Below are 55,081 nucleotides of genomic sequence, written 5' to 3' on the forward strand. Positions count from 1 at the left end.
AGACCGCTGTTTAGATAAAAAACCAACAAAATCAGGCGATTAGCCAGAGGGTAAGTAGAAGGCTACCCTGCTGTGGGTAGAATCGATCAGAATCAACCATGCAACTTGCCCGATTTTTCCGGGACTAACCAAGATCATTCATTAAGGAGCGTAGGAAAATGGAATCAGCCACTGAGCATCAAGGCCGCATTCTGCTGGTAGACGATGAGTCCGCCATCCTGCGTACCTTCCGCTACTGCCTGGAAGACGAAGGCTATACCGTCGCCACCGCCAACAGCGCCGCGCAGGCCGATGTGTTGTTGCAGCGTCAGGTGTTTGACCTTTGCTTCCTGGATTTGCGTCTGGGCGAGGACAACGGCCTGGATGTGCTGGCACAAATGCGTATCCAGGCGCCGTGGATGCGCGTGGTGATCGTCACCGCACATTCGGCAGTCGATACCGCAGTCGATGCGATTCAGGCTGGCGCCGCTGACTATCTGGTCAAGCCGTGCAGCCCGGACCAATTGCGTTTGGCGACTGCCAAGCAACTGGAAGTGCGCCAACTGTCGGCTCGCCTGGAAGCGCTGGAAGGTGAAGTACGCAAACCCAAGGATGGCCTCGACTCCCACAGCCCGGCGATGAAAGTCGTGCTCGAAACCGCCCGCCAGGTGGCTGGCACCGATGCCAATATCCTGATCCTGGGTGAGTCCGGCACCGGTAAAGGCGAGCTGGCCCGCGCCATTCACGGCTGGAGCAAGCGCGAGAAAAAATCCTGCGTGACCATCAACTGCCCGTCGCTGACGGCGGAACTGATGGAAAGCGAGCTGTTCGGTCACAGCCGTGGCGCGTTTACCGGGGCCAGTGAGAGCACCCTTGGACGCGTCAATCAGGCGGATGGCGGTACGCTGTTTCTCGACGAGATCGGCGATTTTCCCCTCACGTTACAACCAAAATTGCTGCGCTTCATTCAGGACAAGGAATACGAGCGGGTCGGCGACCCGGTCACCCGCCGCGCCGACGTGCGGATTCTGGCGGCCACCAACCTCAATCTTGAAGACATGGTGCGCGACGGCCGTTTCCGCGAAGACTTGCTCTATCGCCTGAACGTTATCACCTTGCACCTGCCGCCATTGCGCGAGCGCAGTGAAGACATTCTGAATCTTGCCGACCGCTTTCTGGCCCGCTTCGTCAAGGAATACGCGCGTCCGGCCCGGGGGTTCAGCGACGAGGCCCGGGAGGCGCTGCTCAGCTATCGCTGGCCGGGCAATATTCGTGAACTGCGTAACGTGGTCGAGCGGGCGAGCATTATCTGCCCGCAGGAGCGCGTGGAGATTGTCCACCTGGGGATGGCCGAACAGCCAACCAACAACGCGCCGCGAGTAGGTGCCGCGCTGAGTCTGGATGAGCTGGAAAAAGCCCACATCGGCGCGGTACTGGCTACCGCCGGCACCCTGGACCAGGCCGCCAAGACCCTGGGCATCGACGCCTCTACCCTTTATCGCAAGCGCAAGCAGTACAACCTGTGAGCGTCATCCGATGAAACTGGCGATGAAGTTGCGGACCCGGCTGTTCCTGAGTATTTCGGCGTTGATCACCGTGGCATTGCTCGGGTTGTTGCTCGGGTTGGTCAGTGTGATGCAAATGGCCGGAACCCAGGACGCGCTGATCCGCAATAACTTCTTCACCCTCGACCTTGGGCTCAAGCTGCGCCAGACCCTGGGCGATCAATTGATCATCATGCTCAGCGAAAAGCCGGATCCGCAGGCTCTTGAGCTGTCGCAGCAGCATTATCTGGAGCTGCTCGAAGAGGGCATTTCCCATGAGCAGGCGGGAGAGGCCGGCCAATACGGTTTTCGCCAGGCCAAGGCCGATTATCAGCGCTTTCTGGAAACCCTCAATTTATCTCATGATTCGAAGCGTGTACTGAGCGGCAACGACGACCTCACGGAGCGATTCAATACGCTACGCAACGGACTGATCGCCGAGCACAAGCGTGCGTTGGACAACATCAATGAAACCCAGCACGAGGCGCGTGACAGGGCGCTGCTGATCGCCGGGCTGCTCGGTTTTGTCGGGTTGGCGGTGTTGATCATCGGCTTCATTACCGCCCATGCCATCGCCCGGCGTTTTGGCGCGCCCATCGAGGCTTTGGCCAAGGCGGCGGATAACATCGGCCAGGGTAATTTCGAAGTCACCCTGCCGATTTCCTCGGCGGTAGAGATGAACCTGCTGACGCGCCGGTTCGGGATCATGGCCGAGGCCCTGCGTGAGCATCAGGCGACCAACGTCGATGAGTTGCTCGCCGGCCAGCAGCGTTTGCAGGCGGTGCTCGACAGTATCGACGACGGACTGTTGATGATCGACCGCGATGGCCAGCTCGAACATTTGAACCCGGTGGCCCAGCGGCAGTTGGGCTGGGACAGTGATCGACTCGGGCAAGGGCTGGGCACCGCCCTGGAACGTCCGGAGCTGGATGAGCAACTGCAACTGGTGCTGCGCGGCGGCACGCTGGAGCGAGCGCCGGAAGACCTGAGTGTGGAAGTGGACGGCGAGTCGCGCTTGCTGACTTATAGCCTGACCCCGGTCAGTCACACCCAGGGGCACATTCTCGGCGCGGTAATGGTGTTGCACGACGTTACCGAACAGCGCGCATTCGAGCGGGTGCGCAGCGAGTTCGTCCTGCGTGCCTCCCACGAATTGCGCACCCCGGTCACCGGCATGCACATGGCGTTCGGTCTGTTCCGCGAGCGGGCGCACTTTCCCGAGGATTCGCGTGAGGCCGACCTGCTGGACACGGTCAATGAAGAAATGCAGCGGCTGATGCAACTGATCAATGACCTGCTGAACTTTTCCCGCTACCAGAACGGCTTGCAGAAGCTCACGCTGGCGCCATGTTCTATCGAAGATCTGCTGGATCAGGCTCAGGCGCGCTTTGCCGGTGTCGCCGAGGACAGGGGCATAGAGTTGTTGGTCGAGTTGCAAGGGCCTTTACCGCGCTTGCAGGCTGATCAGGCGCAACTGGATCGAGTGCTTGATAACCTGATTGATAACGCATTGCGTCACACCGCCCCGCAAGGGCAGATCCGGTTGCAGGCCCGACGTCATGGCGAGCGGGTGATCATCAGCGTCGAAGACAACGGCGAAGGCATTGCCTATGGCCAGCAGGGGCGGATTTTCGAGCCGTTCGTGCAGGTTGGTCGCAAAAAAGGCGGCGCCGGGCTGGGATTGGCGTTGTGTAAGGAGATCGTGCAATTGCACGGCGGGCGGATGGGCGTCTATTCGCGTCCCGGGCAGGGCACCCAGTTCTACATGGCGCTGGCGGTTTAGGCTTCGTCATCCAGGCGTCGCCCGCTCAGGCGGCGGCCACGTGTGATCAGTTCGATGAACTGCACGGCGCTCAGCGCATGGGCGAACAGCCATCCCTGACCGAACTTCACGCCCTCGCTGCTGAGAAACGCTGCCTGTGATTCATGTTCGATGCCTTCGGCGATCACTTTGAGTTGCAGCGCCTGAGCCATGTGAATGATATGCGGCGCCACACCGCTGCTGGCGGCGTCATGGCCCAGTGCGTCGATGAATGCCTTGTCGATTTTCAGGCAGTCCACCGGCAGGGTTTGCAGGTAGGCCAGGCTGCAATAGCCGGTGCCGAAGTCGTCGATCAGCACCTGGTGACCGACATTGCGCAGGGCTTGCAGGTTTTCTCGTGCCACCACCACATCGATCAAACCGCGTTCGGTCACCTCAAAGGCAATTTGCCTGGCGGCGACCCGGTGCAGGGTCAGCAGGCGCGCCATTACCTGACCGATACGCGGCACCATCACGTCACAGGCCGCCAGGTTGACCGAAATATACAGCTGCGGATTGGCGCGCAGCATTTGCCCGAGTTGTTCGAGCAGGCGTTGCAGGACGAAGTCGGTCATCTGGCGGATCTGCCCGGTGTTCTCGGCCATCGGAATGAACAGGTCCGGGCTGGTCAGGGTGCCGTCTGGCCGCCGCCAGCGCAGCAGGGCTTCGGCGCCGACACAGTGGCGGCTGTCGAGGTCGAAGATCGGCTGATATAACACCTGGAGCTCCCCGCGCCGTATGGCGCCATTGAGCTCCGCGTCCAGCGACTGGCGCTGGCGCACCAGCAGAAACGCCATGAAGCCGACCAGTAATCCCAAGGCCAGGCTCGCTGGCAGCAACCACCACCACGCCGCCGGTATGTGCGTGCCGGAGCGGGGGGAGATCAGCACCAGTTGGTAGTCCCGATTGTTGGTCGGCATGCGGTAAATAAGGTGGGTTCGGGTGACCTGCAGCGCATCGCGGCTTTTCGGCGGCCAGTGCTCGGTGAGTGGCCAGGCCTGTTCTGCACCCAGCACCGGGACGGCACGGGTGCCGCGATCGACGACCACCAGCAAACTGCTGCCGGGGGACAGATCGACCATGTCGGTCAAATGTCCGCGAGAGGTAGACACCCGAAAATCGCCGCGCCCCAGCATCAGCGCCGCGCGATTTTCATCGGGTTCAGACGTCGTGTTCAGCCAATAGCTGTAGGTTGGGCCTTTGATGTCCGCCGGTCGGATCGCGGGCGGCGCTTCCTGCCGAGGTCGGTTGGAGCAGCTTCGCGTGCCGTCCATATAGGCCGCCTCGTAAACGAAGCGGTAGTTGAAGCTGATCTGTTGCAACGTGGCGATCATCTCGTCGTTGCAGCTGCGCAACGGTTGGGCTTCGAGATCATCCAGGCTTTCGCGCAACTGCCCGAACAGTTGTTCAAGACGTGCCAGGAAGCGCTCGCCCTGAGCGTTCATCTCCTGGCTTTCATCTTGTTCGACCTGATGGATGGCCACGAACAGACTGCCTGCCATCAACAGGGTTGCGCTCAAGACAGCAGCCAGCATCGCCAAAAACCAGGGGCGATAAAACCAACTACGCAACCTCTCTCGAGCGGCGGGCATCATTGAATATCCGAAGATTTACCAATGAGTTATAGCTGCTGATTGAGAAACTGCCCTGACCGTCGGGCGGGCGTCATTATTTTGTCTGATTCAAAACCTGAAGCATTGCGGCGCTTTGCGCATCCGGTGTGCCGTCGAAGCGCGAAGGGCGGTAGTGCATCTGGAAGGCCGCCAGCACGTGCCGTGTGGCTACGTCCAGCTCGCCGGTTTGCGGCGTGGCGTAGCCCAGGCGTGCGAGTTGTTGCTGGAACCAGCCGATGCTCGGCAATTGTGTGTCGAACAGCGCTTGCTGGCGCGCAACGGCTTGTTCGTTTGGCCACGCACCCAGGCCTTCGGCAGCCAGGCGTTTCCATGGGAACAGCGGCCCCGGATCGAGTTTGCGCAGCGGGGCGATGTCGCTGTGACCAATGATGTGTTCAGGGGTTATGTTGTTGCGCTTGATGATGTCTTTGAGTAGCACGATCAGCGACTGCACCTGGGCTTCGCTATAGGGGTACCAGACGCGGCCGGCGGGGGTGTCGCGGAAACCCGGATTGACGATTTCGATGCCGATGGAGCTGGAGTTGAGCCAGGTCCTGCCCTGCCATTCGCTTTCCCCGGCGTGCCAGGCGCGCAGGTTTTCATCCACCAGCTTGTAGATGGTGCCGTGGCTGTCGTCGCCGATCAGGTAATGGCTGCTGACCTGACCGTGGGTCAGCAATTGCAGCGAACGCTGCAGGGAGGCGGAGGTGTAATGCACCACCACGAACTGCGCGCGGCTGTCGTGGTTGGCCGAAGGGTGACTGGTGTCGTAGCGGGGGCCGCTGGCGCAACCGGCCAACAGCAGAAGCGACACAACAAGAGTAATAAATTTCATGGCAGTAGGCAGTACGCATAAAGACGGTAATGCAATAGTGTAACGTACTGCCCGGAGCGGTGACGGCAAAAGGTCGGTTTTACACAAAAAGGCACAATTGACCTTTAGCCCATCTCGATTCGATTGCGCCCGGCATTTTTAGCCCGATACAGCGCCTGATCGGCTCTTTTAAGCACCAGATCGCTGTGCTCGCCGGTTCTGAAAGCGCTCATGCCCATGGAAATGGTGATGGTCACGCGCTCGCCCTTGAAGTGGAAAGGGCAGGCCTCGATGGCCGCGCGCATGGTTTCCAGCAACTTTGCGCCCATGGCGGGCGACGTAGCGGGCATCAGCAGGACAAATTCTTCGCCGCCGAAGCGGGCGATGAAATCCGTCCCGCGCAGGCGTTTGCGCAGCACGCTGGCGATGATTTTCAGCACCTTGTCGCCGGCCAGGTGGCCGTAGTTGTCGTTGATGTTCTTGAAGTGGTCGAGGTCGAGCATGGCCAACAGCAGGGTATTGCCATGTTGTTGCCATTGCACGATTTCGTGGTCCAGCCGTTCACTCCAGGCGGCGCGATTGGGCAGGCCGGTCAATGGATCGATCATTGCTTTCTGCCGTTGTTCTTCAAGGTGTTCGCGGTAGCCCTGGGCTTCCTGCTCCATGTGAGCCACCCGTTCGGCTAGCCCCTGGAGGCGGGCGGCGACTTCCTGTTCGCGTTCGTCGCGCTGTTTCTGGTGCTGGTCCATGGTGCCGAGCAGGCCTTCCAGGTGGTTTTCCAGTACGTGCTTGAGGTCGTCCAGGTCGGCGGCGTCCTGCATGCTCGATTGCAGCCCGTCTACCTGTTCACGGATCTGGGTGTCCATCTCCCGCGCCGCGGAGCGATTGTCGGCATGTCCTTCGCTGGCCGCCTGCAAGTTGCTCTGGAATGACTCGAGGCGTTCGTTGAGTTGTTGCAGATAGGCTTCGAATTCGTGCTGGCCGCTGTCGGTGATCGCCAGCATCAGGGTGGCAAGATCGTCGAGGATTGGCAGCAGTTCGTACCAGTTCAAGCCATTTTGCAGGCGATCACGCATGGCCTCGGCTTGCGGGCGGTGACGTTCTGGTAACGTCAGGTCATCGAGCAGGCCCAGCAAGGTGTCTTCTATGTGCTTGGCCACGGAGCTGTAGGACGGCTCCGGTGAGTCCGGCAGCGCGTAGAGAATGTCTTGTTCGGGCTGTTCCGGGTCTATGGCCGCCAACGCCTGGGCCATGACGTCTGGCAGGGGCAGGCTGTCGAGGACGATCGGTAATTGCGCTGCGGCTACCGGGGTGAGTTCGTCGGGGTTGGCGACGGGCAGGGGCTCGACCACCAATTCGGGGATAGACGGAGCCGGTGTTTGTGGCTGTTCAATGTCCGGCTGCGGCTGCGGCTGCGGCTGCGGCTGCGGCTGCGGCTCGGGTGCCGGTTTGAGGATGGGCGGGACGAAGGCCACGACGTCCGGTTGCGGTGCTTTCTCCGGCGCTGCCGCTGCTGGCGGGGCCATGGGTTCGGGCTTGGCAGCAGGTGGCGTCACGAGCGCGATGTGTAACGTGCCTTGCTGTTCGCTGACGGCTGGCGCTTCAACGGGCGCTTGCGACGCTTCGGCAGCTTTTTCAACAACCGCTTCTACCGGCGCCGGGGTTGGGGTCTGTGGCGCGGGGGCGGCGGTCTGTGGCGCCGCTTCTTCCGCTTCGCGGCCGCCGAACAGCCGTTGCAACAAGCCCGGTCGCCCCGGTTCCGCAGGGTTTTCCAGTTGGGTAAGGGCTTTACCTTGCAGGCCGCTCAGTTCGCTGAGCAGCAACGGGATCTCCCGCGCGTGACCGACGCGGCCATCCAGCTGCTTGGCGAAGACCTTGAGCGGACGGCTGACTTCCCGTGGCAGCGGCAACGATTGCAGCTGTGCGACCAATGCGTTCAACGCGGCGCTGGTCTGATCAACACGGGTTTCGCGGCGTTGCTCGGAGTCGAGTACGGCTTTTTCCAGGCGTGGCAACAGGGCGGCGAGGCCGGCGTCCATGTCGTCGGTGCGCACCACTTCGCGCATTTCCTTCATGCACTGGTCGACAGCGCGGTCAGTGCCCTCGGCGGCCAGGGTGCTGCGTACCAGCCCGCGCCGCAGCAAGTCGAGCCGGGCGTCCCAGCGACGCTCAAGCTTTTCCTGTTGTTCGATGCTTTTGAGGTACTTCTCTTTCCAGCGCTGTGCTTCGTCGCTCATTCATGGGATCCGCGAGGGGCAGGACTCAACGCGGGCAATGCATCGGCCGTGAGCGAACCCGGCAGACGAATCTCTACCGCGACCGGCAGGTGATCGGAAATGGGGTGTGCCAGCACTTCGACCTTTTCCAGGGTCAGGGTCGGGCTGAGCAGAATGTGGTCCAGGCAGCGCTGGGGGCGCCAACTGGGGAACGTCGCTTCCAGTTGCGGGGCCAGCAGGCCGAGGTCGCGCAACGGGGAGTTTTGCAGCAGGTCACTGGCGTGGGTGTTCATGTCACCCATCAATACCTGATGTTTGTAGCCGCCAATCAGGTCGCGGATGTAGGCCAGCTGCAGGCTGCGCACGCGAGCGCCTAGCGCCAGGTGCATCATCACCACGACCAGCGCTTCCGGACCTTCGCCGAAACGCACCAGGATCGCCCCGCGACCTTTTGGCCCCGGCAGAGGGTGGTCTTCAATCGTCCACGGGCGCAGGCGGCTGAGCACGCCATTGCTGTGTTGACCGAGGCGGCCGAGGTTGCGATTGAGTTGTTGATACCAGTAAGGGAAGGCGCCGAGCTGGGCCAGGTGTTCGACCTGGTTGACGTAGCCTGAGCGCAGGCTGCCGCCATCGGCTTCCTGCAAGGCGACCAGATCGAAGTCGCCCAGCAGTTTGCCGATCTTTTGCAGGTTGTCCGCCCGTCCGGTGTGCGGCAGCAGGTGCTGCCAGCCCCGGGTCAGGTAATGCCGATAACGCTCGGTACTGATGCCGACCTGGATATTGAAGCTGAGCAGGCGCAGACGACTGTCCGTGGGCAGGCCCGTCGATTCCAGATGATGCACGTTGACCTGCGGTTCATGCAGGCCAACGACGCGTTCAGTACCCCAGCGGCGCATGGCAGGGGGCGCTTAGTTGGCGGCGGCCTTGTTTGCCGCTCGCTCTTTGGCAATCAGTTTGTCGGCCAGTTGCAGAGCCTGCTCCATGCCGCCGGCAGAGCCGATGTCAAAACGGTATTTGCCGTCGACGATCATGGTGGGTACGCCGGAAATTTCGTACTTCTTGGCCAGTTCGCGAGCCTTGACGATCTGACCCTTGATGGCGAAGGAGTCGAACGTGGCGAGGAACTTGTCTTTGTCGACACCCTGGGTTGCCAGGAAGTCGGCCATGTCGTTTTTATCGGTCAGTCGCTTGCCGCCTTTCTGGATGGCTTCAAACACTGCGGAGTGAACCTTGTTCTCGACGCCCATCGCTTCCAGGGTCAGGAACATCTGGCCATGTGCATCCCAAGGGCCGCCGAACATGGCCGGAATACGCACGAAGTTCACGTCGGAAGGCAGCTTCGCAGCCCATGGATTGATCACCGGTTCAAACGCGTAGCAATGTGGGCAGCCATACCAGAACAGCTCCACCACTTCGATCTTGCCAGGGACGGCAACCGGAACTGCATTGGTCAGTTCGACATAGGGTGCAGCAGGTGCTTCGGCGGCCTGGGCGGTCATACCGAACAGGCTGGCAGCGACGAGTGCGGCGCTGATGATCAGATTACGCATGCTTTACTCCTGGACAATTTTGGTCGCCTCGCGCGACCTGTTTTAGGACAGATCATGGCGGGCATGAGTTCGTTAGTGTAACGGCAGCGGCCACAAAAAAGGGCGGCCTGAGCCACCCTTTTTATGCTTGCATCGACGGATTAATCGAGTGTTAACGTTGCAAGGGATGTGCACCTCTCGCAGCGCTCGATTCGTGAGCCTTAGTGCAAGCCTTGAATATAGCTGGAGACTGCCGCGATATCTTCATCGCTCAGCTTTTTGGCGATGGTCTGCATCGGTTTGGTATCGCCGTCGTTGGTGCGACCACCGTCTTCTTTTCTGAAGTCGGTCAGTTGCTTGGCGACATATTGAGCGTGTTGGCCACCCAGGTGCGGGAAGCCGGCGGCGGCATTGCCTCGGCCGTCTGGTGAGTGGCAGCCGGTGCAGGCTGGCAGACCCTTGTCCAAATTGCCGCCACGGAACAGTGCTTCACCGCGAGCCACGATTTTAGGATCGGCGGCGCCAACACTGCCTTTCTGGCTGGCGAAGTAGGCGGCGATGTCCGCCAGGTCCTGATCGCTCAGGTTGGTCAGCAGGCCGGTCATTTCCAGGACGGTGCGCTTGCCCGACTTGATGTCGTGCAGTTGCTTGTCCAGGTAACGCTCGCCCTGACCTGCCAGTTTCGGAAAGTTAGGCGCCATGCTGTTGCCATCCGGACCATGGCAAGCGCCACACACGGCGGCTTTCGCCTGGCCAGCTGCTGCATCACCTACCTCCCCGGCAGCATTGGCAATGCCGGAGATCCCCACGGTCAACAGCAGACTCACGATCAATTTGTTCATCAGCTAATCCAACTACGGCTAAGGGTTAAAGAGTTATGGGCCGGGTTTACTCGCTCATCCACTGGATGATGGCTCGGTAATCCTCGGCACTGCAGTCCATGCACAAACCACGCGGCGGCATCGCCTTGAAACCCTGGGTCACGTGTTGCACCAGCGTCTCCATACCTTTCGCCAACCTCGGCGTCCAGGCCGCCTGATCGCCCTTCTGGGGCGCCATGGGTAGTTGGCCGGAATGACAGGCACCACAAACACGGTTGTACACAGCTTCCGGATCCTGTGTAGCCTGCGCGCTGTAAAGCGGCATCAAGACACCGGCAGCTAGCAGCCATTTCGTCATAAAACGACCTTTTCAGGGCTGAGAGCATGTTGCGTTCTAGTGCGCAATCAAGGTTTTTTGCTCTCGTGAACTTCATCCTACGCTGGGACAAAGCGCACACAAAATCTGCGGCATTATATACTGGCGTCACTGAAACGGAAACGACACCGCTTGCCGCGTCCATTCCCGGCGCCGCCCACATCGGAAATCCCATGCAACTCAAGAACCCCATCCTCGGCCTGTGCCAACAGTCCACCTTCATGCTCAGTGCTGCCAAAGTCGACCAATGCCCGGACGACGAAGGCTTTGAAGTGGCTTTTGCCGGCCGTTCCAACGCCGGTAAATCCAGCGCGCTGAACACCCTGACTCACGCCAGCCTGGCGCGGACCTCGAAAACTCCGGGTCGCACGCAGTTGTTGAACTTCTTCAAGCTAGACGATGAACGCCGTCTGGTCGACCTGCCGGGTTACGGTTATGCAAAAGTACCGATTCCGCTGAAGCTGCACTGGCAGCGTCACCTGGAAGCGTATCTGGGTGGTCGGGAGAGTTTGAAAGGGCTGATCCTGATGATGGACATCCGTCATCCAATGACCGACTTCGACCTGCTGATGCTCGATTGGGCTGTCGCCAGTGGCATGCCGATGCACATTCTGTTGACCAAGGCCGACAAGCTGACCTACGGCGCAGCGAAGAATGTCCTGCTCAAGGTGCAGTCCGATATCCGTAAAGGCTGGGGCGATACCATCAGTATCCAGCTGTTCTCGGCGCCAAAGCGCCTGGGTCTGGAAGACGCCTACACGGTACTGGCGGGCTGGATGGAACTGGCGGACAAGGGCGCCGAGGTGGCCGGGTAAGACTTTTCTACAGGCAAAAAAAACCCCGGACTTCGTATGGGGAGGGGGAAGTTCCGGGGTTCAAGCTCCGGACCGCTAGGGCGGGGTCCAGATATCTGCCAACACTTAACACAACATAGGAGCATCGAAGGGCTTCACCAGCCATTCAGTACCTCTGAGTGGCGGTTGATCAGATTAGTTCAGATTTTTTTCGAATGCCTTTGGAATAACCGGGCGAATTTTCCGAACTAATAGCTCTTCGCCAGTTTCTGCCGCGGCACTATGCCGCAGCAGAAATCGCTCGTTCAGACGACTCAGTGAGCCTCATCCCAGTTGTTGCCGACGCCCACTTCCACCAGCAGCGGCACATCCAGCTTCGCGGCATCGCTCATGTGCACGCGAATCTCGTCCCGTACCTGATCGACCAGGTCTTCACGCACTTCAAGCACCAGTTCATCGTGTACCTGCAGGATGACTTTGGCGTCCAGGCCCGAAGAGGCCAGCCAGTTATCCACCGCCACCATGGCTTTCTTGATGATGTCCGCCGCTGTGCCCTGCATCGGCGCGTTGATCGCCGTACGTTCAGCGGCTGCGCGCTCCTGCGGCTTGTTGGAGTTGATCTCCGGCAGGTACAGCCGCCGGCCGAAGAACGTCTCTACATAACCCTGATCCGCCGCCTGCGCACGGGTGCGGTCCATGTATTCGCGCACACCGGGATAGCGGGCGAAATACGTATCGATGTAGGCCTTGGCGGTCTTGGTATCGACGCCAATGTCCTTGCCGAGCTTCTGCGCGCCCATGCCGTAGATCAGGCCGAAGTTGATCGCCTTGGCGCTGCGGCGCTGGTCGTTGCTCACCTCGGCCAGTTCGACCTTAAACACCTCGGCGGCGGTGGCGGTGTGCACGTCCAGGTTGTTGCGGAAGGCGTTCATCAGCCCTTCGTCCTTGGACAGGTGCGCCATGATCCGCAGTTCGATCTGCGAATAGTCCGCCGCCAGCAACTTGTAACCGGCGGGCGCGACGAAGGCCTGGCGAATGCGCCGCCCTTCAGCGGTGCGCACCGGGATGTTCTGCAGGTTCGGATCGCTGGAGGATAAACGTCCGGTGGACGCAACGGCCTGATGGTACGAGGTGTGAATCCGTCCGGTGCGCGGGTTGATCTGCTCCGGCAGGCGGTCGGTGTAGGTGCTTTTCAGCTTGCTCATGGAGCGGTACTGCATCAGCACCTTGGGCAGCGGATAGTCGTCTTCCGCCAGTTTGGCCAGCACTTCTTCAGCGGTGGACGGCTGGCCCTTGGCGGTTTTTTTCAGAATCGGCAGGCCGAGTTTTTCGTAGAGGATCACGCCCAGCTGTTTCGGCGAGCCGAGGTTGAACTCTTCACCCGCGATCTCAAACGCTTCGCGCTCCAGCGCGATCATTTTGTTGCCCAGTTCGACGCTCTGCTCGCCGAGCAGCTTGTCATCCACCAGCGCGCCCTGGCGTTCAATTCGTGCCAGCACCGGCACCAGCGGCATTTCGATATCGGTCAGCACGCTGGCCAGGCTCGGGATGGCGGTGAGTTTCTCGTGCAGCGCCAGGTGCAAGCGCAGCGTGATGTCGGCGTCCTCGGCGGCATACGGCCCGGCCTGCTCAAGGGCGATCTGATCAAAGGTCAGCTGCTTAACGCCTTTACCAGCGATGTCCTGGAAGCTCACCGTGGTGTGGTCCAGGTACTTCTGCGCCAGGCTGTCCATGTCATGACGGGTGGCCGTGGAGTTCAGCACATAGGATTCGAGCATGGTGTCGAAGGCGATGCCACGCACGGTAATGCCGTTCGCCTGATCGCCACCGATGGCGCAGTTGGCCAGGATGTTCATGTCGAACTTGGCGTGTTGGCCGACCTTGAGCTTGCTCGGATCCTCCAGAATCGGCTTGAGCGCGCGCAGGACCGTATCGCGGTCCAGTTGCTCCGGTACGCCGATGTAGGAGTGGGTCAGCGGGATGTAGGCCGCTTCGTTGGCCTGTACTGCGAAGGACAGACCGACCAGTTGGGCCTGCTGCGCATCGATGCCAGTGGTTTCGGTATCGAAGGCGAACAGCTTGGCGTTGTTCAGTTTTTGCAGCCAGACATCGAATCGCGCCTGATCAAGAATGGTCTCATAGCGGTTTTCGGTCGCTGCCGGCGCTTCGTCTTCAACGGCACTCAACAGGTCAGCCATCGGTTCAGGCTGCGCCGCGCTGCTCAGCTCGATGCGTTTGGCGTCGCGCTCCAGATCGTTCAGCCAGCTCTTGAACTCCAGCAGGTTGTAGAGCTCGGCGAGCTTTTCGGGGTCCGGCTGGCCCATTTGCAGGTCGTCGAGGCCGATGTCCAACGGCACGTCGATCTTGATGGTGGCCAGTTGATAGGACAGGAACGCCATCTCCTTGTGCTCTTCGAGCTTGGCCGGCAGGGTTTTCGCGCCACGAATCGGCAGGGTCGGGACGATGTCGAGCTGCGCATAGAGCTCGGTCAGGCCGCCGTTCACGCCGACCAGCAGCCCGGAAGCGGTCTTCGGACCGATGCCCGGAACGCCCGGAATGTTGTCGGACGAATCGCCCATCAGCGCCAGATAATCGATGATCTGCTCGGGAGCGACGCCGAATTTCTCCTTTACGCCCTCCACGTCCATGCTGCTACCGGTCATGGTGTTGACCAAGGTAATGTGGCCGTCGACCAACTGCGCCATGTCCTTGTCGCCGGTCGAGATGATCACCGGGCGATCAGCCGCCGCGCTGCTGCGGGCCAGCGTGCCGATCACGTCATCGGCCTCGACGCCTTCGACGCACAGCAGCGGGAAGCCCAGCGCGATCACGCTTTGATGCAGCGGCTCGATCTGCACGCGCATGTCGTCGGGCATGCTCGGACGGTTGGCCTTGTATTCGGCGTACATGTCATCGCGAAACGTCCCGCCCTTGGCGTCGAACACCACCGCGAACGGGCTGTCCGGGTACTGTTTGCGCAGGCTCTTGAGCATGTTCAACACGCCCTTGACCGCGCCGGTCGGCAGGCCTTTGGAGGTAGTCAGCGGTGGCAGCGCGTGAAAGGCGCGGTACAAGTAAGAAGAACCGTCCACCAGGACGAGGGGGGCTTGGCTCATGAGCAGGATCAACCTTTTCGGCGGGTCCGGCGCTAGAATAGCGGGACCGTTGACGACAAAGGGACAAGGTTATCATGCGCACACTAAATCGCCTGTTGCTGGCTGGCTTGTTTGCAATCGCACCGATGGCCGTCATGGCGGCGGACGATGCACCGACAGCCGATCCAGAAGTCACGATCCACACGGAAGGGGACAAAGTCATTCAGGAATACCGCCAAAACGGTTTCCTGTACGCGATCAAGGTCACGCCCAAAGGCGCGCCACCGTACTTTCTAGTGCGCGCGGACGGTACCGATGCAAACTTTATCCGCTCGGATCAGCCGGATATGCTGATTCCGTCGTGGAAGATCTTCGAGTGGAAGTAGTTTCTTAATTTCAACCGGCGCCTGCGCAAATCGCGGCGCCCGTACTGGCAGTTAAAACATGTCTGTGTTCACCCCGCTGGCTCGGCCCGAGCTGGAAACCTTTCTCGCCCCCTACGGGCTCGGCCGCCTGCTTGATTTCCAGGGAATTGCCGCCGGCAGTGAAAACACCAATTTCTTTATCAGCCTGGAGCAGGGCGAGTTCGTCCTGACCCTGGTTGAGCGCGGTCCGGTGCAGGAGATGCCGTTTTTCATCGAACTGCTCGACGTGCTGCACGACGCCGACCTGCCGGTGCCATACGCCTTGCGCACCACCGATGGCGTCGCCCTGCGCGAACTGGCCGGCAAGCCGGCGTTGCTGCAACCGCGTCTGGCGGGCAAGCACATCAAGGTCGCCAACGCAAAGCATTGCGCCCAGGTGGGCGAGTTGCTGGGTCACCTGCACCTGGCGACTCAGGCCAACATGATCAAGCGCAAGACGGATCGTGGCCTGGACTGGATGCTGGAGGAGGGCACCGAGTTGCTCTCGCACCTGAATGCCGAGCAGAGCGATCTGCTGCAACGGGCGCTGGATGAAATCACGCAGCAGAAGACGAAAATCCTGGCGTTGCCACGGGCGAACATCCACGCCGACCTGTTTCGCGACAACGCGATGTTCGAAGGCACGCACCTGACCGGGCTGATCGACTTCTACAACGCCTGTTCAGGGCCGATGTTGTATGACGTGGCGATTGCCTTGAATGACTGGTGTTCAGATGACGACGGGCTGATCGACGGGCCGCGGGCTCGGGCGTTGCTGGGCGCTTATGCGGCGTTGCGGCCATTCACCGCCGCCGAGGCCGAGCTCTGGCCGACCATGCTGCGTGTGGCGTGTGTGCGGTTCTGGTTGTCACGGCTGATTGCTGCCGAATCGTTTGCCGGGCAGGACGTGCTGATTCACGACCCGATGGAGTTTCAGCAGCGGTTGGCACAGCGCCAGAAAGTCAGTACGCCGCTGCCTTTCGCCCTCTGAATTGTGACGAGGGGGCTTGCCCCCGTTGGAGCGCGAAGCGCTCCCATGCGATCTGACTGAGCGGCCAGTTAGGGGCTGCTTCGCAGCCCAACGGGGGGCAAGCCACCTCGCCACAGGGTTTTGTGTCAGTTACAACGACTCCAGGCAACTTGCCAGATCATTCCCCAACTTCTCCAGTACCCGCTCATAGCCTTCAGCCGTCGCCGGCGTATACCCGCCCAATGCATCCAGTTCCGCCAGTTTCACCGGCAGGCCCGCCACCAGGGTTTCTGCCAGACGTGGGCGTAGCGGCGGCTCGCTGAACACGCAGGTCTTGCCGACTTCCTGCAAGCGGGCGCGCATCGCCGCAACATGCTGGGCGCCCGGCTGGACTTCGGCCGCGACGCTGAACACGCCCGTGTGCTTGAGGCCATAGGCGTCTTCGAAGTAGTCGAAGGCTTCGTGGAACACAAAGTACGGTTTGCCCGCGACGCCCGCCAGACGCGCTTTCAGGCGCAAGTCCAGCGCATCCAGGCGCTCATCGAATGCCTTGACGTTGCTCTGATAACGTTCGGCATTGGCCGGGTCGGCAGCGCTCAGGTCTGCGGCCATTTTTGCCGCGATCACCCGGGCGTTGACCGGTGACAGCCACAAATGCGCATCCAGTGTGCCCGGACGGTGATCGTGGTCATGCTCGTCAGCATCTTCAGCGTGAGAGTGACTGTCTTCGGCGAAACGGCGCAGTTTCAAGTCAGGCAAATCCTGCACGGCGACGCTCGGCAACGTACGACCTTTCAGCACGCGAGGCAGGAAACTCTCCATGTCCGGCCCGATCCAGTACAGCAGGTCCACGGACTGCACTTTGCGCACGTCGGAGGGGCGCAATGCGTAGTTGTGCGGCGAAGCGCCGGGCGGCAGCAAGACTTCCGGGATCGCCACACCGTCCTGCACCGCCGCTGCAATCAATTGCAGTGGCTTGATGCTGGTGAGCACTTTGACTTCGGCCTGCGCCGAGCCGATCAGCAGAAAACTTGCGATAAATGCGACGAAGATAGAAAAAAGTCGGGACACGATGACCACTCGAAGAGGCGAGAACGGGTAACATAATAACGTCTCTCACAAAACTCGTCGCCGCTCATGCCTAAAACACCGATTGCCAGCCGTCCCCACGACCACTCTCATTGCGTTCACAGCGCATTGTCGGAGGCCGATGCCTTGTGCGCACGTCAAGGCTTGCGCCTGACCGCATTGCGCCGGCGGGTGCTGGAACTGGTGTGGCAGAGCCATAAACCGCTGGGTGCCTACGACATCCTGGCAGTGCTCAGCGAACAGGACGGTCGCCGCGCTGCGCCACCGACCGTTTATCGGGCGCTGGATTTCCTGCTGGATAACGGCCTGGTCCATCGCATCTCGTCCCTGAACGCCTTTGTCGGCTGCAATCACCCGGAACACGCGCACCAGGGCCAGTTCCTGATTTGCCGCGAATGCCACGCTGCCATTGAGCTTGAACAAAAATCCATCAGCGACGCGATTGTCTTCAGCGCCAGGGACGTCGGCTTTGTCGTCGAAGCCCAGACCGTTGAAGTGGTCGGTCTCTGCTCGGGCTGCCAGGGGGCTTGATGAGCAATGCGCTGATCCGCCTCGAACACGTTGCCGTCACGTTTGCCGGGCAAGCCGTGCTGGATGACATCGAGTTGAGCGTCGAACCGGGGCAGATCGTCACCCTGATCGGCCCCAATGGCGCCGGCAAGACCACGCTGGTGCGCGCCGTACTCGGGCTGTTGAAGCCGGACAGCGGCAGCGTCTGGCGCAAGCCGAAACTGCGGGTCGGTTACATGCCGCAAAAACTCCACGTCGATCCAACCCTGCCGTTGTCCGTGTTGCGCTTCTTGCGGCTGGTACCGGGTGTGGACCGTGCGCGCGCCTTGTCCGCACTCAAGGAAGTCGGCGCAGAACACGTGATCGACAGCCCGGTGCAAAGCGTTTCCGGCGGCGAAATGCAGCGTGTGCTGCTGGCCCGTGCGCTGTTGCGCGAGCCGGAACTGCTGGTGCTGGATGAGCCGGTGCAAGGCGTCGATGTGGCCGGTCAGGCCGAGCTGTATAGCCTGATCACGCGTCTGCGGGACCGCCACGGCTGCGGCGTGTTGATGGTATCTCACGATTTGCATCTGGTGATGAGCACCACCGACCAGGTGGTTTGCCTCAATCGCCATGTGTGCTGTTCCGGGCATCCGGAGCAGGTCAGTGGCGATCCGGCCTTCGTCGAGCTGTTTGGCAAGAACGCCCAAAGCCTGGCGATTTATCATCACCACCATGACCACGCCCATGACCTGCATGGCTCGGTGGTCACTGGCCCGACGGCCCACACCCACGTTCACGGAGATAGCTGCAAGCATGGCTGATTTTCTGCTTTACGCCCTGCTTGCAGGTCTTGCCCTGGCGCTGGTCGCCGGCCCGCTGGGTTCGTTCGTGGTCTGGCGGCGCATGGCCTATTTCGGCGATACCCTGTCCCACGCGGCGTTGCTCGGCGTGGCCCTGGGTTTTCTGCTGGATGTCAGCCCGACCGTGGCGGTCACCGTCGGCTGCCTGTTGTTGGCGGTGTTGCTGGTGACCTTGCAGCAGCGTCAGCCGTTGGCGTCCGATACCCTTTTGGGGATTCTTGCACCCAGCACGCTCTCTCTGGGCCTGGTGGTACTAAGCTTCATGCATGAAGTGCGGATCGACCTGATGGCCTATCTGTTCGGCGACCTGCTGGCGATCAGCCCTACCGACCTGGCCTGGATCCTCGGCGGCAGCGCAGCGGTACTGGCGTTGCTGGTGACGTTATGGCGTCCACTGCTGGCGATCACCGTTCACGAAGAACTGGCCACGGTAGAAGGCTTGCCGGTGGCGGCGCTGCGTTTGACGCTGATGTTGCTGATTGCGGTGGTGATCGCTGTGGCGATGAAAATCGTCGGTGTATTGCTGATTACGTCGCTGTTGATCATCCCGGCGGCTGCGGCACAACGTCACGCCCGCTCGCCGGAGCAGATGGCACTGGGCGCTAGCCTGCTGGGCATGCTCGCGGTGTGTGGCGGGTTGGCGCTGTCGTGGTTCAAGGACACCCCGGCGGGCCCGTCAATTGTAGTGACGGCCGCCGCGCTGTTTCTGCTGAGTTTTGTCCTGCCCCGTCGAGGGGTGTAGACTTGCTCGTTTTTTGCGCAAATAGAGAGTCGCAGGAATGAAGTCGTTCGCCTCCCGTTATCTGCTCCTTGTCGCATTTTCATTGCTGCTGGGGGCCTGCCAAAGCACGCCACCGGCCCCCGAGGCCCCCGATGCGCGGGCCACGGCCATCGCACAGCTGGAACAAAGCCTGGCCAGCAGCGAACTGGCCACCGCTGAAGATCAACTCGCGACCTTGCAGACCGAATCGCCCAATGACCAGTCCCTGGTGCAATACCAGCGGCAGCTCGCCGAAGCGTATTTGCAGCGCAGTCAGATCGTGCTGCAAAAAGGCGATGTGAATGCGGCGGCGACGGCACTAAGCCGTGCGCGGGCCTTGATGCCCAAGGCTCCGGCGCTGACCGGCGGCGTCAACAATGCCATCGTCAATGCCCGCAAGGCTGAGCTGGACAAGGCCGAAGCTGCGCTGATGGCGGCCGAAGCCAAGCCGAAAGCAAAAGTCATCGACCCGACGGCTGAAAGCACCACGGTTGCATTGAATCTCACGGATATGGGCAAGCTTCGCCATCAACTGGACGCTATCGCCACCGATGTGGTGAATTACCAGTGTGATGTGAGCATCCAGGCGCCGCGTACCCAGGATTACCCTTGGTTGGCGACGTTACTGACCAAGCGCGTGAAGAAGCTCGATTCAGAGTTTGAGCTGAAGCTGCAGAAGCAGATCTTGCGCAACATCCCGGCGCAGATGGTTCTGAGTCCGCGCAAACCCTAAAAGCTTCGCGAGCAAGCCCGCTCCCACATGGAGGGTGACCACGAATCTATGGTCAACCTATAACCCCTGTGGGAGCGAGCCTGCTCGCGAAAGCGTCCTTTCCAGCAATACAATTCTCTAAGCCGGAATTGCCTTGGCCTTAGGCTCCCGGTCCCAAACCCGATGCTGCCCGATCGCGGCAAAAAACGCCTTGAACAGCTTCGCATCCGCCCCGACGATCAGCCCCGCATCAGTTTCCAGCTTCAACACGTCCAGCAGCTGTTTGGCGTCGCCATGCAGCGCAATCGCCTTCAAGTGCTTGTACGCCTCCAGCAGGTAATGCAGCGCCACGCCATCGGTACTCAACGCCTTGATCGACGCCGCGCCACCGGGCACGAACACCGCGTCGAACGCCACGGACGGCAGGCCTTCCATCGAGGCATCCACCGGCAACAATTTCCCGTCGGCAGTCTTCACCGGTGCCGAGGTCGGCCCCAGCAGCTTGGCGTGCGCGCCTTCAGCCTGTAGCGCCTTTTTAAGCGCATCAATCGCGGCACCATCGACGCCGTTCGCCGCCAGAATCGCCACTTTGCGGGTTTTGATATTTCCCGGCAGCAGGTTCGCCTGACTCAGCGCGGGCGAGCGGTCCAGGGACGTTTTTGGCACGTCGACCGTCCCGCCTTTTGGTGCTGGCAGGCCCAGGTTCTGCGCCACACGCTTGGCCAGCTCCAGGTCGATGTTGGCCAGAATCTCATTCACCTGACGCTGGCGAATGTGTTCGCGATCAACCTTGCCCAGCTCAAAGCTGTAAGCCGAGATGATGTGCTCCTGCTCGTGCTTGCTCATGCTGTGGAAAAACAGCCGAGCCTGAGAGAAGTGGTCGCTGAACGACTCGCTGCGCTGGCGGATCTTGTTGGCATCGATGCGTTCCGGGTACGTCTCGAAACCGCCGTCCTGCGCGGCGGGCGGAGTTTCTTTTGGCCAGCCGCCATCAATGGAGTTCGGCTCGTAGGACGCACGACCCTTGTCGATGGTGATGCGATGTTGGGCATCTCGCTGGCTATTGTGGAACGGTGCCAGCGGCCGGTTGATCGGGATTTCGTGGAAATTCGGCCCGCCGAGTCGGCTGATCTGCGTATCGGTGTAGGAAAACAACCGACCTTGCAGCAGCGGGTCATTGGAGAAGTCGATCCCCGGCACGATGTGCCCCGGGCAGAAGGCAACCTGCTCGGTTTCGGCGAAGAAGTTGTCCGGGTTGCGGTTCAGCGTCATCTTGCCCAGCGGCGTGATCGGCACGATTTCTTCGGGGATCAGTTTGGTCGGATCGAGGATGTCGAAATCGAAGTTGTGCTCGTTCTCTTCTTCGATGATTTGTACGCCCAGTTCCCATTCCGGGTAGTCGCCCATCTCGATGGATTCCCAGAGATCGCGACGGTGGTAGTCAGTGTCTTTACCGGCGAGCTTCTGCGCCTCGTCCCATACCAGCGAGCAAGTGCCAGCAGTAGGGCGCCAGTGGAATTTGACGAAACGCGATTTACCCTCGGCATTGATCAGCCGGAAGGTATGAATGCCGAAGCCTTGCATGCTGCGCAGGCTTTTCGGAATCGCCCGGTCGGACATGGTCCAGATCACCATGTGCGCCGATTCCGGCACCAGCGAGACAAAGTCCCAGAATGTGTCGTGAGCGGAGCCGCCTGTAGGGATTTCGTTGTGCGGCTCGGGTTTTACCGCATGCACGAAGTCAGGAAACTTGATCGCGTCCTGTATGAAAAAGACCGGCATGTTGTTGCCCACCAGGTCGAAGTTGCCTTCTTCGGTGAAGAACTTCACGGCGAAACCACGAACGTCGCGCACGGTATCGCCTGACCCGCGTGGGCCCTGTACCGTGGAAAAGCGCACGAAGACCGGGGTTTTCTGCCCAGGATCGCGCAGGAAACCGGCCTTGCTCAGTGCAGAATGATTTTCATAGGTCTGGAAGTAACCATGCGCGCCGGTGCCGCGTGCGTGGACGATGCGCTCCGGGATTCGCTCATGGTCAAAGTGCGTGATTTTTTCACGCATGATGAAGTCTTCGAGCAACGAAGGGCCACGCGGGCCGACCTTCAACGTGTTCTGATTATCCGAGACCTTCACGCCCTGGTTGGTGCGCAGGGCCTGTTCGGTGGCGTCGGAGCGAAACTTTTCCAGGCTGTCGAGCTTGGCGTTGGTGTTGCCGCGGTCCAGGGTGTCTGTCCCGGCCAATGCGCTTTTGGGTGCGGCAGGCTTTTTGGTACTCATCAGTCGTAAACTCCTCGTTGCGATTCCTGCCGTAGCCAGGACTCTTGAGCAATTCCCCAGGCACGGCACCGGGGGCGTTTTCGAGTTGCCTAATTAGTGACTGATGGCGCTTTTAGCCGTTCCTTTTTTATGACCTTTGATCGCGTTATTGCCAAATGAAAGGTTGAATGCCGAATAAATGCTAATAACCTCTATACGGACAGGCTAAAATGCGCGCCCGGCTAACCGCTGATCCTTTTCTAACGCGCCCCACAAGGTTCGCTACGTGATCGAGTTTCAAAACGTCCACAAAACCTACCGCGTCGCCGGTAAGGATATCCCCGCCCTGCATCCGACCAGTCTGACGATTGAGAATGGTCAGGTCTTTGGCCTGATCGGTCACTCCGGTGCGGGAAAAAGTACCCTGCTGCGTCTGATCAATCGCCTGGAAGAGTCCAGTGGCGGCAAGATCATCGTTGACGGTGAAGAAGTCACTGCACTGGATGCCGGCGGCCTGCGCCGTTTCCGCCAGCAGGTCGGGATGATTTTCCAGCACTTCAACCTGCTGGCATCCAAGACCGTGGCCGACAACGTCGCGCTGCCACTGACCCTTGCCGGTGAGTTGTCCCGCAGCGAAATCGACCAGCGTGTGGCCGAGTTGCTGGCGCGGGTCGGGCTGTCCGACCACGCCAAAAAATACCCGGCACAATTGTCGGGCGGCCAGAAACAGCGCGTCGGCATCGCCCGCGCCCTGGCGACCAAACCGAAAATCCTGCTGTGCGACGAAGCCACCAGCGCCCTCGATCCTCAGACCACGGCCTCGGTCCTGCAACTGCTGGCCGAGATCAATCGCGAGCTGAAGCTGACCATCGTCTTGATCACCCACGAGATGGATGTGATCCGTCGCGTGTGTGATCAGGTCGGCGTGATGGACGCTGGCGTGATTGTCGAGCTGGGTCCGGTGGCCGATGTGTTCCTGCATCCAAAACACCCGACCACCAAGCGCTTCGTGCAGGAAGACGAGCAGATCGACGAAAGCGAGCAACGCGATGACTTCGCTCACGTGCCGGGCCGCATCGTGCGTCTGACCTTCCAGGGCGAAGCGACCTACGCGCCGTTGCTGGGCACCGTCGCCCGGGAAACCGGTGTGGACTACAGCATCCTGGCCGGTCGTATCGACCGCATCAAAGACACCCCCTACGGGCAACTGACCCTGGCAATCACTGGCGGTGACATGGAAGCGGCTTTCGCCCGCTTCACCGCAGCCGACGTCCATATGGAGGTGCTGCGTTAATGGAAGCCCTGACAACGTTCTTCGCCAATATCGACTGGTTCGAAATCTGGCTGGCCACTGGCGACACCCTGCTGATGCTGGGTGGTTCGCTGCTGTTTACCATATTGCTGGGCCTGCCGCTGGGCGTGCTGTTGTTCCTGTGCAGCCCGCGCCAGTTACTCGAAGCCAAGGGTGTCTACGCCTTGCTGTCGCTGGTGGTGAACATCCTGCGTTCGCTGCCGTTCATCATTCTGCTGATCGTGATGATTCCGTTCACCGTGTTGATTACCGGTACGTCGCTGGGTGTGGCCGGTGCGATTCCACCGTTGGTGGTCGGTGCGACGCCGTTCTTCGCTCGATTGGTCGAAACCGCCCTGCGTGAAGTGGATCGCGGCATTATCGAAGCGACCCAGGCCATGGGCGCGACCACCCGGCAGATCATCGTCAATGCCTTGCTGCCGGAAGCTCGTCCGGGCATCTTTGCGGCGATTACGGTGACGGCGATTACACTGGTGTCCTACACGGCGATGGCTGGTGTGGTGGGCGCTGGTGGCTTGGGTGACCTGGCTATCCGTTTCGGCTATCAGCGTTTCCAGACTGACGTGATGATCGTCACCGTGGTTCTGCTGCTGGTGTTGGTGCAAGTGCTGCAAACCGTTGGCGACAAACTGGTTGTGCACTTCTCTCGTAAATAAGCTTTTCGTAACCAATGACTGAGCCGGCCATTCGCTGGCAGGCGCCAAACGGGCGCCTCACATGGAGTTAGCTGAATGAAAAAACTACTTGTCGCACTCGCCGCCGTGGCTGCGTTTTCCGCTCAGGCCGATGAAACCCTGACCGTTGCGGCCTCCCCGGTTCCGCACGCGGAAATCCTCGAATTCGTCAAACCGGCACTGGCCAAAGAAGGCGTGGACTTGAAGATCAAGGTCTTCACCGACTATATCCAGCCGAACGTGCAAGTGGCCGAGAAACGTCTGGACGCCAACTTCTTCCAGCATCAGCCGTACCTGGATGAGTTCAACAAGGCCAAGCACACCAACCTGGTTGCTGTTGCCGGTGTGCACCTGGAACCGCTGGGCGCTTACTCCAGCAAGTACAAGACCCTCGCTGAATTGCCGGGCGGCGCCAATGTGGTGATCCCGAACGATGCCACCAACGGCGGCCGCGCGCTGTTGCTGCTGCAGAAGGCTGGCCTGATCAAGCTGAAGGATGCGAACAACATCCTGTCGACCGTCAAGGACATCACCGAGAACGCCAAGGACCTGAAATTCCGCGAGCTGGAAGCCGCAACCATCCCACGCGTACTGACCCAGGTCGACCTGGCGCTGATCAACACCAACTACGCGCTGGAAGCCAAGCTGGATCCGTCGAAAGACGCGTTGGTCATCGAAGGCAACGATTCGCCTTACGTGAACATCCTGGTGGCCCGTCCGGACGACAAGGACAGCGACGCGATGAAGAAACTGGTTGCTGCACTGCACAGCCCGGAAGTGAAAGCCTTCATTCTTGAGAAGTACAAAGGCGCAGTACTGCCAGCCTTCTGATTGGCTGATGCAAAAAAAAGGGAGCTCCTCGGAGCTCCCTTTTTCATGCCTGAACGACCGTTCTCTGTGGGGCTGAGCTGTTGTGGCGAGCGAGCTTGCTCGCGCTAGAGTGTGCAGCACTCACAACATCGGCAGGGGTTGCCGATTTTTGGGGCCGCTACGCAGCCCAGCGGGAGCGAGCTCCCTCGCCACACAAGCTTGCCTGCTCGCAGGCATCAGCTGTGTGGTGCCGAATGAGACTGCTCGACGTTATCCAGCATCCGGTTTACCGCCAATTCGGCCAGCATGATGATCTGCTGAATGGCCATCGCCGTGTGCCGCTGCGGCCCTTGCAGAAACCCCGCAAAATCACTGGTCATGACACTCGCCGACGCCAGTGACTCACAGGCATGGGCCAACAGGTCTTCGTCTTTGATATCGGGGGCAATCACAAACATGGTGCTGGGTTGGCGGACCGCGGGGGCTTTGAGGGCGTCGGGGTTGGGGTAGTTGAGCGCGCGGTCTTCCGCTTCCTTGAGTCTGTTGGCTTCGAGGGTGGGGTCGTCGGCTTCGGGGGGATTTGGTGTTGGTTTGAACATGGCAAATAACCTCTCATTGATAAAGGGGCTGCCATTTTTTTCGTTTCCAGGCGAAAGGGTGGCAGCTGTGCGTAGGCTGGAAAACCGAGGCAAGAGGTAAACCCGGCAGACCCGAAGGTCTCCCACGCACAGCCGCCATAACAATTACGACAGGCGAAAAAGCGCCGCAGTATGTCATGAAGTCTGGCATCTACACTCTTGAACCTCGGGTTTCCAGGCCCGGTCGCTGATGTGCAACGACCCCCGAAGCCTATCCACCACACTTCCGACCGACAACCGCCAAAACATGTCGGAAACATCCCAAAAATCACTTGTTCTGTAGGACGGCCACAATCCATTACGGGAGCGGGCTCGTGTTGTCTGTTTAGTTACGCTTCAGCATCACCGGCAACTGCGCCACCAGCTTCGCATTGTTCAACGGCGCCCGAATAAACCCGCGCTGCGTGCCGTCCGGTCCGATCACCGCGAGATTGCCGCTGTGATCAACCGTGTAGTTCGGCTTGCTGGTGTCGGCCGGAATGAACGGGATGCTCATCGCGTTGGCGACTTTTTGCAGTTCTTCAACCGACGTCGGCGTCAGGCCGATGAACTGTGGATCGAAGTAGCCCAGGTACTGCTTCAGCTGCTTGGGCGTGTCGCGGTTCGGATCGACGCTGACCAGGATGATCTGCAACTTGTCCACGGCGTCTTTAGGCAGTTCGCTCTTGATCTGCCGCAGTTGGGCGAGGGTGGTCGGGCAGATGTCCGGGCAGAAGGTGTAGCCGAAGAACAACAGGCTCCACTTGCCTTTCAACTCGTCGATGGCAATCGGCTGGCCGTCCTGATTGGTCATGGTCACATCCGGCAGGTTGCGGCTTTGCGGCAGCAGGATGATGCCGGCGTCGATCAGTTCCGTCGGGTCGCCCTGGCCTTTGCCGGACAGCACTTTGTTGACGGTCAGGCCCAGCACCAGCGCGATCAGGGCGACGAGGATGAAGACGGTTTTCTGAGTTCGAGTCATAGGTTCAACAGTAAGTAGTGGTCTACGAGCAGGGCGATGAACAGCAGGAACAAGTAGTAGATAGAGTACTTGAACGTGTTGATCGCCGCGTGCGGCCGAGTGCCACGGTACAGCACCACGGCCCATTGCAGAAACCGCGCGCCCAGACCGAGGGCGCAGATCAGGTACAGCAGGCCGCTCATGTGGATGACATAGGGCATCAGGCTGACCGCCAGCAGGACGAAGGTGTAAAGCAGGATGTGGATTTTGGTGTAGTGCTCGCCGTGGGTCACCGGCAGCATAGGGATGTCGGCCTTGGCATATTCCTCTTTGCGGTGAATCGCCAGCGCCCAGAAGTGCGGCGGGGTCCAGGCGAAGATGATCAGCACCAGCAGCAACGGTTCGGCGCCGATGTGCCCGGTGGCGGCGGTCCAGCCAAGCAGTGGCGGGGCGGCGCCGGCAAGGCCGCCAATGACGATGTTCTGCGGCGTCGCGCGCTTGAGGAATCCGGTGTAGACCACGGCATAGCCGAGCAAGGAGGCCAGCGTCAGCCACGCCGTCAGCGGGTTGGTGAAGGTCAGCAGCAACGCCTGACCGAGCATCGCCAGTACCAGGGCGAAGGTCAGCGCCGCCGCTGGCGAAACCCGGCCTTCGGCCAGCGGGCGTTTGTGAGTTCGGGCCATCACCGCATCGATGCGCCGGTCCACCACATGATTGACCGCCGCCGCGCCACCGGCACACAGCCCGATCCCCAGATTGCCGAACACCAGCACCGTCCACGGCACCCCGGCGCGGGTCGCGAGGAACATGCCCACCAGCGAGGTGATGAGCATCAGCACCACCACTTTGGGCTTGGTCAGCTCCAGATAGTCGCGCCAGATCGCCTGACGGTGACGTTCGCCGATCAGAGTCGCCATGGCATCTCTCCTTTTATTGTTATGGGCCCGGCGGAGTGTTTACGCAGGCTGAAGCGCCAGCGGGCGGGGGTTTGCTGCCGAACCCGGACCAGGCTGGTGCGGGCGTGATAATTGACCAGCACCATGGTCAGCAGCAGCGCGGCGCCGCCGGCGTTATGAGCGACCGCCACCGGCAGCGGCAGGTGAAACAACACGTTGCTGATCCCGAGGGTGATTTGTGCGGCGAGGGCGATCAGCACCAAGCCAGCGAGACGTGTCATGCCGACGACTTTGAGTTGCCAGGCCAGACCGAGCAGCACAACAGTCACCAGCAGCGCGCCGATCCGATGAGTCAGGTGAATCGCTGTGCGCGCATCGCTGTCCAGTTGCCCGCCGAGGTAATTCGGGCCGATGTGTTGGGTCAGGTGAAAGCCGTTGGCGAAGTCCGCCGGCGGCAGCCATTGCCCGTGGCAGGTCGGGAAGTCGATGCAGGCCACGGCGGCGTAGTTGGAACTGACCCAGCCGCCGAGGGCGATTTGCAGGATCACCAGCAACAAGCCAGCCGTGGCCCAGTATTGCAGGCGCCGCGGCACGGTCAGCGCCGGCAGCACACCCGACAGCCGCAGCGTCAGCAAAAACAGCAGGCTCAAGGTCGCAAAGCCGCCGAGCAGATGCCCGGTGACCACCTGCGGCCAGAGCTTGAGCGTCACCGTCCACATGCCGAACGCCGCCTGGGCGAACACCACGGCCAGCAGAAACAGCGGCAACTTCACCGGCTGCCCCGGATGCCGACGATGCACCCAGGCACGCCCGGCCAGTATGGCGATCAACATCCCCAGCGTGCCGGCGAAGTAGCGGTGGATCATCTCGTTCCAGCCCTTGTGGGCTTCGACCGGTGTGTCGGGGAAATGCAATTGGGCATGGGCCAGTTGGGTTTCGCTTTTCGGCACGCTGATGAAGCCGTAACAGCCCGGCCAGTCCGGACAGCCGAGTCCGGCATGGGTCAGGCGCGTGTACGCGCCGAGCAACACCACAATCAGTGCCAGCAAGGTGGCAAACAGCGCGAGGCGAAATCCAGGTTTGGCCATGACGATGCCCTTATCCGATGTTCGACAATTTCAGCAACTGGCGCAGGTCGTTGAGCAGGTCCTTGCCCTTGACCGTCGGGTCGTAGCGCAGCACAAGGTTGCCGTGAGGGTCGATGATCCACAGTTGTGGCGCGGTCTTGTCGCCGGTGGCCCGGGTGAATACGCCGACGTCCAGCGGGTAGCGTTGCAGTTGCGGGTATTCACGGGCCAGCTTGGCCTCGTATTCGGTGGTCAGCGGCTGGGTGACGGCCAGCGCGTGGCTGGCGCGGGATGCATCGCGACCGAGACCGATCTGGATCTGCCGCGCCAGATAGACCAATTGCTGGCAGTCCACCGAGCAGTCTCTGGGTGCGGTCACCAGCATCTGCCAACGATCTTCGTCGGCCTGCACGCCGATGTCGGCGCGGGTCTGGCCGTTGCCGATCAGTTCGCCGTGATAACTGCGGCCGTCCGGCACCCAGAAATTGAGTTTGTACATGCCGGTGGCGAGGATCATCGGGCCGACGATCCCGAACAGAATCAGCAGCAACTGCCAGCGCCCCTTGCGCCGGCTCGCCGGTGTTTTCGCTTCAGACATGCTGGGTGGATTCATGGCCGCTCCCATGGTGTTTCTCCTTTGCGTTGTGCCAGCCGAGGTAGATAAAAAGGCCGAGCAGGGCGAGTGCCATGGCGAACCACTGCACGGCATAAGCGATATGTTTTTCCGGCCCCATGGCCACCACCGGCCAATCGGCCTGGTAGGCGCCAGGGCCGGTTTCTTCGCGCAATTCATAGGCGAAGCCTTCGCGATCGAGCGAGGCCCAGAGTTTTGTCGGTTCGACGGCGGTGATCAGCTTTGGCCAGGAGGTGGTGGTGGGGTCGGCGTGCAACTGGAAGGTCGCGCCAGGTGAAACGTAAACCCAGGCATTCAAATCCAGCGGTTCAGTGGGCGTATCGAAGTGCGGCGGTGTACGCCGCTCCGGCCACGGCAGCCAGCCGCGATTGACCAGCAGCCACTGTCCGGTTGCCTGATCGTGAAAGGGTTGCAGCAGCTCGACGCCGACCTTGCCATTGCGCTGGCGGTTATCCAGTAACAGGCTGTGTTCGGCATCGAATTGGCCGTGCAGGCGCACGCGGCGGAAGGCAGGATCGGCGGTGTGTTGCAGCTCGCTACTGGCCATCGGTTCGGCGGCCCGGCGTTCGGCATAGGTTTGCAGCAGCGCGCTTTTCTCCGCGCCCCGGCTCAGTTGCCAGAATCCCAGTGACACCAGCAGCGGCAACAGCAGCGCGACTACCAGGGTCGGCACGACGCCCGGGCGGAAGCGCTTCATGGCGACGCCAGAAAGTCGGTCATTGCGATAGCTATACTCAAGTGCATCGCCTTGTTCCCCCGGAGTCCGCCATGCTCAAAGCAGCTATCGTCCTGATGCTGATTGCCACGGTCGTCAGCCTGTTCGGCGGCCTGTTTTTTCTGGTCAAGGACGACAGCAGCTCAAATCGCCTGGTCATCGCCCTGAGTGTTCGGGTTGGCCTGGCCGCCATCACCGTCGGCTTGATCGCCTGGGGCTTCTATAGCGGCCAGCTGGTTTCTCACGCGCCCTGGTAAGCGCTCAAAGCACGTAGACGAAAACGAACAGGCCGATCCACACCACGTCCACGAAGTGCCAGTACCAGCTCGCCGCCTCGAAGCCGAATTGATGCTCGTTGTCGAAGTGCCCACGCATGATCCGCATCAGCATCACGAACAGGATGATGGTGCCGATGGTCACGTGGGCACCGTGGAAGCCGGTGAGCATGAAGAACGTCGCGCCATAGACGCCCGAGCCCAGGGTCAGGCCCAGTTCGTGGTAGGCATGCATGTATTCCTCGGCCTGCAGGGAGAGGAACCCGCAACCCAGTAACACGGTGATCGCCAGCCAGATTTTCAGTGCGCCGCGATGGCCTTTTTTCAAGGCGTGGTGGGCGATGGTCACGGTGACGCTGGAGCTGACCAGCAAAATCGTGTTGATCAGCGGCAAGCCCCAGGGACTGATGACTTCCTTGGGCGGCGGGAACAGGGTCGGGTCCGGGGTGTGCAGCAGCGGCCAGGCGAACTGGAAGTTCGGCCACAGCATATGCGCAATGCCTTTGGGCCCTTCACCGCCCAGCGCCGGGCCGGAGATGTGGCGCACGTAAAACAGCGCACCGAAGAAGGCGATGAAGAACATCACTTCCGAGAAGATGAACCAACTCATGCCCCAGCGAAACGAGCGATCCAGTTGCGGGCTGTACAGCCCCGCCCGACTTTCCTTGATCACCGCGCCGAACCAGCCGAACAGCATGTAGGCCAGCAACAGGCCGCCGACGAAAAAGATATACGGGCCGTGGGATTCCGGGCGCGCTGCCTTCAGGTCGTTGAACCAGGTGCCCAGGCCATAGACCGTGATCAGCATGCCTGCCGTGGCGATGATCGGCCATTTGCTCTGGGCGGGAACGTAATAGTGCTCATGAGTTGCCATTGATTGTTCTCCTTATCGGGCACGCCTAGCCGCCGGTATTGACTGCGACCGGTGGATGACGGGCGGTGATATCGAACAGCGTGTAGGACAGCGTCAAGTGCTTGATATCCTTGGGCATGTCGCGGTCAACGATGAAGCGTACGGGCATTTCGATGCGTTGGCCGGGTTGCAGCACTTGCTGGGTAAAGCAGAAACACTCGGTCTTGTGGAAGTACGCCGCCGCTTCGCTGGGGGCAATGCTCGGTACAGCCTGGGCACTCATCGGGTGGTCGGTGGGGTTGACGGCGACGAACAGCATTTCGGCCACAGCCCCTGGATGGGTGGTCACTTCATTGCCCTTGGGATAGAACTCCCACGGCATGTCGGCGTTGTTCATCGACAGAAACTGCACCCGCACCTGCCGCGAGTTATCCACCACCTGCTCACCTTCGTATTGCCCGGCCGTCTTGCCGTTGATGCCGAAGGCCTTGCACATCACGTCGTAGATCGGCACCAGCGCGAAGCCGAACACAAACATTGCCACCACCACCATCAACAGGCGCGTGACCAGTTTTTTCAGGGAAATTGAATCAGCCATGATGTTTGCCCTCACGCCCAAGCCCTGTGGGAGCGAGCCTTTGTGGTGAGGGAGCTTGCTCCCGTTGGGCTGCGAAGCGGCCCCAAAAGCTTTGCGTCTGCTTCGCAGCCGAGCGGGAGCAAGCTCCCTCGCCACACAAGTTCGCTCCCACATGGGTTACAGCGTTCATTTCACTTCCGGCGGGGTAGTAAAGGTGTGATACGGCGCCGGCGACGGCACGCTCCACTCCAGGCCCTCGGCGCCATCCCACGGTTTGGCCGGGGCCGGCGGCCCGCCGCGAATGGTCTTGATCACGATGAACAGGAAGAACAGCTGCGTGGTGCCGAACATGAACGCACCAATCGACGACACCATGTTGAAGTCGGCGAATTGCAGGTTGTAGTCCGGAATCCGCCGTGGCATGCCCGCCAGTCCCACGAAGTGCATCGGGAAGAAGGTCATGTTCATGCCGACGAACGACAGCCAGAAATGCAGCTTGCCCAGGGTTTCGTCGTACATGTGGCCGGTCCATTTCGGCAGCCAGTAGTAGGTGGACGCGAAGATCCCGAAGATTGCCCCCGGCACCAGCACATAGTGGAAGTGCGCCACGACGAAGTACGTGTCCTGATACTGGAAATCCGCCGGGGCGATGGCCAGCATCAGCCCGGAGAAGCCGCCGATGGAGAACAGAATCACGAACGCCACGGCAAACAGCATCGGCGTCTCGAAGGTCAGCGAGCCTTGCCACATGGTGCTGGCCCAGTTGAACACTTTCACCCCGGTCGGCACGGCGATCAGTAGCGTCGCGTACATGAAGAACAACTCGCCCACCAGGGGGATGCCGACCACGAACATGTGGTGCGCCCAGACGATGAACGACAGGAACGCGATGCTCGCCGTGGCGTAGACCATGGACGTGTAGCCGAACAGCGGTTTGCGCGAGAAGGTCGGGATGATCGAGCTGACGGCACCGAATGCCGGCAGGATCATGATGTACACCTCGGGGTGGCCGAAGAACCAGAACACATGCTGGAACAACACCGGGTCACCGCCGCCCGCTGCGCTGAAAAAGCTGGTGCCGAAGTGGATGTCCATCAGCATCATCGTCACGCAACCGGCCAGCACCGGCATCACCGCAATCAGCAGGAAGGCGGTAATCAGCCAGGTCCAGACGAACAGCGGCATTTTCATCAGGGTCATGCCGGGGGCACGCAGGTTGAGGATGGTGGCGATCACGTTGATCGCGCCCATGATCGAGCTGATGCCCATCAGGTGAATGGCGAAGATGAAGTAGGTGACGCTTTCCGGCGCGTAGGTGGTGGATAGCGGTGCGTAGAAGGTCCAGCCGAAGTTGGGTCCGCCACCGGGCATGAACAGCGTCGACACCAGCAGGATGAAGGCCGCTGGCAACAGCCAGAAGCTGAAGTTGTTCATCCGTGGCAGGGCCATGTCCGGCGCGCCGATCATCAACGGGATCATCCAGTTGGCGAGGCCGACGAAGGCCGGCATCACGGCACCGAAGACCATCACCAGGCCGTGCATGGTGGTCATCTGGTTGAAGAACGCCGGTTCGACGATTTGCAGGCCGGGCTGGAACAGCTCGGCGCGAATCACCATGGCAAAAGAACCACCCAGCAAAAACATGGAGAACGCGAACCACAGGTACAGCGTACCGATGTCCTTGTGATTGGTGGTCAGCACCCAGCGCATCAGGCCTTTGGCGGGGCCGTGGGCGTGGTCGGCGTGACCGTGGTCATCGATTACAGCGCTCATGGCCGGTCTCCTGTAAACGAGTGGGCTGGGCAAGCCGAGGCGCATTGCCCCGACCGGTTGCTTGGGTGCGCAATAGACCGGCTCATTTGCTTTCCGCCTGTTTCAGCTCCAGCACTTCTTTAGGGGTGACCATGTCGCCCTTGTTGTTGCCCCAGGCGTTACGCTCGTAGGTCACGACCGCCGCGATATCGACTTCCGACAGCTGCTTGCCGAACGCCGCCATGGCGGTGCCGGGTTTGCCGAAGTACACGCGGTGCAGGTGGTCGGCTTTCGGCCCTGTGGCAATCGGTGAGCCCTTGAGTGCCGGGAACATCGGCGGCAGGCCCTGGCCCTCGGCCTGGTGACAGGCCACGCAGGTGGTGTGGTAGATCTTGTCGCCGCGCGCCTTGAGTTCGTCGAGGGTCCATTCCTTGGTGGTCAGCTCTTTCATCTGCGCCGCTTCAGCTTTGCGGTCGGCCAGCCATTTGTCGTAGTCAGGCTGGGTTTTGACGTCGACCACGATGGGCATGAAGCCGTGGTCCTTGCCGCACAGCTCGGCGCACTGGCCACGGTAGATGCCGGGCTTGTCGATGCGGGTCCAGGCTTCGTTGACGAAACCGGGGATGGCGTCGCGCTTGACCGCGAAGGCCGGCACCCACCAGGAGTGGATGACGTCGGCGGACGTTACGAGAAAGCGCACCTTGGCGCCGATTGGCAGCACCAGCGGCTGATCGACTTCCAACAAATAGTGTTCGCCCTTGGCTTCCTTGTTGTGGATTTGATCTTGAGGGGTGGCCAGGTTGCTGAAGAACTCGACGTCCTGACCCAGGTATTTGTAGTGCCACTTCCACTGATAGCCAGTGATCTGGATATCGATATCCGGCTCGCTGGTGTCGTACATCTTGATCAGGGTCGCGGTCGCGGGTACCGCCATGGCCACCAGGATGATGAAGGGCACGATGGTCCAGAGAATCTCGACGGTGGTGCTTTCATGAAATTTCGCGGCAACCTGCCCGGTGGAACGGCGGTGGACCATCATCGACCAGAACATGGCGCCGAAGACGATGATGCCGATCACCACACAGATCCAGAAAATGGTCATGTGCAGGTCGAATACTGCGTGACTGATTTCAGTCGCTCCAGGCGCCATATTTACAGTCCAGGCGGCTTGCGCCTGACCGAAAATCGACCACAACAGGAGGCCCATCCAGACGTGTGGATGTCGCATCATTGCGGGTTCCCCTTATCGTTCTTGTTATCCCGCCGGCTATCACCAGCGGCAAGGGAGCGGCATTTTCAGACTACGAACTTGAATCGCCGGGCCTTGCTGCCATTGCAGTCGGGCGTCATCAGCTAACTCCATTCAAAACCGAGTATAGACAGCGACTGGGACCACGCAACGCGATGGGGTAAATCAGCTGAAACAGCTTTGACTTGCGCCCAAGGCCACGAATGGAGAAGGATGTAGACGAGTGGTGGCAAATCGATATAACGCGGGTGTATCAAGGATGAAATAATTATGACAAAAGCGTCTTAGGAAATTTCCTACGCCAGCTAAGTTATGTCTTCCCTATTTCACAGCCTTTGTTCCCTGGAGTTTTCATGAACACCGCCGCATTGCGCGAGCAGATCCAAAAAGCCCAACAACACGAGGCCGAGACTGGCCTGCTTACTCGTCAACTGGAAATCCAACTGCCACACCTGCATTCCGCCATCCAGCTACCGGATGTCGATGCCAAAGGTGTGATGACCCGTTTTGTAACGGCTTACATCGAGCAAGTCCCGGACCTGTTGGACGCCGCCAATGATGTCGCACGGGAAGCAGGTATCGAATCGCAGATCAAACCGGTACTGAAGATCGCCGAGCAGTTCTTTCTGCAGCCGCCGGCAATCATGACCGGGCACATTGGCCTGGACAGTCTGCTGGACGAAGCTTATCTGGCACATCGGCTGGTCGAAGAGGTGAATGATCTGTATATCAAGCATTTTGGCCAGCCACTGATCCCATTGGACATGACTGTTGCCAACCTGATTGCCCACCAATTGATCGGCGAGGCGTTTGCCAACCAGCTGGATGAGGCCGTGCATCACGCTGTAGACGAGATGCTCGACGAAGACAGCTTCGCGCTGGAATCGGTAGAAGCCTATCGCGAGAAACTCAACAGCCCGGACACCGGCGCTGCGTGGAAGCGCTGGCCGTGCCTGTCGCGCCAGTTGGGTGTGGGTCTGGAGCTGGATCAGCCGGCGGCTTGATCTACCCGTCAACACAATCTCCCTGTGGGAGCGGGCAAGCCCGCTCCCACATTTGGTTTTGCCTTATCCGGCTGAACCCACTCCAGACGTCGTCCGCAACCGCCCTTCCAGCCTGCGCTTCAAACCCCTCGGCTCAATCAACAGCGTCGAGCCACTGGTCGCATTGGCCCGACTCCACTCCTCCAGCAACTCCAGACACGAATGGTCGATGTAGCTCAGATTGTTGAGCGGCACATGTACAGTCGTGCCTGCCGGAACGGTGCCCAGTACCTGTGTCAGCGCCGGCACTTTGAGGAACGTCGCCGCGCCTGTCAGGCGCAATTCCATTTCCCCCGCGGCGGGCAGGTCGATCAGGCTGATCTTCAGCCTTGAGGCCTTCCATGCCAGTTTCGCCAGGGTCAGGCCAAAACCGATCAGCACACCGGTCAGCAAGTCGGTGAAGACGATCGCCAAAGCGGTGGCCGCGTAGGTGAACATCGGCATCCGGCCATACCGACCCAGACCCCGGAACGCCTTGAGGTCCACCAGTTTGAAGCCGGTGTACACCAGCACGCCCGCCAGACTCGCCACCGGAATACTTTGCAGCACGCTCGACAACAACAGGACGAAAGCCAGCAGCCACAGACCGTGGAATACCGTCGATAAACGAGTGGTGGCGCCTGCCTGGACGTTGGCCGAGCTACGCACGATCACGCCAGTCATGGGCAGCGCACCGAGCAGGCCGCAGAGCATGTTGCCCACGCCCTGGGCCGACAATTCCCGGTCGAAGTCCGAACGCTGGCCGCTGTGCATGCGGTCCACGGCGGCGGCAGACAGCAGGGTTTCGGCGCTGGCGATAAAGGCCACCGCGAAGGCGGCGATCAGCAGGGTGGGGTCAGCCAGGTTGAGCAGGTCCGCCGGTTTCAGCCAGTCGATGGCTTCTGCAAGATTCGCCGGGACCTCCACGCGTTTGACCTGCAAGGCGAGCATCAGGCTGGCGACGGTTGCCAGACCGACCCCGAGCAACGCACCGGGAATGAATCGCAAGGAATGAGGACGGAATTTTTCCCACAACCACATCACTGCAATCGTCGACAGCCCCAGCAAGCCGGCCTGCCAGCCCACGGACGGCAACGCCTGGGCGACGGCGGCGGGGAACGCGGCGAGATTATCCAGCCCGGAAGGCTTGGGCACGGCGTCGAGCATCACATGGACTTGTGACAGCACGATCAACACACCAATCCCGGCGAGCATGCCGTAGACAACGGCGGGCGCGGTCACCCGAAACCAGCAGCCCAGTTTCAGGCGTCCGGCGATCAGTTGCAGAAGCCCGGCCAGCAATAGAATCGGCCCGAGCATGGCGATGCCATGCTGGCGCACCAGTTCAAATACCAGCACCGCCAATCCCGCTGCCGGCCCGCTGACTTGCAGTGGCGAACCGGCCAGCCAGCCTACGACCAGGCCACCGATGATCCCGGTGATCAGGCCCTTGGCCGGGGGCAAGCCAGACGCGATGGCGATGCCCATGCACAAAGGCAGGGCCACCAGAAACACAACCACGGACGCCAACAGCTCCCGTGGCAGAACAGCTTTCAGTTGTTCAGCACGCATGGTGATTCTCCCGAAGGTTTCTTCAGGCATGGCGAGGCCAGGCTGCTATTCAGCAGCCTTGGCTAAACCACACAGATTTAGGAGGCGTTAGAAGCGCGCTTTGGGCGTCGCCACCGGGATCGGATGGCTGCCATCGAGCGGCAGGAAGCGGCCCTGATCGGCGTCGTAGGCTTTGATTTCACTGGTTTCGATGCTGTAGACCCAGCCATGGATAAACAGCTGACCGTTGGCCATGCGCGAGGCCACCGATGGATGCGTGCGCAAGTGCTGCAACTGGGCGATCACGTTCTCTTCGGTGAGGATGTGCATGCTTTCGTTTTCGTCAGCGCAATGGCAGTTTTCCTGGACCATGGTTTTCGCCACTTCGGCATGCCGCAGCCAGGCTTTGACCGTGGGCATCTTTTCCAGGCTTTGCGGGTTGAGGACCGCGCGCATGGCGCCGCAATCGGAATGGCCACAAATGATGATGTGCTGCACACCCAAGGCCAGCACGGCGTATTCGATGGCGGTGGAAACGCCGCCGTTCATCTGGCCATACGGTGGGACGACGTTACCGACGTTACGGGTGACGAACAAATCACCGGGGGCGCTTTGGGTGATCAGTTCAGGAACGATTCGTGAGTCGGCGCAGGCGATGAACATCGCCCTTGGGCTCTGGGCCGTGGCGAGTTTCTTGAAGAGTTCTTCCTGTTGCGGAAAGACCTCGTGATGAAAATGCAAAAAGCCGTCAACGATATGTTGCAGCGCTGCATCGGCGGTTTCCGCCTCGGGATGGGCTGAAGCCGACGCAGCCAACGGCTGTTTATCCTTGTCACTCATGATTCATCCTCTTTGACGGACTCGGGAAATTTTCCCGCTTTATCCGATATGAAGCCAGTGGCTGGTTAAAAAACATCCAGGCCGAACACTATCGACCCATCAGTCACTCGATGAACAAGGTAGCGGCCGAAACTTAATTGAAACTGAATGAAACGCTCTAGAACGTGCGTTCCAGGTCACAAAAAACGTGACTGGCCTCATATTCCAGTGCCTTTTCTCTACTCAACCATAGGCCAATTGTCCTCAAATCAACGACATCTGGCGACCCGGCGGACAGAAGGCTGTGCAATCAAGGTTGAAGCCATCTCGCTGATTGAGCCCCAGGCGTTTGATCGCTTTGCTGAAGCGTTGTGCCAACAAGTCGGCAAACGGCCCTTCGCCACGCATTCTGGCACCAAATCGACTGTCGTAGAGTTCGCCGCCACGGCTCTGGCGAATCAGGCTCAGCACATGGGCTGCCCGCTGCGGGTAATGTGCGGCCAGCCATTCTTCAAACAGCGGCGCCACTTCCAGCGGCAAGCGCAACATCATGTAGGCCGCGCTCTGGGCGCCGGCGGCATGGGCCTCGGTGAGCAGGCTCTCGAGCTCGCTGTCGTTGATCATCGGAATCATCGGTGAACACAGCACCCCCACCGGGATACCGGCTTCGCGCATGACACGGATCGCCCGCAGCCGTGCCTTGGGCGCAGCGGCTCGGGGTTCGAGGATGCGCTTGAGCTCGTCGTCCAGCGTGGTGAGGCTGATCATCACTGCTACCAACCGTTGTTCAGCGAGTTCGGCCAGCAGGTCCAGATCGCGCAGGATCAGCGAGCCCTTGGTGATAATGGTCACCGGATGGCGATAGCGCAGCAGCACTTGCAGGGTTTGCCGGGTGATTTTGTGTTCGCGCTCGATGGGCTGATAAGGATCGGTGTTTGAGCCCAGGTTGATCGGCGCACATTGGTAGCCGCGTCTGGATAACTGCTCTTCCAGTACATCGGCGGCGTTGGTCTTGGCGATCAGTTTCGTTTCGAAATCCAGCCCCGGCGACATGTCCCAATACGCGTGGCTGGGTCGGGCATAGCAATAAATGCAGCCGTGCTCGCAGCCGCGATAGGGGTTGATCGAGCGATCGAAAGGCAGGTCAGGCGAATTGTTGCGGGTAATGATGGTTTTCGCCGTCTCGATGCGCACCTCGGTGCCTTGGGTAAGCGGTGCTTCCTGATACCAGCCATCGTCCTCGGCCACTGAGCGGTTCGCAGCGAAGCGGTTGTGCGGATTGGTGGCGGTGCCACGGCCACGGGGCGGCAGGGGAGTGTTCATCGGCAAATACTCGTTGCTGTATGTACATACAGTATCCGAGACAGGGCAAGCCGGCCAGTGCCGTTCGGCGCCTGTATTCCGGATAGTCATTCCAGGAAACATATGACGGATAGCCGTGCGACAAGTCTGCTCGGTACTATCTGTTGCACACGAAGTCTTCGTGCTTACTAATTAAATGGAATTAATTAAATGTCGTTTTTTAATCAGCGCGGTATTTTTTTACAACTGTTGGCCCCGAGCATCGTTAATCCACGCGAAGCTCAAGTGTCGATGCAGCTTGCTCGTAAAGAGTCCTCGTGGGATACGGTTTATGAGGTAGAGGTCGAGGCGTTGGTGGATTCCGTCTATGTGACAGCGGTCTCCAGTGATGGCGGTCAATCGTTCAATATCAGGTCGGTCAGCAGCGATGTGGATGGCGACGGTGATATCGATGGCGATGACAAGGCCAAGTTGCTGGCACTTGCCAAGGCTTACGCCAATATCGTCAACCCGTAACACTCCAACTAACCCAACCTGCATAGGTGTTCATGCAGGTTGGATTTTAGTGCGCTTAGTTATGTTGCGTTAGTTGGCCAAGGTCGTCGCTTGACGTTGTTTTCATATCACTCTTGCGTAACTTTGACACGTCAGAGGAATCGACTGTCGAGCCTTTATTTCCCCAGCTTGTGCGGATGAAGTTCACCACGTCAGCCACTTCCTGATCCGACAAGCGCCATGCGAAACCAGGCATGGTGAAGGTCGAAGGGGCAGTGTGAGTCGCAGGCAGGGTGCCGCCCTTGAGTACGATGTGAATCAGTGACGTCGGGTCCTCTGATTGCAACACCGGGTTGCCCGCCAGCGCCGGGAACACCCGTGTGTACCCATGGCCATCCGTGCGATGGCAGGCCGCACAGTTGTCGATATACACCGACGCACCGGTCTTGCTGTCATCACCTTTCCATAACGCCTGGGCGACCTGTTTGTCGTACGGGTGCGGCTGGTCATTGGGGTCATTGGCCGGCAGCGACTTGAGATAACGGGCAATGGCCGTCAGGTCGGCGTCGGTCATGTACTGCATGCTGTGGGTCACCACATCGCTCATGCCGCCGAACACTGCACTGCGGTCACTGCGACCGGTCTTGAGGAATTGCACCAGTTGCGCTTCGTTCCAGCTGCCAAGGCCGTCCTTGTGGTCACCCCGCAGACTTTTTGCAATCCAGCCTTCGAGTGGTGCGCTGCCTGACAGGAAAGCGCTGCCCTCACCGGCATTCAAGGCTTTTTCCTGCATGGTCAGGGCGCGCGGCGTATGGCAGGCGCCGCAATGGCCCAGGCCTTCCACCAGATACGCCCCACGGCTGACCACGGCGTCTGCGTCAGGCGCTGCCTGGTAATCCGCCACCGCTGGCGCGAACATCCAGCGCCAACCGGCGAGCGGCCAGCGCATGCTCAATGGCCAGGGAATATCGCTGGCCTTGTTGTCCTGAGCGACCGGCGCCACCCCGTGCATGAAATAGGCGTACAAGGCCTTCATGTCGGGTTCGGTGACGCTGGCATAAGACGGGTACGGCATCGCCGGGTACAGGGTGCTGCCGTTTTTGGCGACGCCATGGCGCACAGCTTTGTCGAAGTCCTCGAAGCTGTAGTCGCCCAGCCCGGTTTTGTCCGGCGTGATGTTGGTGGAGTAGATCGTGCCGATGGGTGTTTCCATCGGCAGGCCACCGGCAAACGGCTTGCCGTCCTTGGCCGTGTGGCAAGCCACGCAGTCGCCGGCGCGGGCCAGGTATTCGCCTTGCTTGATCAGGTTTTGATCAACTTCTGCAGCGTTGATCGAGGTGCTGCCCAGCAGCGCGAAGGTCGCGATAACAAGTGCTTTCATGGTTATCGCTCCTTATGCCTGAACCAGCGGGCCGGGGTTTTTCAGGTATTGCTCGCGGATCGCCCGGGCGGACCAATAGGTCAGCGCGGCAACCAGGCCAGTCGGGTTGTAGCCCAGACCCTGTGGGAATGCGGACGCGCCAGGGACGAATACGTTATGCACGTCCCAGCTTTGCAAGTAACGGTTCAGGGCGCTGGTCTTCGGGTCGGTGCCCATGATCGCGCCGCCGTTGAGGTGGGTGGTCTGGTAGGCGGCGGTGTTGAAGTGTTCGCCGACCTTCTTGCCAATCACGGCGATGGCTTTGGGGCCCATCGCCTCGGCGATCTTGCCCATTTTCTCGACCATGAAGCGGTTCATCTTGATGTCGTTTTCCTGCCAGTCGAACGTCATGCGCAGCAGCGGCAAGCCATAAGCGTCGCGGTATACCGGGTCCAGATCGAGGTAGTTGCCACGGTAGGACTGATGCGCCCCGTGGGCATCCATCGACACTTGGTGGGTGTAATAGTCGGCAGTGGCGCGTTTCCAGTCGCTGCCCCAGGCCGGGGTGCCCGGCGGGTTGGACGTTCCGGCAATCGGGCGGCTGCCGGCCTGGTTGACCCACATCGGCGAGCCGCCGACGAAGCCATGCGGGCCGTGGTCGAAGTTGTCGGCATTGAAGTCATCCAGCGCCACGCCATTGCCGCCAGCGCCGATGAAGTTGTTGGTGTGGGTGTCCTTGTCGAAGAACGCCTTGATCGTCGCCATGTTCTGGTAGGCGAAGTTCTTGCCCACCACACCTTCGCCACTGATTGGGTCATACGGTTTGCCGATGCCGGACAGCAGCATCAACCGCACGTTGTGAAACTGGAAAGCACCGAGGATCACCAGATCCGCGGGCTGCTCGATTTCCCGGCCCTGGCCGTCGATGTAGGTCACGCCAGTGGCTTTGGTCTTGGTGCTGTCGAGATTGACCCGCAACACATGGGAATTGGCGCGCAACTCGAAATTCGGCAGTGGTTTGAGCGCGGGCAGAATATTTACGTTAGGCGATGCCTTGGAGTACATGTAGCAGACATAACCACTGCAAAAGCCGCAGAAGTTGCACGGGCCCATCTGCGCGCCGTACGGATTGGTGTAGGGCCCCGAAGTGTTGGCCGACGGCAGGTTGTAGGGTTTGTAACCCACGGCTGTAGCTGCTTTCTGAAACAGCTGTGCGGAAACGGTGTTCTTCTGCGACTCCAACGGGAAAGGGTTGGAGCGATCCGGTGCATAGGGGTTGCCGCCCTTGCCTTCACCGACCAGTTGCCCGTTCACCGTCCAGGCCTGACCCGAGGTGCCGAACACTTTCTCGGCGTAATCGAAAAACGGTTCCAGCTCTTCGTAACTGACGCCGAAGTCCTGGATGGTCATGTCCTTGGGTATAAAGCTTTTGCCGTAGCGTTCTTCGTAGTGGCTGCGCATGCGCAACTCGATCGGATCGACCCGAAAGTGCACGCCGGACCAGTGCAGACCCGCGCCGCCTACGCCATTGCCGGGCAGAAAGGCGCCGAGCTGGCGGTTTGGCAGGGCGATGTCATTCACGCTGTGGCGAATGGTGACCGTCTCTTTGGAGATGTCCTGAAAGAGTTTTTTCCGCACGCTGTAGGTGAGTTCGTCGATCACCTGGGGATAGTTGCCGTCCGGATAAGTGTCCTGCATTGGCCCGCGCTCCAGCGCCAGCACGTTCAGGCCCGCTTCTGTCAGCTCTTTGGCCATGATCGCGCCCGTCCAGCCAAATCCGACGATGACCGCATCGACCTTCTTCATTACCGTTGCCATGCTCAAGCCCTCTCGCCGCGAATCGACACTGCCGGGAAGGGGTATTGCTCGTTGCGTTCCACCCAATCCATGAAATCGGCGCGAGCGCCGGGGAAGCCGATCATGGTCCAGCCGACCAGACCTTTATTGCCACCGTGGATCGGGTCGCAGAAGAACCCCTCCTTGGTGTTTTGCAGCAACAGATTGAAGAAGATCGTCGCCGGAACGCTGTCGAATTGCGGTTTTCCGGCTTCGAGCTGCTTGAGCAAATCGTCTCGGGTAGCGCTGTCTTGCTCAGCAAATACTTTCCCGTTGATAGTCTTCGACCAGGCATCCGTGGCGGCAATGCCCAGGCGATAAATCTCTTTGGGCACGAGTTTGCTCTGCCAGCCCATCTCCGGCGGGGCGTCCGCGTTGAATGGGCCTTGCATGAACCACAAAGCGCCAGCGGCGTACGGGGTGTTCATCTGGCGGTCGATGTATTCCGGCACGCCGGCTTCCAGGGCGCCGGGGCCCTGGGCATCGTTCGGAATCAATTGCCCGACGGCAGCCTTGATGAACGTCCACTCTTCGGCGGTGAAGTAGCTCGGCTCGTAGGCGCTGGTGCTGACGGGGGATTTATCGGCGCGAGCCGGTGCGGGCTCCTGTGCGGCAAGCAGAACGGTGCTGCCCAGCGAGGTGCTGGCGACGGTGACCACCGGGATCAAGGTCAGGGATTTGCGTAAAAACTCACGCCGCGGGTTGTCTCGATCTTGATCAGACATGGGGTGCACCTCATCAGGCATTGACGGTTTTTAGCCGTTTCAGTGAACGGCTTTTCGTTTTGGTAGCGATGCGAGGGTTGAACGACCGGATGAAGTCGAGCGCATCTGCAAACTTTGGTAACAAATGGTAGCAGGCTAAGGATCAAGATGAACCGATTCAGCGCAAAAACGTCGGCTTTTACGACGAAAGAAGGGCTACAGCCGACGGATTCACAATTCTTTGACAATCACCTCACAGGCCTTTGACTGCGCCAGGGAGATACTTGGCTTCATACATTGGTTTATTCAACGGTTGCCCGAGCATGTTCCGACTTCGTCTTTTGCCAGCGTTATGCTTTTCGCTGGTGGCACTTTTCAACTTTTCGCAGGTATCGGCAGACGATACGCCGTCGGTCCGTCCTGCTGAATGGGCTCAACCTGTGGACTCGAAGTACAATCTTTATCAAATGTCCCCGACCCTTTATCGCAGCGCCTTGCCTGACAGCAAAGCGGTGCCTTTGCTGGAAAGCCTCAAGGTCGGCACGGTCATCACGTTTCTGCCTGAGTCGGACGCGAACTGGTTAACCGCGCCAGGCATCAACCAGGTGCAACTGCCTTATCGCACCAATCATGTCGATGACGCTGACGTCATCAAGGCGCTTCGTGCTATTCAAACCGCCGAAGCTCAGGGCCCGGTGTTGATGCATTGCAAGCACGGTTCCGACCGTACCGGCTTGATGTCCGCCATGTATCGAGTCGTTGTGCAGGGCTGGAGCAAGGAAGATGCGCTGAACGAAATGACCCAGGGCGGTTTTGGCGACAGCACCCACTTCAAGGACGGCGTTCGCTACATGATGCAAGCGGATGTCGACAAACTTCGTACCGCATTAGCCAATGGCGATTGCAGCACCAGCCCGTTTGCGATGTGTTCGATGAAAAGTTGGCTCAAGTCGGCCAACGTTCAGTAAGGAGCGCTGTTGCAAGAAGATTCGCAGCCAGAGGGCGTTGCGCAGATCGATATAGACACCGCCTTCCACACCCTTGAAACGTGGAAGGCGGTGTTCAGTCACTGCTGTTCGTCAGGCTTTTTCTTCAGCTTGGGGTTCGGGAAAAACTGCACGGCCTGAACCTTGGCGTCCGGCGCCTTCAGCGCCGAGGTGTTGACCCGGGTGCCCAATTCCTTGGGCACCGACAGACCCTGCTCGTTGAGCGTGTCGGAATAGCCACAGGCCACGCACTCGCGGTGCGGGACCGTGTCTTCGTTCCACATCATCAACTTGTCCGGCTCGCTGCACGCCGGGCAGACCGCCCCGGCGATAAAGCGTTTTTTCGTAATCACAGGCCCCTCACTCATGCTGCTGCGTCCTCACTCAGGCCGCTGTGGCGCAAGAGTGCGTCAATCGATGGCGCACGGCCACGGAAGTCGACGAACAGCACCATCGGTTCCTGAGAACCACCGCGGGCCAGGATCGCTTCGCGGAAGGCGCGGCCGGTCTCTGCGTTCAGCACGCCGTCTTCTTCGAATTTGGAGAAGGCGTCTGCCGACAGTACTTCAGCCCATTTGTAGCTGTAGTAACCCGCCGCATAACCGCCCGCGAAGATATGCGCGAAGCTGTTCGGGAAGCGGTTGTAGGCAGGTGGACGCATGACCGAAACCTCGTCGCGCACGCCTTCGAGCACTTGCAGCACGCTACGGCCGTCACCGTGGGTGGCGTGCAGTTCGAAGTCGAACAGCGAGAACTCCAGCTGACGCACCATCATCAGGCCGGACTGGAAGTTTTTCGCCGCGAGCATTTTGCCCAGCAGATCCTGTGGCAGTGGTTCGCCGGTCTCGTAATGGCCGGAAATCAGCGCAAGGCCTTCCGGTTCCCAGCACCAGTTTTCCATGAACTGGCTTGGCAACTCGACCGCATCCCAGGCTACGCCGTTGATGCCGGACACACCGGCATGCTCGACGCGGGTCAGGAGGTGATGCAGGCCGTGCCCGAATTCGTGGAACAGGGTGGTGACTTCATCGTGAGTCAGCAGCGCCGGCTTGCCACTGTCGGCCGGTGTGAAGTTGCACACCAGATTGGCCACCGGGCTTTGCAGCACGCCTTCGGCGGTACGACGACGGTCGCGCGCGCCGTCCATCCAGGCGCCGCCGCGCTTGTTGGCGCGGGCGTACAAGTCGAAGAAGAAGCGGCCGACGTGTTGGCCGTTTTCCTTGATTTCAAACAGGCGAACATCCGGGTGCCAGGTGTCGAAGCCTTTCTGCTCGGCGATTTCGATGCCGTACAGACGCTGGACGATAGCGAACAGCCCGCCCAGTACTTTATCGATCGGGAAGTAGGCGCGAAGGGCTTCCTGGGCAACGCTGTAGCGCTGCTCGCGGAGTTTTTCGCCATAGAAACCGCTGTCCCAGCTTTGCAAATCCGGGCAGCCTTGCTCGGCTGCATACGCCTTGAGCTGCTCCAGATCCTGCGCGGCAAACGGTTTGCTGCGCTTGGCCAGGTCGCGCAGGAAGCTCAGCACCTGATCACTGGACTCGGCCATTTTGGTGGCCAGGCTCAGCTCCGAGAAGCTGGCGAAACCCAGTAGCTTGGCCAGCTCCTGACGCAGGTCGAGAATCTCTTCCATCACCGGGCCGTTGTCGTTCTGGCCGGCGTTCGGGCCTTGGTCCGAAGCGCGGGTGCAGTAGGCGGCATAGACTTCTTCGCGCAAGGCACGGTCCTGGGCGTACGTCATCACCGCGTAGTAGCTCGGGAATTCCAGGGTGATCAGGAAGCCGTCCAGGCCCTTGGCCTGTGCGGCGGCGGCCATTTGCGCCTTGGCCGAATCGGTCAGGCCGGTGAGGGCGGCGTCATCGGTGACGTGTTTGGTCCAGGCCTGGGTGGCGTCGAGCAACTGATTGGAGAAGCGGCTGCCCAGCTCCGAGAGTTTGCTCTGCACTTCGGCATAGCGTTTCTGTTCGGCTTCCGGCAGGTCAATACCCGACAGGCGGAAGTCACGCAGCGAGTGCTCCAGAATGGTTTTCTGCGCCACGTCGAAACCGGCAGCTTCGGGGCTGTTGGCCAGTGCTTCGAACGCCTGGAACAGTTCGCGGTTTTGGCCCATTTCGGTGGAGTAAGCGCTCAAGGCCGGCAGGCAGGACTCATAAGCTTCGCGCAATTCGGCGCTGTTACACACGGCGTTGAGGTGGCTGACCGGGCTCCAGGCGGCCCCCAGGCGATCGTTGAGCTCGTCCATCGCCAGCACCAGGCCGGCCCAGGTCGGTTGTTTGCCCTGGCTTTCAAGGATCTTGATAATGGCAGCGCGGTTGTCAGCCAGGATCTGTTCAATGGCCGGTTGCACGTGTTCGGCACGGATCGCCGAGAACGGCGGCAGGTCGTAGGACTGCAAAAGAGGGTTGTTCACGCTCACGGTTGGCACCTTGGCTGGAAGAAACATGCAGCCATCTTAATTACAATCGACGCTCACCGCAGCTATCAGCAACAGAGAGAATCCCTATCGTGACCCTTCGCAAGTATCTGGACCACACGCCGCTGCTCGGCACCGGCGCTTTTGTAGACGCCTCGGCGGTGGTGATCGGCGATGTCGAAATTGGTGAAAATAGCTCCGTCTGGCCGCTGACGGTGATTCGCGGCGACATGCACCGCATCCGTATCGGCGCGCGCACCAGCGTGCAGGACGGCTGCGTGTTGCACATCACCCACGCCGGCCCGTTCAACCCTGACGGTTTCCCGTGCCTGATCGGTGATGATGTGACCATCGCCCATAAGGTCATGCTGCATGGCTGCACCATTGGCAGCCGCGTCCTGATCGGTATGGGCAGCATCGTCATGGACGGTGCGGTAGTCGAGGATGATGTGATCATCGGCGCCGGCAGCCTGGTGCCGCCGGGCAAGCGTCTGGACAGCGGTTATCTGTATGTTGGTAGCCCGGTGAAACAAATCCGGCCGCTGACGGACAAGGAAAATGCCTTTTTTACCTACAGCGCGGCGAACTACGTGAAGCTCAAGGATCTGCATCTGGCCGAAGGCTACGACCAGGTCTGAACCGTCTCGCCATCACTCAGGAATTTTCATGCATTACCAAACTGTTCTGTTCGACCTCGATGGCACCCTGACCGATCCGCGTGAGGGCATTACCCGTTCGATCCAGTTCGCCTTGAGCAAACTGGGCATCGATGAGCCGGACTTGACCCAGCTCGAACACTTCATCGGTCCGCCGCTGTTGCAGGCGTTCATGCAGTTCTATGACTTCGACGAAGCCAAGGCCTGGGAAGCGGTCAATTTCTATCGCGAGCGTTTCAAGGTCACTGGCCTATACGAGAACCGGGTGTTCGATGGCGTCACGCCGTTGCTGGAAACTTTGGGCGGGCAAGGGCGGCAGCTGTACATCGCCACCTCCAAGCCGTGGATCTTTGCCCGGGAAATCGCCCGTCACTTCGACTTCGCCAAACACTTCAAGGTGATTTACGGCAGCGAGCTGGACGGCACACGTACCAACAAGGTCGAGCTGATTGCCCACCTGATGGCCGAAGAAGGTCTGGACCCGGCCAGCACGCTGATGATCGGCGATCGTAAACACGACCTGATCGGGGCCCGGAGTAACGGGCTGGACGCGGCGGCGGTGGGCTATGGGTTCGGTAGCCACGAAGAACTGAGTGCTGAAGCGCCGGCGTATCATTTTGAAACGCTGGAGGAAATGCATCAGGCGTTTTTACGTCGTTAAGTAAATCGCCTTCGCGAGCAGGCTCGCTCCCACAGGAAATCTGGGCGGACCACAAATTGGGTGTCCGCTGAAGATCCAATGGGGGAGCGAGCCGGCTCGCGAAGAGGCCCAGTCAGCCGCCAGAACTCTCTGATCCAGCCAACGCCCTCAACACCGCCTTACGCTCCCCAACCGGCAACCCGCCAAGCTTCTCCACCGCCGGATAAAACTTCGCCCAATCCCCGCCCACCTGTTTGAACAACGCCGAAAACGCCGGCACCCACTGGTCATACAAACCAAACGGCAACAGCCGGGCATTGTTCAGCGGTGCGTTGATCCAGGCGTCATAGCGTTTATCCCCGGCCCACTGGCTGTCGCGTATTTTCCGGTAATCGGCGCGCAACTGTTCGAATGTCGCGGCTTTGCGTTGGCGCATCTGCTCAGCCGGTAAGGGCTGGGCGTACAGCCGTTCAAGTTGCGAGCGGGTGTCCAGAATCAGCTGGATGAACTGATCGCGCTGCTGGATCTGCGTGCCGCTGTCTGGCGCCAGACCACGGCTGGCCCGCCATTGGCGAGTGCCTTCCTGCTCGACAAACGTGGCGTAGGACTCGTTGAATTCGGTGTCGTCCTTCACATAAAAACGCTGATGCGCCAGTTCGTGGAAGATCAGCGTGGCCAGTCGCTCATCGCCCCAGCTCATCATCGAGCTGATGATCGGATCGTTGAACCAGCCCAGGGTGGAATAGGCCTCGACGCCACCAATCGACACGTCCATGCCGTTCAGCCGTTGCAATGCCGCTTCACCACGCGCCGCGCTCTGGCTGTAATAACCGCGATAGGCGACGCAGCCGGCTATGGGGAAGCAATGGTTCTGCGGTTTCAGGGAGAACTCCGGCGTGGCGAAGACGTTCCACACCACGTAGGGCCGCTTGATGTCGGCGTACAAGCGATAGCTCGGATTGTCCGGCAGGTGCAGATGCTCGGTGGCAAAGGCCCTGGCCTTTTGTGACTGGGCCAGATGGGCGCGCAATTGCGGATCACGCTGGGGGTCGGCAACGACCTTGGCCACCGGCTCACGGGCCCGCAGTAGCTGCAGTTGACCGTCGGCCAGCTGGCTGTAGTAGCTGACGCTGGTGCAACCGTTGAGCAACAAAAACAACACACCCGGAAACAAAACGCGCAAAACGCGATCAAGTAACCCATGGCTTGGAAGTGGCCTGATCAAAATAAAATCACCCCTGGAGAGTCTGCTCGCAAGACTATCCCGCCTACTGGAGCTCCGCTATGCGCACGTTGATGCTGACAGGAGGCCTGCTGATGCTGGCCGGTTGTGCCGGGTTGCCGGACCCTGATCCGACTCAGGCCTGGATCGATCTGGACTCAAGGCAGCAAGACACCGAATTGCAGGCGCTGAAGGTGGACAACGCTTCGGCGACCGACAAGCGCTACTTCGAAGTACAGCCCGGCAGCCATGAGTTGAAGGTGCGTTATCAGTTTGCGGTGGCACCCAGCAACATCGGGCCGGACGCCGAGCCGCTGTGGCGTGACTGCCAGTTGAACGTGAAATTCAAGGACTTCAACGCCGGGGAGCGTTATCAGCTGCAAGCGGGGAATATCGGCTTCCGGCCATGGGCAAAACTCTACGACCAGCAGCGAAAAGTCATTGGCCAGGGCACACCGGCCGGCTGCCAGCGCACTTGATCCGGGCTATGCTTTGATGAACATGTCTCGGAATACTTATCATGCGCAGGTTGTTGCTGGTACTCGCCACAAGCGTCATTTCCGGTTGTCTGAGCCCGTTGCCGGCGGTCGATCCGCAGATGGCCTGGATCGACTTCTCCACCCCGACACCTGGCGGCAAACTGCTCATGGCCGAGCGTCTGGACAACCGTCGAGTGAACGACGGGCGCTACTATCAAGTCACCCCCGGCAGTCATGAGCTGCTGGTGCGTTTTGACTTTGAGGTGTTCGGCGGACCTTCGGGGATCATGGGCGAACCGGTGGAGCGCTTGTGCTACCTGACCATCAAGTACGACCATTTCGAAGCGGGTCAGCATTACACGCTCGAAGGTCGCTCATTGACGTTTGACCCCAGCGCACGGCTGTATAACGACAAGCGCGAGGTTGTCGCCGAAGACCGGAACGTCAACTGCATCATCTGAGGTCGGTCAGTTGTTGTTTTTCTGGTAGATGATCGCTTTTCTACCGTAGTCGCATTTGCCGACGACCATGGCCAAGTCGTGTTTTGCAGCCTCTTCCTTGCTGACGATTTCCAGGGTGTAGGACGGTACGGCTCGGGCCTGGATCTTGACTTCAATCTCTTTCTTGAGTTCTTCGCAGTCTTTGGGCTCCGCCAGAACCGATGTGGCCAGTGCACTGCAGATGATCGCCAAGGCGAAACGTTTCATGGTTGAAGCTCCCTAGGTGCAGCGCGCACGATCATGCGCTGAAACTGCTGTCATATATTCGACCATACCTTGTTAAAGCGAGTTCTGACTTCGCTCATAACACTTGCTTACAGATTTAAATCTTGTAGTGATTTTCAGATCGCCTTCGCGAGCAGGCTCGCTCCCGCAGGGAATCCCGGTTGGACACACAATATGTATCCGCTGGAGATTCAATGTGGGAGCGAGCCTGCTCGCGAAGGCGCCAGTCCATCCAGCGCCGATTCATATCCGAACGAAGATCAGCTGACCAGCGTCGCCTCAAGACTGATCTTCGCATTCAGCACTTTGGACACCGGGCATCCTTCCTTGGCTTTTTTGCTCAATTCCTCAAACTGCGCCTGGGTCGCCCCCGGGATTTTTGCCTTGAGGATCAGTTTCACTGCGGTGATCGCAAAACCACCCTCCACCTGATCCAGCGTGACCTCGGCGTTGGTGTCGATGCTGTCAGCCTTGAGGCCGGCGTCGCCGAGAATCATTGAAAACGCCATGGAAAAACAGCCGGCGTGGGCCGCGCCGATCAGTTCTTCCGGATTGGTCCCCTTGCCGCCCTCGAAACGGGCCTTGAAGCCGTAGGGCGCTTCTCTGAGGACGCCGGTTTCCGTGGAAATGGAGCCGATGCCGGTTTTCAGATCGCCTGCCCAATGAGCTGATGCTTTCTTCGTGATAGCCATGTCTGCCTCCTCAAGATCCGGCGCGAAAGTTCGCGCCTTCGTGGTTTTCGGTTGCTAAGGGTTCTGAGGATAGAAGACAGTGCAAAGTTCATCCTGTCGGATCGAGCCGCTTATCTCGTGGGCAAATTCGCGTCTGCTATTGAAACTCGGGTATATGCCCTCATTGCATGAGTAACGCCTTTAGACTTGGCAGGTTTTCGTTCGTGAGAAAAACCTGCGCACCCTTTGGAGATGCAGGTTCATGAAACGATTGTCTGACGTTAAGTTTTCCACCCTCGACCTGGTGCCGGTGCGTGAGAACGGCAGCCCTGCGCAATCGCTGCGCAATTCCCTGGACCTGGCACAGCACGTCGAAAAATTCGGCTACACCCGTTTCTGGGTCGCCGAGCACCACAACATGGACGGCATCGCCAGTTCTGCGACCTCCGTGTTACTGGGTTATCTGGCCGGTGGCACCTCGACCATCCGGGTCGGCTCCGGTGGCGTGATGTTGCCCAACCATGCGCCGTTGGTGATCGCTGAGCAGTTTGGCACCCTGGAAAGCCTGTATCCGGGTCGAATCGATCTGGGTCTGGGTCGTGCGCCGGGTTCCGATCAGATGACTGCCCGGGCCCTTCGTCGCGAGCGCTCCGGCAGCGCCGATGAATTCCCCGAAGACGTCGCCGAGCTGGTGCGCTACCTGGGCCCGCGCACCCCGGATCAACGGATCATCGCGATGCCGGGCACCGGCACCAACGTTCCGGTGTGGCTGTTAGGTTCGAGCCTGTTCAGTGCGCAACTGGCGGGTGAGCGCGGTTTGCCCTACGCCTTTGCCTCACATTTCGCACCGCGATTCATGCACGAGGCGATTCGCGTCTACCGCAATCACTTCAAGCCTTCGGCGGTATTGGACAAGCCCTACGTGATGCTCGGTGTGCCCCTGGTGGCTGCCGATACCGATGAACAGGCGGACTATCTGGCGACCTCGGTTTACCAGCGCATTCTCGCGCTGATGCGCGGCCAGAGCCTGGTGCAGCGCCCGCCGGTGAAAACCATGGACGGCTTGTGGTTGCCCCATGAGAAAGAAGCCGTCGGCGACTTCCTGGGCCTGGCCATGGTTGGCAGCCCGCAAAAAATCCGTGCCAAGCTGGAAGTGCTTGTCGAGCAGACCCAGCCCGACGAGCTGATCTTCACCTGTGATCTGTACGAGCACGCTGATCGTGTTCACTCGTATGAGCTGCTGGCGCAGGTCATGAAGGGCTGAAACCCGCCCACAAAAAAGCCGACGCCATGGCGTCGGCTTTATCTGTTCACATTTATTTGCGTTTGTAGACGATTTCTTTTTTGCCGCCATCGCAGGTGCCGACGGTTTTGCCGTCCGCCCCGTTGTTGCCTGCTTTATCGACAATCTGCAGCGCGTAATGGTGGACGCCTTTAGCTTCCAGCTTGTCCTTGATTTCCTTCTCCAGTACGTCGCACGACTTGCCGGCAGCAAAGGCTGTCCCCGCAAGGCTCAACAAACCCACCGCCAAAATAAGTCTCTTCATCGGTTGCATTCCCTGGTCGGATCAAAAGGGGTCGGCACCCGGCCTTCAGCCGGATGCGCTGACCACGTAGCGCTTTGCCATTCCTATGGCACTCGGCCAGCGCGCAAGTTCAGAAGACTAGCTCAAACTCAGCTACTGGCAATTCGGAACCCGACTTTAAGGGTTACCTGGAAGTGCGCAGCCTTGCCATCCTTGATGTGACCACGGGTCTCGGTCACTTCGAACCACTCCAAGTGTTTGATGCTTTTGCTGGCTTCCGCCAGAGCGTTGTTGATGGCGTCTTCAATGCTGCTGGTGGACGAGCCGACGAGCTCGATTTTCTTGTAGGTGTGATGGTCAGTCATGGCGTTCTCCTCGGGGTATGAAATACAGCCTAGCAGTGATTTTTCGTATGACTTCTGTCGGCTATTCGCACAGCGAAGTTCATATTTTCTGCACTTTCTCCCACCCCTGAAGTCCCAACCAACACACGCTACTCAACCAATGCAGGAGAGCCACCATGGCCAACACCTCTTTACGTAAAGCCTCATTGCAAAGCATGGAAGCCGAGATCGAGAGTCTGCTGAAATCTTTGGAAAGCCTGAAAGACGATGCCTCGGACGAGTCGCGCAAGACCCTCAAAGCATTGAAAAGCAACGCCGAGAGCGCGCTGAAACATTCGCGCCATTTGCTCAGTGACGCGTATGAAGAAGTGAAAGTGAAAACCCGCGAAACCGGGCTCGCTACACGGGACTATGCGCAAGAACATCCGTGGACCACAGCCGGTGTTGCCGTCGGCGCGCTGGGTCTGCTCGCAGCCTATCTGTTGTGCAAACGCGGCGACTAATCCGCCTGGCGCAGCTCATTCTTGAGCCACTGCGCCAACTGCCGAGCGCGCCCGTCTGCGGCGCGCTTGGGTAGCCAAAGCGCCAGTTGTGCCGGGGTTTCACAAAAGCCCCACGGCGCAACCAGGCGACCGGCCTTCAAGTCTTCGGCCACCAGCGGTTCAGGCGCAATCGCCACACCCAGCCCGGCCACTGCCGCCTCCAGCAAATAATACAAATGCTCAAATCCCTGACCGTACTTCAACGCCTTGGCGTCGAGGCCGTTTTGCTGTGCCCAGCTCGGCCAGGCCTGTGGGCGTGAGGTGGTGTGCAGCAGAGGTTCGTTCAGCAATGCGCTGGCTGGCGCGTGCTGCAGTCGTTCGCAGTTGGCGAATCGCGGGCTCATGATCGGGCCGATGCGTTCGCTGGCCAATTCGTAAACCTGCATGTCCGCAGGCCATGGCGGTTCGGCGAAGACCAGCAAGGCGTCCAGACCCGGCCTGCGTGGATCGAGATCGCCTTCGCCGGCGGACAGGTGCAGGCGCAGGTCCGGCAAGTCGGTATTCAGCCGTCCCAGCCGTGGAATGAACCAGCGCGCCAGCAAACTGCCGGAGCAGCCGAGCACGAAGGGCGCATCGGCGGTGCTTTGGCTCAGCTCGGCGCAGACGGTGCGCAAGCGGTCGAAGGCTTCGGCACTGGCATCGCGCAATCGCACGCCGGCATCTGTGAGTTTAAGGCCACGTCCATCCTTGATGAAAAGCGCCACGCCAAGGTGCTCCTCCAACGCTTTAAGCTGTCGGCTGACCGCGCCATGGGTGACGTGCAGTTGCTCGGCAGCCTGGCTGACGCTGTTGAGGCGGGCGGTGGCTTCGAAGGCGCGAAGGGCGTTCAGTGGCGGGAGGTCATGGCTCATTTTATGTGTGAGTTTTCCTGACAGGTTGTGGCGATCTTATCGGTTTTCAGTGCAGCACGTCAGGGGTAGAGTAGGCCTCATTGTCATCTTACGAATCCAACCGGAGCGACTCATGACCCAGACCCATTTGCGCAACGGCCCCGATGCCAACGGCCTGTTTGGCGCGTTCGGCGGCCGTTACGTTGCCGAAACCCTGATGCCGTTGATCCTCGACCTGGCCCGTGAATACGAACTGGCCAAGGAAGATCCGGCGTTCAAAGAGGAATTGGCCTACTTCCAGCGCGACTACGTCGGACGCCCAAGCCCGCTGTATTACGCCGAACGCCTGACTGAATTCTGCGGCGGTGCAAAGATTTACCTCAAGCGTGAAGAGCTGAACCACACCGGCGCGCACAAGATCAACAACTGCATCGGCCAGAT

The 55,081-nt window shown here is 60.0% G+C and carries 57 protein-coding genes (1 of these 57 only partly in view); 23 read left to right on the plus strand and 34 right to left on the minus strand.

All coding sequences use genetic code 11. The annotated features are described in order from the left end of the window. The first annotated feature begins 158 nt into the window (after window positions 1–158). Both algB and POF45_RS16310 read left to right on the plus strand, forming a co-directional pair. Entirely contained in the window at window positions 159–1,505 is a 1,347-nt protein-coding gene (algB, locus tag POF45_RS16305; protein ID WP_259497906.1) for a sigma-54-dependent response regulator transcription factor AlgB, read from the plus strand. Window positions 1,506–1,515: 10 nt separating this feature from the next. Further along, a complete protein-coding gene (locus POF45_RS16310) occupies window positions 1,516–3,306 on the plus strand; it encodes a KinB sensor domain-containing domain (protein ID WP_282316146.1) in 1,791 nt (596 codons plus the stop codon). Here POF45_RS16310 and POF45_RS16315 read toward each other — a convergent pair. The 7 genes from POF45_RS16315 to POF45_RS16345 all read right to left on the minus strand — a co-directional run bounded on the left by POF45_RS16315 (window position 3,303) and on the right by POF45_RS16345 (window position 10,675). Next, a complete protein-coding gene (locus POF45_RS16315; protein ID WP_259497909.1) occupies window positions 3,303–4,916 on the minus strand; it encodes an EAL domain-containing protein in 1,614 nt (537 codons plus the stop codon). The two genes, POF45_RS16310 and POF45_RS16315, sit on opposite strands and share 4 nt — an antisense overlap. A gap of 76 nt (window positions 4,917–4,992) precedes the next feature. After that, entirely contained in the window at window positions 4,993–5,772 is a 780-nt protein-coding gene (locus POF45_RS16320) for an N-acetylmuramoyl-L-alanine amidase (protein WP_282316148.1), read from the minus strand. 104 nt (window positions 5,773–5,876) lie between these two features. Further along, window positions 5,877–7,988 carry a GGDEF domain-containing protein gene (locus POF45_RS16325; protein WP_282316149.1) on the minus strand — a complete coding sequence of 704 codons (2,112 nt, stop codon included), beginning with the start codon at window positions 7,986–7,988 and terminating at the stop codon, window positions 5,877–5,879. Beyond that, entirely contained in the window at window positions 7,985–8,863 is an 879-nt protein-coding gene (locus tag POF45_RS16330) for an endonuclease/exonuclease/phosphatase family protein (protein ID WP_259497912.1), read from the minus strand. Before POF45_RS16330 ends, POF45_RS16325 begins: the two co-directional genes overlap by 4 nt. Before the next feature lie 12 nt (window positions 8,864–8,875). Next, window positions 8,876–9,517, minus strand: coding sequence for a thiol:disulfide interchange protein DsbA/DsbL (locus POF45_RS16335; RefSeq protein ID WP_259497914.1), 642 nt, complete (start codon window positions 9,515–9,517; stop codon window positions 8,876–8,878). A gap of 200 nt (window positions 9,518–9,717) precedes the next feature. Next, entirely contained in the window at window positions 9,718–10,338 is a 621-nt protein-coding gene (locus tag POF45_RS16340; RefSeq protein WP_259497916.1) for a c-type cytochrome, read from the minus strand. A gap of 46 nt (window positions 10,339–10,384) precedes the next feature. After that, on the minus strand, window positions 10,385–10,675 hold the full coding sequence (locus tag POF45_RS16345) for a c-type cytochrome (RefSeq protein WP_259497918.1): 291 nt from the start codon (window positions 10,673–10,675) through the stop codon (window positions 10,385–10,387). Window positions 10,676–10,866: 191 nt separating this feature from the next. Here POF45_RS16345 and yihA point away from each other — a divergent pair, with 191 nt between their 5' ends. Continuing rightward, window positions 10,867–11,508: a ribosome biogenesis GTP-binding protein YihA/YsxC gene (yihA, locus tag POF45_RS16350; RefSeq protein WP_259497919.1), complete on the plus strand. Its 642-nt coding sequence runs from the start codon at window positions 10,867–10,869 to the stop codon at window positions 11,506–11,508. Between the two features lie 293 nt (window positions 11,509–11,801). Here the strand turns inward: yihA and polA are convergent, their stop codons facing one another. Continuing rightward, on the minus strand, window positions 11,802–14,603 hold the full coding sequence (polA, locus tag POF45_RS16355; protein ID WP_259497921.1) for a DNA polymerase I: 2,802 nt from the start codon (window positions 14,601–14,603) through the stop codon (window positions 11,802–11,804). A gap of 74 nt (window positions 14,604–14,677) precedes the next feature. Between polA and POF45_RS16360 the strand changes: the two genes are divergently transcribed. Beyond that, on the plus strand, window positions 14,678–14,968 hold the full coding sequence (locus POF45_RS16360; RefSeq protein WP_259497923.1) for a DUF2782 domain-containing protein: 291 nt from the start codon (window positions 14,678–14,680) through the stop codon (window positions 14,966–14,968). Window positions 14,969–15,026: 58 nt separating this feature from the next. After that, on the plus strand, window positions 15,027–15,977 hold the full coding sequence (locus tag POF45_RS16365; protein WP_282316150.1) for a homoserine kinase: 951 nt from the start codon (window positions 15,027–15,029) through the stop codon (window positions 15,975–15,977). Window positions 15,978–16,106: 129 nt separating this feature from the next. On the opposite strand, the gene POF45_RS16370 is transcribed toward POF45_RS16365, so the two are convergent. Then, window positions 16,107–17,027: a zinc ABC transporter substrate-binding protein gene (locus tag POF45_RS16370; RefSeq protein ID WP_259497927.1), complete on the minus strand. Its 921-nt coding sequence runs from the start codon at window positions 17,025–17,027 to the stop codon at window positions 16,107–16,109. A 66-nt stretch (window positions 17,028–17,093) separates the two neighbouring features. Between POF45_RS16370 and zur the strand changes: the two genes are divergently transcribed. The 4 genes from zur to POF45_RS16390 are packed head-to-tail and all read left to right on the plus strand — an operon-like array spanning window position 17,094 to window position 19,890. Next, window positions 17,094–17,576 (plus strand): zinc uptake transcriptional repressor Zur, encoded by a 483-nt coding sequence (gene zur / locus POF45_RS16375; RefSeq protein WP_259497929.1) that lies wholly within the window; start codon window positions 17,094–17,096, stop codon window positions 17,574–17,576. Continuing rightward, window positions 17,576–18,358, plus strand: coding sequence for a zinc ABC transporter ATP-binding protein ZnuC (znuC, locus tag POF45_RS16380; RefSeq protein WP_259497931.1), 783 nt, complete (start codon window positions 17,576–17,578; stop codon window positions 18,356–18,358). Before zur ends, znuC begins: the two co-directional genes overlap by 1 nt. Further along, on the plus strand, window positions 18,351–19,139 hold the full coding sequence (gene znuB, locus POF45_RS16385) for a zinc ABC transporter permease subunit ZnuB (RefSeq protein WP_054047998.1): 789 nt from the start codon (window positions 18,351–18,353) through the stop codon (window positions 19,137–19,139). Before znuC ends, znuB begins: the two co-directional genes overlap by 8 nt. 37 nt (window positions 19,140–19,176) lie before the next feature. Further along, the gene (locus POF45_RS16390) at window positions 19,177–19,890 is read left to right on the plus strand and encodes a PA5502 family lipoprotein (RefSeq protein WP_259497933.1); all 714 of its coding nucleotides are present in this window, start codon (window positions 19,177–19,179) and stop codon (window positions 19,888–19,890) included. 117 nt (window positions 19,891–20,007) lie between these two features. On the opposite strand, the gene katE is transcribed toward POF45_RS16390, so the two are convergent. Beyond that, complete coding sequence (gene katE, locus POF45_RS16395) at window positions 20,008–22,146, minus strand: catalase HPII (protein ID WP_259497934.1); 2,139 nt, start codon at window positions 22,144–22,146, stop codon at window positions 20,008–20,010. A 265-nt stretch (window positions 22,147–22,411) separates the two neighbouring features. On the opposite strand from katE, the gene POF45_RS16400 reads away from it, so the two are divergent. The 3 genes from POF45_RS16400 to POF45_RS16410 all read left to right on the plus strand — a co-directional run bounded on the left by POF45_RS16400 (window position 22,412) and on the right by POF45_RS16410 (window position 24,942). After that, entirely contained in the window at window positions 22,412–23,419 is a 1,008-nt protein-coding gene (locus tag POF45_RS16400) for a methionine ABC transporter ATP-binding protein (protein ID WP_259497936.1), read from the plus strand. After that, complete coding sequence (locus tag POF45_RS16405) at window positions 23,419–24,093, plus strand: methionine ABC transporter permease (RefSeq protein WP_259497938.1); 675 nt, start codon at window positions 23,419–23,421, stop codon at window positions 24,091–24,093. Before POF45_RS16400 ends, POF45_RS16405 begins: the two co-directional genes overlap by 1 nt. Before the next feature lie 75 nt (window positions 24,094–24,168). Continuing rightward, entirely contained in the window at window positions 24,169–24,942 is a 774-nt protein-coding gene (locus POF45_RS16410) for a MetQ/NlpA family ABC transporter substrate-binding protein (protein ID WP_259497939.1), read from the plus strand. Window positions 24,943–25,157: 215 nt separating this feature from the next. Here POF45_RS16410 and POF45_RS16415 read toward each other — a convergent pair whose 3' ends face one another. The 6 genes from POF45_RS16415 to POF45_RS16440 form a co-directional block, all read right to left on the minus strand. Further along, window positions 25,158–25,520, minus strand: coding sequence for a DUF6124 family protein (locus tag POF45_RS16415; protein WP_259497940.1), 363 nt, complete (start codon window positions 25,518–25,520; stop codon window positions 25,158–25,160). Window positions 25,521–25,884: 364 nt separating this feature from the next. Next, complete coding sequence (locus POF45_RS16420) at window positions 25,885–26,520, minus strand: SCO family protein (protein ID WP_259497942.1); 636 nt, start codon at window positions 26,518–26,520, stop codon at window positions 25,885–25,887. Then, the gene (gene cyoE / locus POF45_RS16425; RefSeq protein ID WP_259497944.1) at window positions 26,517–27,416 is read right to left on the minus strand and encodes a heme o synthase; all 900 of its coding nucleotides are present in this window, start codon (window positions 27,414–27,416) and stop codon (window positions 26,517–26,519) included. The genes POF45_RS16420 and cyoE overlap by 4 nt, the downstream gene beginning before the upstream one ends. Continuing rightward, window positions 27,404–28,483, minus strand: a complete 1,080-nt coding sequence (locus POF45_RS16430; protein WP_259497946.1) for a COX15/CtaA family protein — start codon at window positions 28,481–28,483, stop codon at window positions 27,404–27,406. Before POF45_RS16430 ends, cyoE begins: the two co-directional genes overlap by 13 nt. 10 nt (window positions 28,484–28,493) lie before the next feature. Next, window positions 28,494–29,087, minus strand: a complete 594-nt coding sequence (locus POF45_RS16435) for a PA_0111/PP_0108 family protein (RefSeq protein WP_259497948.1) — start codon at window positions 29,085–29,087, stop codon at window positions 28,494–28,496. Next, window positions 29,053–29,793, minus strand: a complete 741-nt coding sequence (locus tag POF45_RS16440) for an SURF1 family protein (RefSeq protein ID WP_282316152.1) — start codon at window positions 29,791–29,793, stop codon at window positions 29,053–29,055. The genes POF45_RS16435 and POF45_RS16440 overlap by 35 nt, the downstream gene beginning before the upstream one ends. A 71-nt stretch (window positions 29,794–29,864) precedes the next feature. Here POF45_RS16440 and POF45_RS16445 point away from each other — a divergent pair, with 71 nt between their 5' ends. Beyond that, window positions 29,865–30,068 (plus strand): twin transmembrane helix small protein, encoded by a 204-nt coding sequence (locus tag POF45_RS16445; RefSeq protein WP_259497950.1) that lies wholly within the window; start codon window positions 29,865–29,867, stop codon window positions 30,066–30,068. Between the two features lie 4 nt (window positions 30,069–30,072). Here POF45_RS16445 and POF45_RS16450 read toward each other — a convergent pair whose 3' ends face one another. The 4 genes from POF45_RS16450 to coxB form a co-directional block, all read right to left on the minus strand. Next, window positions 30,073–30,960: a cytochrome c oxidase subunit 3 gene (locus POF45_RS16450; RefSeq protein WP_259497952.1), complete on the minus strand. Its 888-nt coding sequence runs from the start codon at window positions 30,958–30,960 to the stop codon at window positions 30,073–30,075. A 25-nt stretch (window positions 30,961–30,985) separates the two neighbouring features. Beyond that, window positions 30,986–31,537 (minus strand): cytochrome c oxidase assembly protein, encoded by a 552-nt coding sequence (locus POF45_RS16455; protein ID WP_259497954.1) that lies wholly within the window; start codon window positions 31,535–31,537, stop codon window positions 30,986–30,988. Window positions 31,538–31,702: 165 nt separating this feature from the next. After that, window positions 31,703–33,289 carry a cytochrome c oxidase subunit I gene (gene ctaD, locus POF45_RS16460; protein WP_259497956.1) on the minus strand — a complete coding sequence of 529 codons (1,587 nt, stop codon included), beginning with the start codon at window positions 33,287–33,289 and terminating at the stop codon, window positions 31,703–31,705. Window positions 33,290–33,371: 82 nt separating this feature from the next. Continuing rightward, complete coding sequence (coxB, locus tag POF45_RS16465; RefSeq protein WP_259497958.1) at window positions 33,372–34,499, minus strand: cytochrome c oxidase subunit II; 1,128 nt, start codon at window positions 34,497–34,499, stop codon at window positions 33,372–33,374. Between the two features lie 371 nt (window positions 34,500–34,870). Here coxB and POF45_RS16470 point away from each other — a divergent pair, with 371 nt between their 5' ends. Further along, a complete protein-coding gene (locus POF45_RS16470) occupies window positions 34,871–35,521 on the plus strand; it encodes a hypothetical protein (protein WP_259497960.1) in 651 nt (216 codons plus the stop codon). A 63-nt stretch (window positions 35,522–35,584) separates the two neighbouring features. Here POF45_RS16470 and POF45_RS16475 read toward each other — a convergent pair whose 3' ends face one another. From POF45_RS16475 to POF45_RS16485, 3 genes are all read right to left on the minus strand, one after another. Continuing rightward, window positions 35,585–37,111, minus strand: a complete 1,527-nt coding sequence (locus POF45_RS16475; RefSeq protein ID WP_282316153.1) for a SulP family inorganic anion transporter — start codon at window positions 37,109–37,111, stop codon at window positions 35,585–35,587. An 87-nt stretch (window positions 37,112–37,198) separates the two neighbouring features. Then, on the minus strand, window positions 37,199–37,930 hold the full coding sequence (locus POF45_RS16480) for a carbonic anhydrase (protein WP_259497964.1): 732 nt from the start codon (window positions 37,928–37,930) through the stop codon (window positions 37,199–37,201). Between the two features lie 243 nt (window positions 37,931–38,173). Continuing rightward, window positions 38,174–39,232: a PA0069 family radical SAM protein gene (locus POF45_RS16485; protein ID WP_282316154.1), complete on the minus strand. Its 1,059-nt coding sequence runs from the start codon at window positions 39,230–39,232 to the stop codon at window positions 38,174–38,176. A 189-nt stretch (window positions 39,233–39,421) separates the two neighbouring features. Between POF45_RS16485 and POF45_RS16490 the strand changes: the two genes are divergently transcribed. Beyond that, window positions 39,422–39,727, plus strand: a complete 306-nt coding sequence (locus tag POF45_RS16490) for a hypothetical protein (protein ID WP_259497967.1) — start codon at window positions 39,422–39,424, stop codon at window positions 39,725–39,727. Between the two features lie 55 nt (window positions 39,728–39,782). On the opposite strand, the gene POF45_RS16495 is transcribed toward POF45_RS16490, so the two are convergent. Genes POF45_RS16495 through POF45_RS16505 form a run of 3 tightly spaced genes read right to left on the minus strand, consistent with a single transcriptional unit; the run spans window position 39,783 to window position 43,627 of the window. After that, on the minus strand, window positions 39,783–41,087 hold the full coding sequence (locus POF45_RS16495) for a c-type cytochrome (protein ID WP_282316155.1): 1,305 nt from the start codon (window positions 41,085–41,087) through the stop codon (window positions 39,783–39,785). Between the two features lie 12 nt (window positions 41,088–41,099). Beyond that, entirely contained in the window at window positions 41,100–42,884 is a 1,785-nt protein-coding gene (locus tag POF45_RS16500) for a GMC family oxidoreductase (protein WP_259497969.1), read from the minus strand. 2 nt (window positions 42,885–42,886) lie between these two features. Further along, a complete protein-coding gene (locus tag POF45_RS16505) occupies window positions 42,887–43,627 on the minus strand; it encodes a gluconate 2-dehydrogenase subunit 3 family protein (RefSeq protein ID WP_259497970.1) in 741 nt (246 codons plus the stop codon). 302 nt (window positions 43,628–43,929) lie between these two features. Between POF45_RS16505 and POF45_RS16510 the strand changes: the two genes are divergently transcribed. Then, on the plus strand, window positions 43,930–44,574 hold the full coding sequence (locus tag POF45_RS16510) for a phosphatase domain-containing protein (protein ID WP_259497972.1): 645 nt from the start codon (window positions 43,930–43,932) through the stop codon (window positions 44,572–44,574). A 98-nt stretch (window positions 44,575–44,672) separates the two neighbouring features. Here the strand turns inward: POF45_RS16510 and POF45_RS16515 are convergent, their stop codons facing one another. Together POF45_RS16515 and prlC are read right to left on the minus strand one after the other, a co-directional pair. Then, on the minus strand, window positions 44,673–44,960 hold the full coding sequence (locus tag POF45_RS16515; RefSeq protein ID WP_282316156.1) for a YheV family putative zinc ribbon protein: 288 nt from the start codon (window positions 44,958–44,960) through the stop codon (window positions 44,673–44,675). Beyond that, window positions 44,957–47,008 carry an oligopeptidase A gene (prlC, locus tag POF45_RS16520; protein WP_282316157.1) on the minus strand — a complete coding sequence of 684 codons (2,052 nt, stop codon included), beginning with the start codon at window positions 47,006–47,008 and terminating at the stop codon, window positions 44,957–44,959. Before prlC ends, POF45_RS16515 begins: the two co-directional genes overlap by 4 nt. Window positions 47,009–47,097: 89 nt before the next feature. Between prlC and POF45_RS16525 the strand changes: the two genes are divergently transcribed. Further along, entirely contained in the window at window positions 47,098–47,643 is a 546-nt protein-coding gene (locus POF45_RS16525; protein WP_259497977.1) for a gamma carbonic anhydrase family protein, read from the plus strand. Between the two features lie 28 nt (window positions 47,644–47,671). Beyond that, window positions 47,672–48,322: an HAD family hydrolase gene (locus POF45_RS16530; RefSeq protein ID WP_259497979.1), complete on the plus strand. Its 651-nt coding sequence runs from the start codon at window positions 47,672–47,674 to the stop codon at window positions 48,320–48,322. Between the two features lie 112 nt (window positions 48,323–48,434). Here POF45_RS16530 and POF45_RS16535 read toward each other — a convergent pair whose 3' ends face one another. Then, window positions 48,435–49,526 (minus strand): aminopeptidase, encoded by a 1,092-nt coding sequence (locus POF45_RS16535; protein ID WP_259497981.1) that lies wholly within the window; start codon window positions 49,524–49,526, stop codon window positions 48,435–48,437. 59 nt (window positions 49,527–49,585) lie between these two features. Here POF45_RS16535 and POF45_RS16540 point away from each other — a divergent pair, with 59 nt between their 5' ends. Beyond that, on the plus strand, window positions 49,586–50,002 hold the full coding sequence (locus POF45_RS16540; RefSeq protein ID WP_259497983.1) for a PA0061/PA0062 family lipoprotein: 417 nt from the start codon (window positions 49,586–49,588) through the stop codon (window positions 50,000–50,002). Between the two features lie 41 nt (window positions 50,003–50,043). Beyond that, window positions 50,044–50,463, plus strand: a complete 420-nt coding sequence (locus POF45_RS16545; protein ID WP_259497985.1) for a PA0061/PA0062 family lipoprotein — start codon at window positions 50,044–50,046, stop codon at window positions 50,461–50,463. A 6-nt stretch (window positions 50,464–50,469) separates the two neighbouring features. Here the strand turns inward: POF45_RS16545 and POF45_RS16550 are convergent, their stop codons facing one another. Continuing rightward, the gene (locus POF45_RS16550) at window positions 50,470–50,709 is read right to left on the minus strand and encodes a DUF1161 domain-containing protein (protein ID WP_259497986.1); all 240 of its coding nucleotides are present in this window, start codon (window positions 50,707–50,709) and stop codon (window positions 50,470–50,472) included. 278 nt (window positions 50,710–50,987) lie between these two features. Beyond that, on the minus strand, window positions 50,988–51,419 hold the full coding sequence (locus POF45_RS16555; protein WP_201199402.1) for an OsmC family protein: 432 nt from the start codon (window positions 51,417–51,419) through the stop codon (window positions 50,988–50,990). Window positions 51,420–51,660: 241 nt separating this feature from the next. Between POF45_RS16555 and POF45_RS16560 the strand changes: the two genes are divergently transcribed. Next, on the plus strand, window positions 51,661–52,662 hold the full coding sequence (locus tag POF45_RS16560; protein WP_259497988.1) for an LLM class flavin-dependent oxidoreductase: 1,002 nt from the start codon (window positions 51,661–51,663) through the stop codon (window positions 52,660–52,662). Window positions 52,663–52,714: 52 nt separating this feature from the next. Here the strand turns inward: POF45_RS16560 and POF45_RS16565 are convergent, their stop codons facing one another. Together POF45_RS16565 and POF45_RS16570 are read right to left on the minus strand one after the other, a co-directional pair. Beyond that, a complete protein-coding gene (locus tag POF45_RS16565; protein WP_259497990.1) occupies window positions 52,715–52,945 on the minus strand; it encodes a DUF1161 domain-containing protein in 231 nt (76 codons plus the stop codon). 128 nt (window positions 52,946–53,073) lie between these two features. Next, window positions 53,074–53,289, minus strand: a complete 216-nt coding sequence (locus tag POF45_RS16570) for a dodecin (RefSeq protein ID WP_259497992.1) — start codon at window positions 53,287–53,289, stop codon at window positions 53,074–53,076. A 155-nt stretch (window positions 53,290–53,444) separates the two neighbouring features. On the opposite strand from POF45_RS16570, the gene POF45_RS16575 reads away from it, so the two are divergent. After that, complete coding sequence (locus POF45_RS16575; RefSeq protein WP_259497994.1) at window positions 53,445–53,771, plus strand: ElaB/YgaM/YqjD family protein; 327 nt, start codon at window positions 53,445–53,447, stop codon at window positions 53,769–53,771. Here POF45_RS16575 and POF45_RS16580 read toward each other — a convergent pair. Continuing rightward, the gene (locus POF45_RS16580; protein ID WP_282316158.1) at window positions 53,768–54,661 is read right to left on the minus strand and encodes a LysR family transcriptional regulator; all 894 of its coding nucleotides are present in this window, start codon (window positions 54,659–54,661) and stop codon (window positions 53,768–53,770) included. The two genes, POF45_RS16575 and POF45_RS16580, sit on opposite strands and share 4 nt — an antisense overlap. 112 nt (window positions 54,662–54,773) lie before the next feature. Here POF45_RS16580 and trpB point away from each other — a divergent pair, with 112 nt between their 5' ends. Further along, window positions 54,774–55,081 carry the beginning of a tryptophan synthase subunit beta gene (gene trpB / locus POF45_RS16585; protein ID WP_259497997.1) on the plus strand. It continues 928 nt past the right edge of the window, so only the first 308 of its 1,236 coding nucleotides appear in the window; the start codon lies at window positions 54,774–54,776; its stop codon lies beyond the right edge, outside the window.

Source organism: Pseudomonas fungipugnans (assembly GCF_029955235.1).
Lineage (GTDB): Bacteria > Pseudomonadota > Gammaproteobacteria > Pseudomonadales > Pseudomonadaceae > Aquipseudomonas > Aquipseudomonas fungipugnans.

Excerpts from the sequence above, each read along its gene's own strand:
- POF45_RS16330 (WP_259497912.1), bottom strand. The coding sequence starts at position 8,863 with ATGCGCCGCTGGGGTACTGAACGCGTCGTTGGCCTGCATGAACCGCAG.
- polA (WP_259497921.1), bottom strand. The coding sequence starts at position 14,603 with ATGAGCCAAGCCCCCCTCGTCCTGGTGGACGGTTCTTCTTACTTGTAC.
- POF45_RS16365 (WP_282316150.1), top strand. The coding sequence starts at position 15,027 with ATGTCTGTGTTCACCCCGCTGGCTCGGCCCGAGCTGGAAACCTTTCTC.
- POF45_RS16560 (WP_259497988.1), top strand. The coding sequence starts at position 51,661 with ATGAAACGATTGTCTGACGTTAAGTTTTCCACCCTCGACCTGGTGCCG.
- POF45_RS16390 (WP_259497933.1), top strand. The coding sequence starts at position 19,177 with ATGAAGTCGTTCGCCTCCCGTTATCTGCTCCTTGTCGCATTTTCATTG.
- POF45_RS16490 (WP_259497967.1), top strand. The coding sequence starts at position 39,422 with ATGTCGTTTTTTAATCAGCGCGGTATTTTTTTACAACTGTTGGCCCCG.
- znuB (WP_054047998.1), top strand. The coding sequence starts at position 18,351 with ATGGCTGATTTTCTGCTTTACGCCCTGCTTGCAGGTCTTGCCCTGGCG.
- cyoE (WP_259497944.1), bottom strand. The coding sequence starts at position 27,416 with ATGGCGACTCTGATCGGCGAACGTCACCGTCAGGCGATCTGGCGCGAC.
- algB (WP_259497906.1), top strand. The coding sequence starts at position 159 with ATGGAATCAGCCACTGAGCATCAAGGCCGCATTCTGCTGGTAGACGAT.
- POF45_RS16430 (WP_259497946.1), bottom strand. The coding sequence starts at position 28,483 with ATGGCCAAACCTGGATTTCGCCTCGCGCTGTTTGCCACCTTGCTGGCA.
- POF45_RS16320 (WP_282316148.1), bottom strand. The coding sequence starts at position 5,772 with ATGAAATTTATTACTCTTGTTGTGTCGCTTCTGCTGTTGGCCGGTTGC.
- POF45_RS16410 (WP_259497939.1), top strand. The coding sequence starts at position 24,169 with ATGAAAAAACTACTTGTCGCACTCGCCGCCGTGGCTGCGTTTTCCGCT.
- POF45_RS16335 (WP_259497914.1), bottom strand. The coding sequence starts at position 9,517 with ATGCGTAATCTGATCATCAGCGCCGCACTCGTCGCTGCCAGCCTGTTC.
- POF45_RS16510 (WP_259497972.1), top strand. The coding sequence starts at position 43,930 with ATGTTCCGACTTCGTCTTTTGCCAGCGTTATGCTTTTCGCTGGTGGCA.
- POF45_RS16505 (WP_259497970.1), bottom strand. The coding sequence starts at position 43,627 with ATGTCTGATCAAGATCGAGACAACCCGCGGCGTGAGTTTTTACGCAAA.
- POF45_RS16450 (WP_259497952.1), bottom strand. The coding sequence starts at position 30,960 with ATGGCAACTCATGAGCACTATTACGTTCCCGCCCAGAGCAAATGGCCG.
- POF45_RS16555 (WP_201199402.1), bottom strand. The coding sequence starts at position 51,419 with ATGGCTATCACGAAGAAAGCATCAGCTCATTGGGCAGGCGATCTGAAA.
- POF45_RS16515 (WP_282316156.1), bottom strand. The coding sequence starts at position 44,960 with ATGAGTGAGGGGCCTGTGATTACGAAAAAACGCTTTATCGCCGGGGCG.
- ctaD (WP_259497956.1), bottom strand. The coding sequence starts at position 33,289 with ATGAGCGCTGTAATCGATGACCACGGTCACGCCGACCACGCCCACGGC.
- znuC (WP_259497931.1), top strand. The coding sequence starts at position 17,576 with ATGAGCAATGCGCTGATCCGCCTCGAACACGTTGCCGTCACGTTTGCC.
- POF45_RS16325 (WP_282316149.1), bottom strand. The coding sequence starts at position 7,988 with ATGAGCGACGAAGCACAGCGCTGGAAAGAGAAGTACCTCAAAAGCATC.
- POF45_RS16500 (WP_259497969.1), bottom strand. The coding sequence starts at position 42,884 with ATGGCAACGGTAATGAAGAAGGTCGATGCGGTCATCGTCGGATTTGGC.
- POF45_RS16340 (WP_259497916.1), bottom strand. The coding sequence starts at position 10,338 with ATGAACAAATTGATCGTGAGTCTGCTGTTGACCGTGGGGATCTCCGGC.
- POF45_RS16455 (WP_259497954.1), bottom strand. The coding sequence starts at position 31,537 with ATGGCTGATTCAATTTCCCTGAAAAAACTGGTCACGCGCCTGTTGATG.
- POF45_RS16480 (WP_259497964.1), bottom strand. The coding sequence starts at position 37,930 with ATGAGTGACAAGGATAAACAGCCGTTGGCTGCGTCGGCTTCAGCCCAT.
- POF45_RS16315 (WP_259497909.1), bottom strand. The coding sequence starts at position 4,916 with ATGCCCGCCGCTCGAGAGAGGTTGCGTAGTTGGTTTTATCGCCCCTGG.
- POF45_RS16575 (WP_259497994.1), top strand. The coding sequence starts at position 53,445 with ATGGCCAACACCTCTTTACGTAAAGCCTCATTGCAAAGCATGGAAGCC.
- POF45_RS16415 (WP_259497940.1), bottom strand. The coding sequence starts at position 25,520 with ATGTTCAAACCAACACCAAATCCCCCCGAAGCCGACGACCCCACCCTC.
- POF45_RS16545 (WP_259497985.1), top strand. The coding sequence starts at position 50,044 with ATGCGCAGGTTGTTGCTGGTACTCGCCACAAGCGTCATTTCCGGTTGT.
- POF45_RS16570 (WP_259497992.1), bottom strand. The coding sequence starts at position 53,289 with ATGACTGACCATCACACCTACAAGAAAATCGAGCTCGTCGGCTCGTCC.
- POF45_RS16445 (WP_259497950.1), top strand. The coding sequence starts at position 29,865 with ATGCTCAAAGCAGCTATCGTCCTGATGCTGATTGCCACGGTCGTCAGC.
- POF45_RS16495 (WP_282316155.1), bottom strand. The coding sequence starts at position 41,087 with ATGAAAGCACTTGTTATCGCGACCTTCGCGCTGCTGGGCAGCACCTCG.
- POF45_RS16405 (WP_259497938.1), top strand. The coding sequence starts at position 23,419 with ATGGAAGCCCTGACAACGTTCTTCGCCAATATCGACTGGTTCGAAATC.
- yihA (WP_259497919.1), top strand. The coding sequence starts at position 10,867 with ATGCAACTCAAGAACCCCATCCTCGGCCTGTGCCAACAGTCCACCTTC.
- katE (WP_259497934.1), bottom strand. The coding sequence starts at position 22,146 with ATGAGTACCAAAAAGCCTGCCGCACCCAAAAGCGCATTGGCCGGGACA.
- POF45_RS16360 (WP_259497923.1), top strand. The coding sequence starts at position 14,678 with ATGCGCACACTAAATCGCCTGTTGCTGGCTGGCTTGTTTGCAATCGCA.
- POF45_RS16565 (WP_259497990.1), bottom strand. The coding sequence starts at position 52,945 with ATGAAGAGACTTATTTTGGCGGTGGGTTTGTTGAGCCTTGCGGGGACA.
- zur (WP_259497929.1), top strand. The coding sequence starts at position 17,094 with ATGCCTAAAACACCGATTGCCAGCCGTCCCCACGACCACTCTCATTGC.
- POF45_RS16475 (WP_282316153.1), bottom strand. The coding sequence starts at position 37,111 with ATGCGTGCTGAACAACTGAAAGCTGTTCTGCCACGGGAGCTGTTGGCG.
- POF45_RS16470 (WP_259497960.1), top strand. The coding sequence starts at position 34,871 with ATGAACACCGCCGCATTGCGCGAGCAGATCCAAAAAGCCCAACAACAC.
- POF45_RS16540 (WP_259497983.1), top strand. The coding sequence starts at position 49,586 with ATGCGCACGTTGATGCTGACAGGAGGCCTGCTGATGCTGGCCGGTTGT.
- POF45_RS16550 (WP_259497986.1), bottom strand. The coding sequence starts at position 50,709 with ATGAAACGTTTCGCCTTGGCGATCATCTGCAGTGCACTGGCCACATCG.
- POF45_RS16420 (WP_259497942.1), bottom strand. The coding sequence starts at position 26,520 with ATGACTCGAACTCAGAAAACCGTCTTCATCCTCGTCGCCCTGATCGCG.
- POF45_RS16435 (WP_259497948.1), bottom strand. The coding sequence starts at position 29,087 with ATGGGAGCGGCCATGAATCCACCCAGCATGTCTGAAGCGAAAACACCG.
- POF45_RS16530 (WP_259497979.1), top strand. The coding sequence starts at position 47,672 with ATGCATTACCAAACTGTTCTGTTCGACCTCGATGGCACCCTGACCGAT.
- POF45_RS16310 (WP_282316146.1), top strand. The coding sequence starts at position 1,516 with ATGAAACTGGCGATGAAGTTGCGGACCCGGCTGTTCCTGAGTATTTCG.
- POF45_RS16580 (WP_282316158.1), bottom strand. The coding sequence starts at position 54,661 with ATGAGCCATGACCTCCCGCCACTGAACGCCCTTCGCGCCTTCGAAGCC.
- POF45_RS16485 (WP_282316154.1), bottom strand. The coding sequence starts at position 39,232 with ATGAACACTCCCCTGCCGCCCCGTGGCCGTGGCACCGCCACCAATCCG.
- coxB (WP_259497958.1), bottom strand. The coding sequence starts at position 34,499 with ATGATGCGACATCCACACGTCTGGATGGGCCTCCTGTTGTGGTCGATT.
- POF45_RS16345 (WP_259497918.1), bottom strand. The coding sequence starts at position 10,675 with ATGACGAAATGGCTGCTAGCTGCCGGTGTCTTGATGCCGCTTTACAGC.
- POF45_RS16440 (WP_282316152.1), bottom strand. The coding sequence starts at position 29,793 with ATGAAGCGCTTCCGCCCGGGCGTCGTGCCGACCCTGGTAGTCGCGCTG.